Source organism: Streptomyces sp. NPDC086023 (assembly GCF_044540325.1).
Lineage (GTDB): Bacteria > Actinomycetota > Actinomycetes > Streptomycetales > Streptomycetaceae > Streptomyces.
In genome coordinates this window covers 271,432-328,968 of sequence record NZ_JBITRX010000010.1, presented here as the reverse complement: position 1 = coordinate 328,968, position 57,537 = coordinate 271,432, and the positions used below count along the sequence as shown (strand labels likewise).

The following is a 57,537-nucleotide window of genomic DNA, read 5'->3' as shown; positions in this document are numbered from 1 at the left end:
CCTCCTCGGCGGTGTAACCGAGGTCGCGGGCGATCTTCAGGAGGGAGTCGCGGGTGATGCCGGGGAGCAGCGAGCCGGTGAGCTCCGGGGTGACGATGCGGTCGCCGTACACGAAGTACAGGTTCATGCCGCCCATCTCCTCGATCCAGCGGTGCTCGACGGCGTCCAGCCAGACGACCTGGTCGCAGCCGTGCCGGGCGGCCTCGGCCTGGGCGACGAGGGACGCGGCGTAGTTGCCGCCGGTCTTGGCCGCGCCGGTGCCGCCCTTGACCGCGCGGACGTAGTCCTCGGAGAGCCAGACGGAGACCGGCTTCACGCCGCCGGGGAAGTAGGCGCCGGCCGGGGAGGCGATGACCATGAAGAGGAACTCGTTGGCCGGGCGGACGCCCAGGCCGACCTCGGTCGCGAACATGAAGGGCCGCAGGTAGAGGGAGGCCTCGCCGGAGGAGGGCACCCAGGCGCGGTCCTGCTGGATCAGGGCGTCGCAGGCCGCGATGAACAGCTCGGTGGGCAGCTCGGGCATGGCCATGCGGCGGGCCGAGGCCTGGAAGCGCTCGGCATTGGCCTCGGGGCGGAACGTGGCGACGGTGCCGTCGGGCTGCTGGTAGGCCTTGAGACCCTCGAAGATCGTCTGCGCGTAGTGCAGGGTCATGTTCGCCGGGTCGATGGACAGCGGGGCGTACGGAACGAGTTCCGCGTCGTGCCAGCCGCGCCCCTCGGTCCACTTGATCGTCACCATGTGGTCGGTGAAGTGGCGGCCGAATCCGGGGCTGGCCAGGATCGCCTCGCGCTCCGCGGCGGACAGCGGGTTCGAGGAGGGCTTGAGCTCGATCGTGGGCGTCGTCATGAGTGCTAGTCCTTCACCGGTTGTGTGTGACGGACCGCGCTCACGCCGTGCTAGGACGTCCGAGCTTCCCCGCATGGCGCGGCCCCACGTTCGATTATCGCGCGGAGGCGTGCTTCGGAGAAACGGGTGAAAGCGGTCCAGGGGAGATGGTGGCACCCCCGGACCGCGCAAGAGAAGCCGCCGGGGGCTCCGAAAGGAGCGACCCGGCGGCCGTTCGCCTGGTGTGCGAGCGCCGGGTCAGCCGGCTACTCGCGCGGCGAGCGCGTCGCCGATGCGGTCCGTGGACCGGAAGGTCCCGTCGCGCTCCGCGAGGTCGGCGGAGACGGCGTCCTCGATGCGGACGGCCTCGGCCTCGTAGCCGAGGTGGCGCAGCAGGAGGGCGACGGAGAGGATCGTCGCGGTCGGGTCGGCCTTGCCGGTGCCCGCGATGTCCGGGGCCGAGCCGTGGACGGGCTCGAACATGGACGGGAAGGCGCCGGTCGGGTTGATGTTCCCGGAGGCGGCCAGGCCGATGCCACCGGTGACGGCGGCGGCCAGGTCGGTGAGGATGTCGCCGAAGAGGTTGTCCGTGACGATGACGTCGAAGCGCTCGGGCTGCGTGACGAAGAAGATCGTCGCGGCGTCGACGTGCAGGTAGTCGGTGGTGACCTCGGGGTACTCCTGGCCGACCTTGTCGAAGATGTTCTTCCACATGTGGCCCGCGTACACGAGGACGTTGTTCTTGTGGACGAGCGTGAGCTTCTTGCGGGGGCGGGAGTTGGCCCGCTCGTACGCGTCGCGCACCACGCGCTCCACGCCGTACGCCGTGTTGACGCTGACCTCGGTGGCCACCTCGGCGGGCGTGCCGGTGCGCAGCGAGCCGCCGTTGCCGGTGTACGGGCCCTCGGTGCCCTCCCGGACGACCACGAAGTCGATGTCCGGGCGGCCGGCCAGCGGGGTGGCGGTGTTCGGGAACAGCTTCGACGGCCGCAGGTTGATGAAGTGGTCGAAGGCGAAGCGGAGCTTGAGCAGCAGCCCGCGCTCCAGGACACCGGAGGGGACCGAGGGGTCGCCGATGGCGCCGAGCAGGATCGCGTCGTGCTGCTTGAGCGCCTCCAGCTCCGCGTCCGGGAGGGTCTCACCGGTGCGGTGCCAGCGCTGGGCGCCGAGGTCGTACTGCTTGGTCTCCAGCTTGACGTCCTGGGGGAGGACGGCGGTGAGGACCTTCAGGCCCTGCGCCACGACCTCCTGACCGATGCCGTCGCCGGGGATCACTGCGAGATTGATGCTGTGCGCCATGTCGGCACCGTACTCCCTGTCCCAGCCCCTGACACGTCACGTCCACATGATGGACGAGCGGCGTGTCAGGGGGGCGGCCTCTCGCGGTCAGTGGCCGGTGGAGCCGCCGTTGTCACGGCGGTCGAGGGCGCGCTGCAGGGCGGCGGCGGCGTTCTTGCGGTCGGCCTCGCCGGTGGAGGAGCGGCGGACGCGACGGGCGGGGGTGGTGGTGTGCATGGTGATCGACTCCTTGAGATCACGGCGCGACACGGGCCGCGGATGAGGGGTTCCTTCAAGGCGCCGGAAGGGGCGGGGAGCAGTGCGCCGCAGGGGTTGCCTGCGCGGGGCGCGCGCTCACGGCCGCCATTCGCCGGATCAGCGAGACGTTCGGCTTCTACAAAGCTAGGACAGGTCGGGCTGTATGTCTCCGCAATTACTCGGACTTCCTACTATCTGAGACGGCGAACCGCCCGGAAGGACGCCTCCGACGCCTCCGCCACACCCCTCTCCGAGGGCCGAAATGCCTGGTCAGAGCACTTCCGGCCGGATCGGCACCCGGTTCCGGCACGGTGCCGTATCCCACGCTCCGGACCGGCCGCCGAGGGGGCCGGCCCGGTGACGTCTCCGACGTGGCCGGGTGTTACGGACGCCGCTGCCCGAGGATGCAGAACTCGTTGCCCTCGGGGTCGGCCAGGACGACCCAGGACTGCTCCCCCTGGCCGATGTCCACGCGCCGCGCGCCGTGTGCCACCAGCCGGGCCACCTCGGCCTCCTGGTCGTCGGGCCGGAAGTCGAGGTGCAGCCGGCTCTTGGCCTTCTTGCTCTCGGCGAGGCGGACGAAGTCCAGCCCCGGCATCCGGTCCGGTGCCGGGCGGATCTCGAACTCGTCGTCCGAGGAGTACACGACGACCCAGCCGAGCGCGTCGGCCCACCACTGGCCCAGGGCCGCCGGGTCTTCCGAGTGAACGATTACCTGTTCCCATTCCAAGGTCATCCGGCGAGCTTAGACCGGCCGGGCCGTGGGGGCACGCGGATTTCGGCAGGCATATTGGTTCGCAATCACACCAATTCCTCGGGAGCGGTACGGAGCGGTGACAACCCTGACGTTCCAACGCCTTTGACAGCCCGCCCGGCATCCGCCACGCGAAGTTAACCGACGCATTACTGCACGGATCTAGACCTTTAATGTCCGGGCCCTCACCCTTGCCTCGTCGTGCCACTGGGGCACGTGTGACGCGAAGGGCGGGGCATGACTCCCATCAGCCGCAGGGGATTCGTCGGGATCGGGGCCGGGCTCGTGGCCGGGGCGGCGGTGCCCGCGGCCGCGGGGTCCGCCTCGGCGGCCGCGCAGGCCGCGACCGGCACCGTCAAGGACGTCAGGCACGTCGTCGTACTGATGCAGGAGAACCGCAGCTTCGACCACTACTTCGGCCGGCTGAAGGGCGTACGCGGCTTCGGCGACCGGGCCGCGGTCAACCTCCCCGGCGGCTGGGGCATGTTCAACCAGCCCAACTGGGGCGGCCGCCAGTACCCGTGGAAACTCAGCGCCACCCCCGACGCCGGCGGCGCGGACGGCGAGACGCTCGCCCAGTGCAACGGCGACCTGCCGCACAGCTGGACCTCGCAGCACGCCGCGTGGAACAAGGGCCGGCTCGACAACTGGGTGACCGGCGTGGGCAACACCCGCACCCTCGGCTACCTGGACCGGGGCGACATCCCCTTCCACTACGCGCTCGCCGACCACTACACCATCTGCGACGCGTACTTCTGCTCCGCCCTCAGCGCCACCGGACCCAACCGCACCTTCCTCTGGAGCGGCAGGATCGACGCCGCGAGCAAGGACGGCGGCGAGGAGTCCGGGCTGACCTGGGAGACCTACGCCGAGGCGCTGGAGCGCGCCGGGGTGAGCTGGAAGGTGTACCAGAACGCCCAGGACAACTACGGCGACAACGGCCTGGCCTACTTCAAGAAGTTCACCGACGCCCGGCCCGGCAACCCGCTGTGGGACAAGGGCATGGCCTCGGTCCCCCGCGTCACCGGCTCCACGCCGGACGACATCGCCGCGGCCATCCGGGCCGACGCGGTCGCCGGCACCCTCCCGCAGGTCTCCTGGGTGGTGTCCAACCAGGCCTTCAGCGAGCACCCGTACGCCCCGCCCGCCGACGGCGCGCACTTCGTGGACCTGGTCTACCGCGCGCTGGCCGCGAACCCGGAGGTCTTCGACTCCACGGTGCTCTTCCTCAACTACGACGAGAACGACGGCTTCTTCGACCACGTGCCGCCGCCCGTCGCCCCGCCCGGCACCCCCGGCGAGTACGTCGACGGCGTCCCGATCGGCCTCGGCTTCCGCGTCCCGATGCTGGTGATGTCGCCCTGGACCCGCGGCGGCTGGGTCAGCTCGGAGGTCTTCGACCACACCTCCGTCCTGCGCTTCCTGGAGACCTGGACCGCGGCCCTCGGCACGCCCGCCACCTGCCCGAACATCAGCGCCTGGCGCCGCAGGGTCACCGGCGACCTGACCGGCGTCTTCGACTTCACCCGCCCCGTGTACGGCGTCCCGGCCGGCCTCCCGGCCACCGACGAGATCATCGGCATGGGCACCTGCGGCCCGCTGCCCAACCCGGCACCGCAGGACAACGCCCTGCCGTCGCCCGAGCCCGGCACCCGTCCCGCCCGCGCCCTGCCGTACCAGGTCAACGGCAACCTGGACCGCTTCGAGTTCGGCACCATGGGAAAGATCACCGCCTGGTTCTCGATGACGAACCAGGGCCCGCAGGCCACGAGCGCCGCGCACTTCTCGATCCACCCGCACCAGTACCGCGACACCACGGCCTGGCAGTACACGGTCGACCCGGGCGGCACGGCCACCGACTGGTTCCAGATCGGCCTGGGCAGCGGCTCCGGCAAGTACGACATCTCGATGACGGGCCCGAACCGCTTCCTGCGCCGCTTCATCGGCGACACGAACAAGGCGGGCAGGGACTACGAGGTGGCGGCGCGCTACGCGGTCGAGCCCGGCACCGGCAAGCTCGCCGTCTACTTCAAGATCACGAACCGTTCGCCGGCCGCCGCGTCCTTCACCATCCGCTCCAACAACTACCGCTCCGACGGACCCTGGACCTACACGGTCCCGGCCGGCGGCTCGACCGAGGACTACTTCAACGCCGTCGCCTACACCGGCGGCTGGTACGACTTCACCGTCCTCGCCGGTTCCGACGGCAGCTGGTCCCGCCGCTACACCGGGCACATCGAGACGGGTGCGCCGAGCGTCAGCGGCTGAGCCGTGGTCTCTCCCCGGCGGGGCTCACGGGCGTTCGAAGAACTGCAGGACCCCGCCGGCGGAGAAGCACAGGGCGCCCGTGAAGGTGCCCCAGTTGGAGAGGTTGACGTTCACCATGCTGCCGGTGGCCGGATGGGTGAACGCGGCCAGGGCCGAGACCATGAAGAGCACGGAACCGAGCTGGTTCACGGCGACGATCCACCAGCCCAGGTCCCGTGCCAGGACCCGGATCCGGCCGTGGCAGACCTCCATCAGGGCCAGGTGCCCGGAGACGAGGAACAGCACGCAGCCCACCACGTCTGGCACCCAGACCAGCCGGTTGACCTCCTGCACGCTCAGCCCGTGCAGGAACGAGTCCACCAGGTTCACGCCGAACACGAGCGTGCCCGTGAAGAGGAGGAAGGCGCTCAGCCAGTCCAGCCGCATCGGTTCGAAGCTCCACCACCGCCAGCGGCCGGTGACCAGGCCCCGGTCGCCGACCCGGTGGCGGGGGGCGTTGACCACCTGCAGGAGCGAGGCGTAGCCGCCGGTGTTGAAGAACAGGCCGCCCGCGAAGTAGATCGAGACGCTCTCCAAGGCGTCGCCCGACCCGAACAGGGCGACGCCGGCACCGGCCGCGAACAGGGCCCCACCGATGACGAAGGCGGTCGCGGCCAGCGCGTTGAGCCTGCGCAGACGGCCGATCGCGACCTCGTCGGCGCGGGCCTGCACGGCGGCATCCGCAGCGGAGGCACGGATGGCCAGCGCCCCTCGCCGCCGGGCCGGCCGCGACTCCCAGACCGCCGTGCCGCCCTCGGGCAGCGGCCAGCTGACCCGGGTGGCGAAGGGTCCCACGCCCTCGACGTGCTGCTCAGGTTGCCCCACGGGCCGAGCCTAGACCGGCTGGCCGCTCACAGCACGTCGCCGTCCCGCCAGTCGAACCACAGCTCCCCGGCGGGGTCGGGCACGGCCCCGCCGGGCGGCGTCCACAGGTACGTGGACCCCTCCTCCTCCGGCAGCCGTACGGGCCCTCCGGGTCCCAGCGCCCCGATCCGCCCGGGCCACGCCCGCCAGCCGCGTCCCGCGTACAGTCCGGCGCCCTCCTCGGAGGCGGACAGCGCGCCCAGCACGTACGCCCGCCCGATCACCTCCTCCAGCCCGGCCATCACGCGGCCGCCGATCCCGCGCCGCCGCAGGTCCGCCCGTACCGCGACGGCCTCCACGTACCCGGTGCGCAGTGCCCTCCCCCGGTGGACGACCCGGCGTTGCACCACGCTGCCGTGGCCCACCAGCGCGCCGCCCTCCCGGACCAGCACGTGCATGCCGCCCAGCCCGTGCTCGAAGTCCTCGTCGGAGAAGTCGCCCTCGAAGGCGACGGTCAACAGCTCCCGGACCTCGGCCAGTTCGGCGTCCGGCAGCTGCGAGGTGTGCGCGGTGACGATGTCCACATCAGGACGCTACCAGCGCGTGCGGGCCGCCAGGAAAGGCCGGAAAGGGGCGCGCGTTCCCGAGGTCCGGGACCCGAGACTCAAGGTCATGTCGCCTACTACGCAGCCGTGGACGCCCACGCACGGGCAGCCCTACCACCCCGTCCCCTACCGGCCCGAGCGGATGCCGCGGGCGGAGTCGGTCGCCGAGGCAGCGCGCCTGCGGACGCGCATGAACGAGCGGCGCACGGTCCGGCGGTTCTCCACCGACCCGGTCCCCGACGAGGTGGTCCGCGACGCCATCGCCTGCGCGGCGACCGCGCCCTCCGGGGCGCACCAGCAGCCGTGGACCTTCGTGCTGGTCAAGGACCCGGAGGTGCGCCAGCAGATCCGGGCCGCCGCCGAGCAGGAGGAGCAGATCTCGTACGACGGCCGGCTCGGGGACGAGTGGCTGGCCGCCCTGCGCCCACTGGGCACGGACGCCGTCAAGACCCACCTCACGGACGCGCCGGCGCTGATCGTGGTGTTCCAGCAGCGGTACTGGCTCGGACCGGACGGCACCAAGCGCAAGCACTACTACGTGGACGAGTCCGTGGGCATCGCGGTCGGCATGCTGCTGACCGCCCTCCACCTCTCGGGCCTCGCCGCCCTGATCCACACCCCGAGCCCGATGCGCTTCCTCGGGCACGTCCTGAACCGGCCGGAGAACGAGAAGGCCTTCGCGGTGATCCCGGTCGGCTACCCCGCGGACGACTGCCAGGTGCCCGACCTGGTGCGGAAGTCCCTGGACCAGGTGATGACCGAGGTCTGAGCGGCGGCTGGGATCGGCCGTGGCTCACACGGGACCTGGCTGGCGGTCGACGCGACCGGCGCGGCGATGGTGGTCCGGGGCGGCTCGTACACCGACGTGGTCTCCTGACCCGCCCCGCGCAGGAAATGGAAACCGCCCCCGCTCCGGACTTGGGGGTACCGGAACGGGGGCGGGGTTCTGGGGGCGTCAGCCCCTGGGGTGACCCGTGGGGGGTCAGCCCATGTGCGGGTAGCCGTACTCGGTCGGCGGGACCAGGGTCTCCTTGATGGAGCGGGTCGAGGTCCAGCGGAGCAGGTTGGACGCGGCGCCGGCCTTGTCGTTGGTGCCGGAGGCGCGGCCGCCGCCGAAGGGCTGCTGGCCGACCACGGCGCCGGTCGACTTGTCGTTGATGTAGAAGTTACCCGCGGCGAAGCGGAGCTTCTCCATCGTGTCGGCGGCCGCGTAGCGGTCCTGCGCGATGACGGAGCCGGTCAGGGCGTACGCCGAGACGTTCTCCATCTGCGCGAGCATCTCGTCGTACTTGTCGTCCTCGTACACGTGGATCGCGAGGATCGGGCCGAAGTACTCGGTCGTGAAGACCTCGTTCTCCGGGTCGGTGCACTCGATGACCGTCGGGCGGACGAAGTATCCCTCGGAGTCGTCGTACGTGCCGCCGGCGACGATCGTGCAGGTCGGGTCGGCCTTCGCGCGGTCGATCGCGGCCTTGTTCTTCGCGAAGGAACGCTCGTCGATGACGGCGCCGATGAAGTTCGACAGGTCCCGGACGTCACCCATGGTGATGCCGTCGACCTCGGCCGCGAACTGCTCCTTGAAGCCGTCGTTCCAGATGGAGGCCGGGATGTAGGCGCGGGAGGAGGCCGAGCACTTCTGGCCCTGGAACTCGAAGGAGCCGCGGGTCAGGGCGGTCTTCAGGATCGCGCGGTCCGCGGACGGGTGCGCGACGACGAAGTCCTTGCCGCCGGTCTCGCCGACCAGGCGCGGGTAGGACCGGTACTTCTCGATGTTGTTGCCGACCGTCTTCCACAGGTACTGGAAGGTCTTGGTCGAGCCGGTGAAGTGGATGCCGGCCAGCTCGGGGTGGTTCAGCGCGACCTCGGAGACGGCGATGCCGTCGCCCGTGACCAGGTTGATGACGCCCTTGGGCAGGCCCGCCTCCTCCAGGAGCTGCATCAGCAGCACGGCGGCGTGGGTCTGCGTCGGGGACGGCTTCCACACGACCACGTTGCCCATGAGGGCGGGGGCGGTGGGCAGGTTGCCCGCGATGGCCGTGAAGTTGAACGGCGTGATCGCGTAGACGAAGCCCTCCAGCGGGCGGTGGTCGCTGCGGTTCCACACGCCGGCGGAGTTCGCGACCGGCTGCTCGGCCAGGATCTGCCGGGCGAAGTGGACGTTGAAGCGCCAGAAGTCGACGAGCTCGCAGGGGGTGTCGATCTCGGCCTGCTGCGCGGTCTTCGACTGGCCGAGCATGGTGGAGGCGGCCAGCGTCTCGCGCCACGGGCCGGACAGCAGCTCGGCGGCGCGCAGGATGATCGCGGCGCGGTCGTCGAAGGACATGGCGCGCCAGGCCGGGGCGGCGGCCAGAGCGGCGTCGACGGCGTCCTGGGCGTCCTGGGTGGTGGCGTTGGCGTACGTGCCGATGACCGACTTGTGGTCGTGGGGCTGCACGACGTCGAAACGCTCGCCGCCGCCCATGCGCTTCTCGCCGTTGATGGTCATCGGGAGGTCGATGGGGTTCTCGGACAGCTCCTTGAGCTTGGCCTCGAGACGGGCACGCTCCGGGCTGCCGGGGGCGTAGCTGTTGACCGGCTCGTTGACCGGCGCGGGGACCTGGGTCACTGCGTCCATGGGACTGGTAACTCCTTGACCTAGTTCTTGGTGATCATCGAGCGGACGAAGAAGAGGAGGTTGGCCGGCTTCTCGGCCAGGCGGCGCATGAAGTAGCCGTACCAGTCGGTGCCGTACGCCGTGTAGACGCGCATCCGGTGCCCCTCGGCGGCCAGCCGGAGGTGCTCCTCGCTGCGGATGCCGTAGAGCATCTGGAACTCGTACTCGTCCAGCTTGCGCCCGGCCTGGCGCGCGAGCTCCTGGGTGATGGCGATGAGCCGCGGGTCGTGGGACCCGATCATCGGGTAGCCCTCGCCCTCCATGAGGATCTTGAGGATGCGGACGTACGCCTTGTCGATCTCGGCCTTGTCCTGGTACGCGACGGACGCGGGCTCCTTGTAGGCGCCCTTCACGATGCGGACGCGGCTGCCGGCGGCGGCCAGGCGGCGGGCGTCGGCCTCGGTGCGGAACAGGTAGGCCTGGATGACGCAGCCGGTCTGCGGGAAGTCCTTCCGCAGCTCCTCGTGGATGGCGAACATCGAGTCGAGGGTGGTGTGGTCCTCGGCGTCCAGCGTGACGGTGGTGCCGATCGCGGCGGCGGCCTCGACGACCGGGCGGACGTTGGCGAGCGCGAGCTCGTGGCCGCCCTCCAGCGCCTGGCCGAACATGGAGAGCTTGACCGACATCTCCGCGGTCTCGCCGAGCTCCAGCTCCTTGAGGTGCTCGATGAGCTCCAGGTACGCGTCACGGGCGGCGTACGACTGCTCGACGGTGGTGATGTCCTCGCCGACGACGTCGAGGGTGACCTCCAGGCCCTTCTGCGTGAGGTCCACGACGATCGGGATGACCTGGTCGACGGTCTCCCCGGGGATGAACCGGTTCACCACGGGCTTGGTCACCGGAGCAGCAGAGACGATTTTGCGCATCTTGTCGCTGCGGGAAGCGGCGAGGATCACGGGACCCAGCACGGGGCACCTCCAACGGGTGGCAGAAAGACAGGTCACCGCCCGCCGGGGCAGTGGCCGTAAAAGGAACGCAAGTAAAACCACCGTGAAACCTAAGGACCGTCTCGATCCTCGGCCATCGACAGCTGTCACGCATCCGTGGCCGCGATCTCATACAGATGTCTGAAGCAGGCCGGTCCGGGTGGGAGAATGGCTCGCGTGAAGGGCGATTACCAGGATCTGGTGGACGAGATCTCGGCGCTGCTCGGCGCCCCGGCGACCCTGGAGAACCGGGACTTCCGGCTGATCGCCTTCGGCGCGCACGACAGCGACGACGACCTGGCGATGGACCCGGTCCGCACCCGGTCGATCCTGACCCGCCAGTCCACGGCGGCCGTGCGCAGCTGGTTCGAGGGGTTCGGCATCACCCGGGCGACCGGCCCGGTGCGGATCCCCGCCGCCCCCGACGCGGGGGTGTTCCGCGGGCGGATCTGCCTGCCGGTGCGGCACCGCGGGATCGTGCACGGGTACGTGTGGCTGCTGGACGCCGAGCCGGGGCCCGACTCGGAGCAGCTGGCCGCGGCGATGGAGGTGTGCGAGCGGATCGGCGTGCTGCTGGCCGACGAGGCGAAGGCGGGTGCGGACCTCTCGCGGGAGTTCCGGGCGGTGCTGACGGCCGGCCGCGGGTGGCAGCGGGACATGGCGGTGGCCGCGCTGCGGGCGGCCCTCGGGCCCGGGGCGGACGGGCTGCACGTGGTGGTGTGCGTGGCCCCCTGGCCGGGCGAGGTGCCCCAGTCGGTGCCGGGGGTGGCCGCGGTGTGCGCGGCGCCGGGTCCTGGGGCGCCGGAGTCCGCCGGGGCCGGGCCGGGGGCGGACGGGACGCGGCCGGGGGACGGCGAACTCCCGGCCGGGGGCGGTGCCGCCGACCGGGCGCTGGCGCTGCTGGTCAGGCTGCGGACGCCGGAGGCGCTGGGGCCCGCGGTGAACGCGGCCGGCCGGCTGCTACCGGGGGGCGCGGGCGGTACGGGTGCGGCTGCCGGTGCGGCACCGGGCGGCCGGTCGGCGGGCGTTGCGGTCCCGGGCGGCGGTACGGGTGCCGGGGGCGCGAAGGGTGCCGGCGGTGTGAAGGCTGCCGGCGGAGTGAAGGCTGCCGGGGCCGGGCGGGCGGGCGGCGACGGCCGGGGCGCCGGGGCCGGTACGGGCGCCCGGGCCGCGGGGGTGTCCGCCCCGGTGCGGGGCCTCGGCGAACTGGCCGGTGCCTGGCGGCAGGCCTCGGCGGCGGCGCGGGCGGCGGTGGCGCAGCCGCGGCTGGGGCCGGTGGCGGAGTGGTCGGCGATCGGCCCGTACCGGATGCTCGCGGCGCTGCCCGCGGAGCGCGCCGACGACCCGGCCACCCGGGTGCTGCTCAGCCCGGCCAACCCCGAACTCGCCCGCACGGCCGAGGTGTTCCTCGACTGCGCCGGCCAGGCGGGGCGCGCGGCGGCCGCCCTGGGCATCCACCGGCAGACCCTGTACTACCGGCTCTCGCGCGTGGAGCAGCTCACCGGGCTCGACCTGGACGAGGGCGAGGACCGGCTGCTGCTGCACATGGCGTTGAAGGCGGCCCGGCTCCGCCCCTGACGGCGCGACGGCACGGCACGCCCGGCCACCCGGCCGCACGGCTCGCGCGCACGGCATGCCGCCGCTCTCGCGCAGCCACCCCGCGCATGACGCTGCGCGCTTCGGCAAGCGCCCATGCGGCCATGCGGCCACCCTGTCCGCACGACCCCGCCGCCGGACACCTGACGCCGACCGCCGCGCCACGGTCACCGGACGCCGACCGCCCTGCCACGGTCGCCGGACGCCCGCCGCCGGGCGCCCCGCATCTCAGTCGCCGGACTCGCGCTGCCGCCCCTGGAACATGACCGGCCCACCGGTGAGCGCGTCGAGCGGCACCCGGGCGGCCAGCGGGCGGGCCAGGCGTACGGTGACCGTCTGCATCAGCAGCTGCGCGGTGCACGCCCCGCCCGGGTCCGGCCCCGGCTTCACGGAACCCGCCAGCACCACCGTCTCCGCCGACTCCAGCACGTCGACCTTCGCGCCGGCGTCGCACGCGCCGTGCCCGGCGCTGAGTGTGAGGACGGTGCCGTCGGCGGAGACGCCCTCCAGCGACAGGTTGGGGGCGATCTCCGCCTGTGGGCCGATCGGGTTCTTCGGCGGCGCCGACTCGGCGACGGCGACCCGGGCGACCGGGGTGGCGTACCCCTCGATCGTGTACAGCCAGGCGGGGACGGTGGCGCGACCGCGGCTGGTGACCATGTCGAGCGAGCCGTGCCGCCAGGCCGTGATCTTCAGCGGCGGCGGGCCCTCGCCGCCCTGCTCGGCCGCCGGGTCCATCGGCAGCGCCTGCCGCGGGTCGAGCAGCCGCAGGTCGAGGGTCTTGCCGTCCGCCCACTTCACCGGCGCCGTGGACGGTATGTCCGCGATGACGTTCGACCGCCAGACCAGCCGGTGCTGGAGCCAGGCCTCCTTGTCGGCCCCGCTGTGCCAGGCGTCCTCGGGCAGCCGGGTCAGCGGCTCCAGCGGGTAGAAGCCCTCCCGCCAGGCGCGGGCCGCGGGCGACCCGTCCCAGGCGTCGGCCACCGCCTTGGACCGGTCGGCCGGGTCGGGGACGGGCCCCGGCCTGTCCTCCACGCTCCCGCCCGGGGCCGAACAGCCCGCGAGCAGCGCCACCGCCGCGCCGAACCACACCAACCGCCGCATGGTCTCCCCCTCCACCGCGCCCGGACCGGCCGGTCCGGGTCGCCGCTGTGACGCGCCCCGGGGGCGGCCGGTTCCCCGGAGGACGGAGGCACCGACCGGCTCGCCACCCCCGACCGGTCCGGGACGTCAGCCCTTGCCCACCACCCCTTCGGCCACCCGGCGCATGCCCTCCGTGAGGTCCTCCGCCGTGGCGGCCGAGGCGGGGTCGAACACCCACTGGAGCATCAGCCCGTTGAGCAGCGCCTGGTAGAAGGCGCCGAGCGTCCGCAGGTCCGACTCCTCCAGCTCGTCCTCCGGGACGCCGGTGAACATCGAGACCAGCCCCTTGCGACCCTCCGACTGCGAGGCGGCGAGCAGCTCGCGCAGCTGCGGCATCCGCTCGCCGTGCAGCGCGACCTCCATGCTGGCCGACCAGACGGGCCGACTCTCCTCCTCGCGGCGCAGGACGTTCTCCCAGACGGCCCGGAACCGCTCCAGCGAGCCGTCCGCGCCCTCCCCCGCCGGGTCGAAGCCCTCCCCCATCTGCTCCATCAGCGCGATGAACGCCTGCGTGAGCAGGGCGTCCTTCGAGCCGTAGTGGTAGCCGATCGAGGCCAGGTTCGCGCCGGACGCGTTGACGATGTCACGCGCCGTCGTTCCGACGAACCCCTTTTCCAGCAGGCACTGCTTCGCGCCTTCGAGCAGATCTTCGCGGTGTCCCATGAGACAGAGCCTAGCGCCGCTTCCGTACAAGCGTCATAAACAAGCGTTCTAGACAAGCGTTTATGACGTCTGTACATTGGCGGTCATGACGAACCCCGCCGCTCACCTCGCCGGGCGCAAGGAGTGGACCGCGTTCACCGTCCTCCTGCTGCCCCTGCTACTGGTCTCCATGGACGTCTCCGTCCTCTACTTCGCCGTCCCGGCCATCTCCCGGGATCTCGCCCCCACGGCCACCGAACAGCTGTGGATCTTCGACAGCTACGGGTTCGCCCTCGCCGGCCTGCTGATCACGATGGGCTCCCTCGGCGACCGCATCGGCCGCCGCCGGCTCCTGCTGGCGGGCGCCGCCGCATTCGGCCTGGCCTCCGTCGGCGCCGCGTACGCCCACAGCGCCGAGATGCTGATCGCCGCCCGCGTCCTGCTCGGGATCGGCGGGGCCACCCTCATGCCCTCGACCATGGCGCTGGTGCGGAACATGTTCCGGGACGACGCCCAGCGCAGTAAGGCCATCGGGATCTGGTCCGCCGCCATGGCCGGCGGTATCGCCCTCGGCTCGGTCCTCGGCGGCCTGCTGCTCAACCACTTCTGGTGGGGCTCGGTCTTCCTCGTCAACGTGCCCGCGATGGCGTTGCTGCTGGTCCTGGTCCCGGTCCTGGTACCGGAGTTCAAGGACCCCGAGCCCGGCCGCTTCGACCTCGTGAGCGTCCCGCTCTCCGCGGGTGCCGTGCTGCCGGTCGTCTACGGGCTCAAGGAGATCGCCGCCGAGGGCTTCGCCGCCGGGTACGCCGCCTGCGTCGCCGCCGGCCTCGCGGTCGGCGCCCTCTTCGTCCTGCGGCAGCGCCGTCGCGAGGACGCCATGATCAGCCGCGCGCTGTTCCGCGGCCGCGGCTTCGGCGCCGGCGTCGCGCTCAACACCCTTGCCACCTTCGCGATGATGGGCTCCGCCTACTTCACCACGCAGTACCTGCAGTCGGTGCTCGGCATGGGCGCGCTGGAGGCGGCCCTGTGGAGCCTGGCGCCCTCGGTGGCGGTCGGCGCCGCGGCTCCCGCCGCCACCGCGATCAGCCGGAAGGTGAACCGCGCCTACGTCGTGGCCGGCGGGTTCGTCATCGCGGCCGCCGGCTTCGCCCTGCTGGGCCTCGTCGGCACCGACTCCCTGTGGCTCATGCTGACCGGCGCCGCGGTCCTCGCCTCGGGCATGGTCACCGTCATGGCCCTGGTCTCCGACCTGGCGCTGGCCGCCGCCCCCGCCGAGAAGGCCGGTTCGGCCGCCTCGCTGCTGGAGACCGGCCAGGAGTTCGGCGGCGCCCTCGGCATGGCCGCGCTGGGCAGCCTGGGCACCGCGGTCTACCGGGCCGACCTGGACGGCGCCGCCCCTGCGGTACGGGAGACCCTGGGCGGCGCGGTGGCCGCCGCCGGACAGCTCGGCGGGGAGTCCGGCGAGGCCCTGCTGGCGGCCGCCCGCACCGCCTTCGTTCACGGCATGCAGTACGCCGCCATCGGCGGTACGGCGCTGCTGCTCGCCGGCGCGGTGCTGGCCCCGGCCCTGCTCCGCCGGGCGGCCGGCACCCCGGCCCCCCGGCCCCCGGCGGGCGAACCCGCACCGGCCGGTGCAGCGCGCTGATCCCCGTACGCACCGACCCCGCGCCCGCGGGGAAAGCGGAAGGGCCCGGGAGAACCCGGGCCCTTCTCGTGTCAGGTCGGACGGTCGCTCAGCTGAGGTTCACCGAGCGGGCCGAGGTGGCACCGATCTCCTCGGAGATCTCCGCCAGCACGGCCGGCGGGACGGTGTCGTCCACGGTCAGCACCGCGAGCGCCTCGCCGTGCTCCTCCGCGCGCGCCACCTGCATGCCCGCGATGTTCAGACCGGCCTCGCCGAGGATCCGGCCGACGGTGCCGACGACACCCGGGCGGTCCTGGTAGCGGAGCACGACCATGTGGTCGGCGAGCGAGAGGTCCACGTCGTACTCGCCGACGCCGACGACCTTCTGGTGGTGCTTGGGGCCCGCGAGGGTACCGGCGACCGAGACCTCCTGGCCGTCGGAGAGGGTGCCGCGCACGATCACCACGTTCCGGTGGTCCGGAGACTCCGAGGTGGTGGTCAGGCGGACCTCGACGCCGCGCTCCTGCGCGAACAGCGGGGCGTTGACGTAGGACACGGTCTCGTCGACCACGTCCTCGAACACACCCTTGAGCGCGGAGAGTTCGAGCACCTTCACGTCGTGCTGGGTGATCTCGCCGCAGACCTCGACGTCGAGGCGGACCGCGACCTCGCCCGCGAGGGCGGTGAAGATGCGGCCGAGCTTCTCGGCGAGCGGCAGGCCCGGACGGACGTCCTCGGCGATGACGCCGCCCTGGACGTTCACCGCGTCCGGGACGAGCTCGCCGGCGAGGGCCAGGCGCACCGACTTGGCGACGGCGATGCCGGCCTTCTCCTGGGCCTCGTCCGTGGAGGCGCCGAGGTGCGGGGTGCAGACGACCTGGTCCAGCTCGAACAGCGGGGAGTCCGTGCAGGGCTCCTTGGCGTACACGTCGAGGCCGGCGCCGGCGACGCGGCCCTCCTTGAGCGCCGAGTACAGCGCGGCCTCGTCGACGATCCCGCCGCGGGCGGCGTTGACGATGCGGACGCTCGGCTTGACCTTGTGCAGCGCCTCGTCACCGATGAGACCGATGGTCTCGGGGGTCTTGGGCAGGTGGACCGTGATGAAGTCCGCGACCTCCAGGAGCTCGTCCAGCGTCAGCATCTTGACGCCCATCTGGGCGGCGCGCGCGGGCTGCACGTACGGGTCGTACGCGACGACCTTCATGCCGAAGGCGGACATCCGCTGGGCCACCAGGACGCCGATACGGCCGAGGCCGACGACGCCCAGGGTCTTCTCGCTGAGCTCGACGCCCGTGTACTTGCTGCGCTTCCACTCGCCGTTCTTCAGGGCGGTGTTGGCCTGCGGGATGTTGCGCGCGGTGGCGACCAGCAGGCCGCACGCCAGCTCGGCGGCGGTGACGATGTTGGAGGTCGGGGCGTTCACGACCATCACGCCGGCCTTGGTGGCGGCGGACACGTCGACGTTGTCCAGGCCCACACCGGCGCGGGCGACGACCTTCAGCTTCCCGGCGGCCGCGATGGCCTCGGCGTCCACCTTGGTGGCGGAGCGGACCAGGATCGCGTCGACGTCCGCGATCGCGGGCAGCAGCTGCGCGCGGTCGGCACCGTTGACGTGGCGGATCTCGAAGTCAGGGCCGAGCGCGTCGACCGTGGCGGGCGACAGCTCTTCGGCGATGAGTACGACAGGTTTCGAGCTCACGTGGGTCCTCACAAATCCAGTGCGGACGGCCGTCCCGACGGCCGCATGCGGTGGAGGGGGTAGCCGCGTGGAAGACGCACGACACTGTGGGCCTGACGCGTATGTGTTGAGAAGTGTAGTGGCGGAAGCCGGATCGTTTTCCGCCTGTCCGGAAGGATCACCCGTCCGTGGTTGGACGGCGTGGACAAGCCACGCTACGGGAGGTCCACATTCCGGCACGGCGGGGCCGGGACGGACACGTCCCGGCCCCGCCGCGGAGGATCAGCTCTCCTCGCTGTCCACCCAGCTCATGAGCTTGCGCAGCTTCTTGCCGGTGGTCTCCAGCAGGTGCTCGGAGTCGGCGTCCTTGTACTCGTTGTACTTCTTCAGACCGCCGTGGTACTCCTCCATCCAGGTCTTGGCGAAGGTGCCGTCCTGGATCTCCGCGAGGACCTTCTTCATCTCGGCCTTGGTGGCGTCGGTGATCACGCGCGGGCCGGTGATGTAGTCGCCCCACTCGGCGGTCTCGGAGACCGACCAGCGCATCTTCTCCAGGCCGCCCTCGTACATGAGGTCCACGATCAGCTTCAGCTCGTGGAGGCACTCGAAGTACGCGATCTCCGGCTGGTAGCCCGCCTCGGTCAGGACCTCGAAGCCGGCCTTGACGAGCGCGGAGGCGCCACCGCAGAGGACGGCCTGCTCGCCGAACAGGTCGGTCTCGGTCTCCTCGGTGAAGGTGGTCTTGATGACGCCGGCGCGGGTGCCGCCGATGCCGGCCGCGTACGACAGGGCCAGGGCGAAGGCGCTGCCCGTGAAGTCCTGCTCGACGGCGGCGATGCACGGAACGCCGCGGCCCTCCTCGTACTGGCGGCGGACCAGGTGGCCCGGGCCCTTCGGGGCGACCAGGGCGACGTCGACGTTGGCCGGGGGCTTGATGAAGCCGTAGCGGACGTTGAAGCCGTGGCCGAAGAAGAGCGCGTCGCCCTCCTTCAGGTTGTCCTTGATGGACTCCTCGTAGACCTGGGCCTGGATCGGGTCCGGGGTCAGGATCATGATGACGTCGGCCTCGGCCGCGGCCTCGGCGACGGAGACCACGCGGAGACCCTGCTCCTCCGCCTTGGCCTTGGACTTGGAGCCCTCCTGCAGGCCCACGCGCACGTCGACGCCGGAGTCACGCAGCGACAGCGCGTGGGCGTGGCCCTGGCTGCCGTAGCCGATGACCGCGACCTTGCGGCCCTGGATGATGGACAGGTCGGCGTCGGACTCGTAGAACAGCTCGGCCACTGGAAAATCTCCTTGGTCTTGGTGCGTTGCGTCCCACCGTACGGCGGGGAGGGAAGTACGGGTCTACCGGTCTCGGTATACGGGCTCGGGGGGCCGGGCGCCCGTCAGGGCACCCGGCGAGCCGCGGGTTCGGCGCTCGCGGAGGGGCGCGCGGGGATCAGGCGCTGCGGTCGAGGGCCCGCAGGCTGCGGTCCGTGATGGACCGTCCGCCACGCCCTATGGCGATCGTGCCGGACTGGACGAGCTCCTTGATGCCGAACGGCTCCAGCATCTTGAGCATGGCCTCCAGCTTGTCGGCGCCGCCCGTGGCCTCGATGGTGACGGCCTCCGGGGAGACGTCGACCGTCTTGGCGCGGAACAGCTGGACGATCTCGACGATCTGCGAGCGCGTCTCGTTGTCGGCGCGGACCTTCACCAGGACCAGTTCGCGCTGGATCGCGTTGGACGGCTCCAGCTCGACGATCTTGAGGACGTTGACCAGCTTGTTGAGCTGCTTGGTCACCTGCTCCAGCGGGAGGTCCTCGACGTTCACGACGATCGTGATGCGGGAGATGTCGGGGTGCTCGGTGACACCCACCGCGAGGGAGTCGATGTTGAAGCCGCGGCGGGAGAACAGGGCGGCGATCCGGGCCAGGATGCCGGGCGTGTTCTCGACCAGGACGGAGAGCGTGTGCTTGGACATGTGAGTCGTTCTCTCTTTCGCTCTTCGCTCAGTCGTCTTCGTTGTCGCCGAAGTCGGGACGGACGCCCCGGGCGGCCATGACCTCGTCGTTGGAGGTGCCGGCGGCGACCATCGGCCAGACCATGGCGTCCTCGTGGACGATGAAGTCGATGACGACCGTACGGTCGTTGATCGCGTTGGCCTCGGCGATGACCGTGTCCAGGTCGGCCGGGTCCTCGCAGCGCAGGGCGACGCAGCCCATGGCCTCGGAGAGCTTGACGAAGTCCGGGACGCGGGTGCCCTTACGGGGCGCGACGGACTCGCCCAGCTGGGAGCCGACCGTCTCGTGACCGGTCTCGTCCGCGTGCAGGACGGTGTTGGAGTACCGCTGGTTGTAGAACAGCGTCTGCCACTGGCGGACCATGCCCAGCGCACCGTTGTTGATGATCGCGACCTTGATCGGGATGTTGTTCAGCGCGCAGGTGACGAGCTCCTGGTTCGTCATCTGGAAGCAGCCGTCACCGTCGATGGCCCAGACGGTGCGCTCCGGCCGGCCGACCTTGGCGCCCATCGCGGCCGGGACCGCGTAGCCCATGGTTCCGGCGCCGCCGGAGTTCAGCCAGGTGCGGGGCTCCTCGTAGTTGACGAAGTGCGAGGCCCACATCTGGTGCTGGCCGACGCCCGCCGCGTAGATCGTTCCCTTGGGCGCGAGTTGGCCGATGCGCTCGATGACCTGCTGTGGCGAGAGCATGCCGTCCTCGGGCAGGTCGTAGCCCAGCGGGTAGGTGTCGCGCCAGCGGTTGAGGTCGTTCCACCAGGCGGAGTAGTCGCCGGTGTGGCCCTCGGTGTGCTCCGCCTGGACGGCCTGGATCAGGTCGGCGATGACCTCGCGGGCGTCACCGACGATCGGGACGTCGACCGGCTTGTTCTTGCCGATCTCGGCCGGGTCGATGTCCGCGTGGATGACCTTGGCGAAGGGGGCGAAGCTGTCCAGCTTGCCGGTGACGCGGTCGTCGAAGCGGGTGCCCAGCGCGACCAGCAGGTCGGCCTTCTGGAGGGCGGTGACGGCGGTGACCGCGCCGTGCATACCGGGCATGCCGACGTGCAGCGGGTGGGTGTCGGGGAAGGACCCCAGCGCCATCAGAGTGGTGGTGACGGGGATGCCGGTCAGCTCGGCGAGGACCTTCAGCTCGGCGGTCGCGCCGGACTTCATGACGCCGCCGCCGACGTACAGGACCGGGCGCTTGGCCTGGACGATCAGCTTCGCGGCCTCGCGGATCTGCTTGGCGTGCGGCTTGGTGACCGGCCGGTAGCCGGGCAGGTCCTGCGACGGCGGCCAGCTGAAGGTCGTCTGCGCCTGGAGGGCGTCCTTGGCGATGTCGACCAGGACCGGGCCGGGACGGCCGGTGGAGGCGATGTGGAAGGCCTCGGCGATCGTCTTCGGGATGTCCTCGGCCCTGGTGACCAGGAAGTTGTGCTTGGTGATCGGCATCGTGATGCCGACGATGTCCGCCTCCTGGAAGGCGTCGGTGCCGATCGCCTTGGAGGAGACCTGGCCGGTGATGGCGACGAGCGGGACGGAGTCCATGTGCGCGTCGGCGATCGGGGTGACCAGGTTGGTCGCGCCCGGGCCGGAGGTCGCCATACAGACGCCGACCTTGCCGGTCGCCTGGGCGTAACCGGTGGCGGCGTGGCCCGCGCCCTGCTCGTGGCGGACCAGGATGTGACGGACCTTCTTGGAGTCCATCATCGGGTCGTACGCGGGGAGGATGGCGCCGCCCGGGATGCCGAAGACGGTGTCGCACCCCACCTCTTCGAGAGAACGGATGAGGGACTGCGCACCCGTGACGTGCTCGATCGCAGCGGTCTGCTGTCCTCCGGTACGGGCCCGCGGCTGCGGATGGTGGGCCCCGGTGGCCTGCTCGGTCATCGGCAATCTCTTCTCGAAGCTGAGGGTTTTTGCGAGGATTCGGGTTTTGCCAGTGCAACAAAAAACCCCTCGTGCCGGATGGCAAGCGAGGGGAGCGCGTCGGGTGCGTTGAGCGGGGACATCGTGGCCCCAGCTTCAGCCGACGCGCTTTCCAAGTACGAGAATTCGGGTGCGCATGGCACTGACCCTCCCTCCGCCGGGAGGGGGATGTCAAGTGGGTGGGATGGACGTCTCACTATTTGAGCCCCTATGGAGGCCTCCCGGGACGCCCCGTGTGCCGCCCGCCATGGCGGGAAGGGCGATCCCGCCGGGTACTGGGAACGTACCGCGGACGAGCGCCCTGCGCAGCCGGTATTCGTCCAGAGGTCCGGAGAAGGCCATTCCCTGCCCGTGGGTGCAGCCCATGGCGCGGAGGGCGAGGACCTGCTCGGGGAGGTCCACGCCGTCGGCCACGGACTGCATGCCCAAATCATTTGCAATGCGCAACAAGCCAGCCGTGATCTTGTGCAATCTGGCCGATTCCACCACCCCTTCGACCAGCCCGCGGTCGAGTTTCAGGACGTCCACGGGCAGCCTGCGCAAGGCGCTGATGGCCGCGTAGCCGCTTCCGAAGCCGTCCAGGGCGATCCGTACGCCGAGCCGCCGCAGCGCCACGAGGCGGCGCTCCAGCTCGTCGAAGGGCACCCGGGGGTCGCTGTCCGCCAGCTCGATCACGAGGGCGCCCGAGGGCAGCCCGTGCCGGGTCAGCAGGGCCTCCACCGAGGCGGGGGGCGCCCCGCCCGGCCCCTGGTGCGGCACCCCCAGGCCGAGGAGCCGCTGGGCGGACATCCGGACGGCCACCGGCACGTCGTGACCGGCCTGATGGCGCTCGGCGGCCTGCACGACGGCCTCTTCCAGGAGCCAGTTGCCCAGTTCGGCCGTACGGGTGGCGGCGCCACCGGCGAGTCCGGCGCCCTCGGCACCGGAGCGGTCCTCGGTCGCCTCGGTGACGCGCAGGAACTCGGCGGGGGTGAAGAGGATGCCCTGGGCGGAGCGCCAGCGCGCCTGCGCGGCCACGGACGTGATCTCGCCGCCCGCGAGGGAGACCACGGGCTGGTGGAGCAGCGCGAACTCGCCGTCGTCGAGGGCGGTGCGCAGGCGTCCCGCCAGTTCGGCCTTGCGGACCACCTCGGCCTGCATCTGGGGGGCGTACAACTCGACGCGGTCCTTGCCGCCCGCCTTGGCGCGGTACATCGCGAGGTCGGCGTTGCGCATCAGGTCCGAGGGGGTGATGCCCGGGTCGGCGAAGGCGACCCCGATGCTGGCGGCGACCCGGACCTCGCTGCCGGCGATGAGGTAGGGCTGGGACAGCGTGGTGCGCAGCCGGTCGGCGATCTCGTGGACGAGGTACTCGCGGGCGGAGCGGTCGCGGCTGCCGTCGCCCGTGATCAGGGCGGCGAACTCGTCGCCGCCGAGGCGGGCGGCGGTGTCGCCGGCGCGCACCGAGTCCTGGAGCCGCCGGGCTGCCTCGACGAGGAGTTCGTCGCCGGCCTGGTGGCCGATGGAGTCGTTGACCGCCTTGAAGCCGTCGAGGTCGATGAAGAGCACGGCGGTGCTGTGGTCGCCGGCGCGGCGACCGGTGAGGGCCTGGCGGACCCGCCGGGTGAACAGGGCGCGGTTGGGGAGGTCGGTGAGCGGGTCGTGCTCCGCGCTGTGCTGGAGCTGTGCCTGGAGGCGGACCCGCTCGGTCACGTCCCGGCTGTTGAAGATCAGGCCGCCCTGGTGGCGGTTGACGGTGGACTCCACGTTGAGCCAGTCGCCGCTGCCGGACTTGAACCGGCACTCGATGCGCGTGGTGGGCTCCTCGGCCGGCGGGGCGGCGAGGAAGCGGCGCACCTCGTGGACGACCCTGCCGAGGTCGTCGGGGTGGATCAGGCTGGACAGCTCGGTGCCGACCAGCTCCTCGGCGTCGCGTCCGTAGACGCCGGAGGCGGCGGGGCTGACGTACCGCAGTATCCCGGTGGGCGCGGCGATCATGATCACGTCACTGGAGCCCTGGACGAGCGAGCGGAAGTGGTTCTCCTTCTGCGCCAGCTCCTGGGTCAGGGCGATGTTGTCGAGCAGCATGATCCCCTGGCGGACCACGAGGGCGAGGACGACCGTGCAGCCGGTGAAGACCACGACCCGGTCGACGCGGCGGCCGTCCACCACGTTGTACAGGATCCCCAGGGTGCACACGGCGGCGGCGAGGTACGGCGTCAGGGCCGGCAGCGAGCCGGTGATGGGCCGGCTGTGCGGGCGGGGGGCGCCGCGTGGGTGGCCGCCCGCCTCGCCGTACGCCATCCTGCGGGCGCCCCACGGCGCGTACGCCAGCAGCAGCGAGCCGGCGAACCACCCGGCGTCCAGCAGCTGGCCCGAGCGGTAGCTCTCGCGCAGCAGCGGCGAGGTGAACAGGGCGTCGCTGAGCACGGTCAGCGCGAGGGCCGCGACGGCGGTGTTGACCGCGGAGCGGTTGCTGGCGGACCGCCTGAAGTGCAGGACCAGCACCATCGAGACGAGGGCGATGTCCAGCAGGGGGTAGGCCAGCGAGAGGGCCGCCCGCGGGACGCTGCCGGCACCCTCGGAGGTGGCGCTCCGGGCGGTGTGGGCGAGCGCCAGGCTCCACGAAAGGGTGAGCAGGGAGCCGCCGATGAGCCAGGAGTCGAGCGCGAGGCAGACCCAGCCGGCCCGGGTGACCGGGCGCTTGGCCAGGACCAGCAGGCCGACGATGGCCGGCGGCGCGAAGCAGAGGAAGCAGAAGTCGGCCAGGGACGGGCTGGGCACCTCCTCGCCCAGCACCACCTCGTACCAGCCCCAGACGGCGTTCCCGCAGGCGGCCATGAGGGAGGAAAAGGCGAAGAGCAGCCACGCGGGCCGCTCCCGGCTGGGGTTGGAACGCGCGTAGCGGAAGCAGGACACCGCGGCGAGCAGGGCCGCGACGCTCAGTCCGAAGTCGCCCATGAAGAGGGCGACTTCCTCCGATCCCCAGCCGAAGGCGGCGCCCACCGCGTACCCGGCGCAGACCGCCGCGAGGAGAAGTTGAGCGGCCAGGCCCTTCCCGCCGCCGGAGACCTGCGGCGGCTGGGTCAGGAGCGCCCCGGGGGCACTCACCGGGGCTCCGTCACCGGCGTGGCCGGTTTGCGTGTGCGCGGATCGCTTGTCCATTGGCCGTGCATCGCCCGTCGCCCCCCAAAGTGTCCGATCACTCCCCAGCGCCGTACGTTCTCGGCGCAGTCCCCTTGTTCCGGACGATACACCAGTTTCGTCACTCAGGGACATAGGTTCTCTACTCTCCGTGACCACCAGGGGAGTTACGGATACCGGGCACGCCCGGGCTGCTGCGGAGCGTGCCCGGGCGGACTCACTCCGTGATCAGCACCGTGTTCTCCACGGGCTCCCCGGCGGCGAACCGGGTGAGCTGCGCGGCCAGCAGCCGCTTGGCGCGCGGCTCGAACGCCGAGGTGCTGCCGCCCACATGAGGCGTGATCAGGACATGGGGAGCATGCCAGAGCGGGTGGCCGGCGGGCAGCGGTTCCGGGTCGGTGACGTCGAGCGCGGCGCGCAGCCGGCCGGACTCCAGCTCCGCCAGCAGGGCCTTGGTGTCCACGACCGGGCCGCGGGCGACGTTCACGAGCAGGGCGCCGTCCTTCATCCGGGAGAGGAAGCCGGCGCCCGCCAGGCCCCGGGTCTCGGGGGTGAGCGGGGTGGACAGGATCACCACGTCGGCCGCCGGGAGCAGCTCGGGCAGGTCCGCGAGGGCGTGCACGGGACCACGCGGGCAGGTGCGGGCCGAACGGGCGACCCTCGTCATCCCGGCGCACTCGAACGGGACCAGCCGGTCCTCGATCGCGGCGCCGATGGACCCGTACCCGACGATCAGCACCTGCTTGTCCGCGAGCGCCGGGTAGAAGCCGGCCCGCCACTCCTCGCGGTCCTGGCCGCGCACGAAACCGGGGACGCCGCGCAGGGAGGCGAGGACCAGGGTGAGGGTCAGCTCGGCGGTGCTCGCCTCGTGCACGCCGCGCGCGTTGCACAGCCGTACGCCGGGGCGCAGGTGGTGCAGGCCCGGCTCCACGTGGTCTATCCCGGCGGACAGGGTCTGCACCACGCGGACCGCGGACATGGCGGGCAGGGGGCGGACCGCGACCTCGGAGCCCTTCATGTACGGCACCACGTAGTACGCGCAGTCGGCGGGGTCGGCGGGGAACTCGGGCCCGCCGTCCCAGAAGCGGTAGGCCAGGCCCTCGGGCAGGCCCTCGATCTCGTCGGGACGGAACGGCAGCCACACGTCGGTAGTCATGATCAGGAGGCTATGCGAACCGGCCACGGTCGCAGCGGTTAGTTTTGGGTGGCTGCCGAGGGAGGGGTACGAGCGGGTGGAGCGCAGGACGATCGGGGCGCCGGGGCTCGCCGTGGGCGCGATCGGGCTCGGGTGCATGCCGATGAGCTGGGCGTACACGGAGTCGCGGCGGCACGGGGAGGGTTCGCTGCGCGCGGTGCACGCCGCCCTCGACGAGGGGGCGAGCCTGCTCGACACGGCCGACATGTACGGGCCGTTCACCAACGAGCTCTTGCTGGGGCGGGTGTTGAAGGAACGGCGCGCCGAGGCCTTCGTGTCGACCAAGTGCGGACTGCTGGTCGGCGACCAGCACATCGTGGCCAACGGGCGGCCGGGTTACGTGAAGCGGGCCTGCGACGCCTCGCTGCGGCGGCTCCAGACGGACGTGATCGACCTGTACCAGCTGCACCGGCCGGATCCCGAGGTGCCGGTGGAGGAGACCTGGGGGGCGCTGGCGGAGCTGGTGGGGGCCGGGAAGGTGCGGGCGCTGGGCTTCTGCGCGGTGGGGGCACGGGCCACGGCCCCGCGGGCGGCGGGTGCGCGGGCCGCGCGGGGGCCGGGACGGCCCGGTGCCGGTGCGGCCCGTTATGAGGTGACGATTCGCCAGCTGGAGCGCGTACAGCAGGTGTTCCCGGTCAGCGCGGTCGAGGCGGAGCTGTCGGTGTGGTCCCCGGAGGCGCTGGAGACGCTGCTGCCGTGGTGTGCGGCGCGCGGCGTGGGGTTCCTGGCGGCGATGCCGCTGGGCAGCGGTTTCCTGACCGGGACGCTGACGCCGGGGCAGGGCTTCGAGCGGGAGGACGTACGGGCGAGGCACCCGCGGTTCACCGCGGAGGCGATGGCCGCGAACCAGCCGCTGGTGGCGGGGCTGCGGCGGGTGGCGCTGCGGCACGGGCCCGAGGTGACCGCGGCCCAGGTGGCGCTGGCCTGGGTGCTGGCGCAGGGGCCGCACGTGGTGCCGGTGCCGGGGACCAAGCGGGAGCGCTGGGCGGTGGAGAACGCGCGGGCTGCGGAGGTGCTGCTGACGGCGGCGGACCTGCGGGAGATCGCAGCGCTGCCGGGGGCGGTGGGGTCCTGGGACTGAGGTTCCGGGACCGGCCGGCGGAACTTCCGCAGCGGTCACGGCGGTTGTGGAAGAGCGCGCGGAGGCGCGCGGTGCGGGAGCGACCCGTGCGAAGCGGCTGCCGCGGGTGGCGGACGCTGTCCATGATGGAGACGGGGCAGGCGCGTCCCAGGACGGGCGGAAGGAGAAGGACATGCGCGGGAACGGCAGGGGCAGGGCGGGAGCGGTGGCGCTCGCGGTGTGCGGGGCGCTGCTGACGGGCGGCTGCTCGGGCGGCGCGGGCCCTGCGGCCGGGGCCTCGCCGGGCGGGGGCTCCTCCCCCACGGCGGGCGGCACCGCCTCGGCGCGCCCCCCGGGGGCCCCGGCCAAGGGCTCCGTGACGGTCGGGCGCGAGGTGGCCAAGGGCCTGGGGAGCCCGTGGGGCGTGGCCCCGCTGCCGGACGGCGACCTGCTGCCGGACGGCGACCTGCTGGTGGCCTCGCGGGACGAGGGGACGATCACCCGGGTGGACGGCGAGACCGGTGCGCTCACGGTGGTCGGCGAGGTGTCGGGCGTGGCGCCCGGCGGGGAGGGCGGGCTGCTCGGGCTGGCGCTGTCCCCCTCGTACGCCTCGGACCGGCTGGTCTACGCGTACTTCACCACCGAGTCGGACAACCGGATCGCTCGGATGATCTACGACGACCGCAAGCCGCAGGGACAGCAGCTGGGCGCGCCCGACACCATCCTGCGGGGCATCCCCAAGGGCATGATCCACAACGGCGGGCGGATCGCGTTCGGCCCGGACGGGATGCTGTACGCCGGGACGGGCGAGACGGGGAACACCGGCCTGGCCCAGGACAAGGAGTCCCTGGGCGGCAAGATCCTGCGGATGACCCCGGACGGCGACCCGGTGCACGGCAACCCCCAGGCGGACTCGGTGGTGTACTCGTACGGCCACCGGAACGTGCAGGGGCTGGCCTGGGACGCGGAGAAGCGGCTCTGGGCGGCGGAGTTCGGGCAGAACACGTACGACGAGCTGAACCTGATCGAGCCCGGGCAGAACTACGGCTGGCCGCTGGCCGAGGGCAGGGCCGGCAAGTCCGGGTACCGCGATCCGGTCGCGCAGTGGACCACGGACCAGGCCTCTCCCAGCGGCATCGCGTACGCCCAGGGCGCCATCTGGATGGCGGGGCTCCGCGGCGAGCGGCTCTGGCGCATCCCCTTGGACGGCACCCGGGCCGCGGCCGCGCCCCAGGCCTTCCTGACCGAGAAGTACGGGCGCCTGCGCACGGTGGTCGCCACCGGACCGGACCGCCTGCTGCTCTCCACGAGCGAGACCGACGGCCGCGGCACCCCGGAACAGGGCGACGACCGGATCGTGGAGCTCACGGTCCGCTGACGCCGATCCGCGGGGCGGGGCTCCCTGGCAGGCGGTAGGCCGGGCGGGGGGCATCCCTCCGGGCGAGGGGGCCCTGGGCGCCCCTCAGGGCCGGAGCCCCCGCCCGCGGGCGAGGAGCCCGGGGCCACTGCGGGCGAGGAGCCCGGGGCCACTGCGGGCGAGGACCCCGGGGCCACTGCGGGCGAGAAACCCCGGGCGCCCCTCTGGGCTGGGGTTCCGGCCCGGTCCGAGAGGCCCGGCCTAGCCGGCGGACACCCCCTGCGCCGGGGCCTCGCGGGGGAAGAGGCGGAGGCGGTGGGCCAGGGCGGCCGCCTCGCCGCGGCCCGTCACACCCAGCTTGGCCAGGATGTTCGAGACGTGGACGCTCGCGGTCTTCGGGGAGATGAACAGCTCCTCGGCGATCTGGCGGTTGCTGCGCCCGGCCGCGACCAGGCGCAGCACGTCCCGCTCGCGGCTGGTCAGGCCCAGGGCCCCGGCCGGGTCGCCCGCGGGCTCCGGCGCGGCCGGCGGCTCGTCCTCGGTCAGCGCCAGCCGGGCGCGCTGGGCGAGCAGCGCCAGGTCCTCGCGCAGCCGCCGGGCGTTCAGGCCCTCGGCCGCCCCGTGGGCCGCGCGGAGCGCCACCGCGGCCTCGCCTCGGTCGCCGCCCTCGGCCAGCAGGGCCTCCGCGCGCCGGTGCCGGGCCCGGGCGAGCAGGTACGGGCGGTCCAGCGGGCGCAGCGCCGCCTCCGCCTCGGCCCAGTCGGCCGGGGTGTCCCGGTCCTCGGCGCGCAGCAGTTCGGCCCGTACGTACGCCGCGTACGCGGCCCACACGGGGGCCGCGGCGGCGAGGGTCCTGGCCTGGGTGCGGATCAGCTCCAGCGCCTCGGCCCGCCCGGCAGCGGCTGCGGGCAGCCCCCGGGTGTCGGCCTCCGCCGAGGCGGCGGCCAGCAGCAGGGGCCAGGAGTAGCGCTGGTGGCCGGGCGGCATGCCCTCGGCCACGGCCCGTACCAGCTCCGCCCGCACGTCGAGGATGCGTCCCTCGGCGGCCGCGACGCCGACCGCGAGCCGGTACAGCGGGATGCGGTACTGGGGCTGCCGGTCGTGGCTGCCGAAGTGCTCGTGGGCGGCGGCCAGTTGCGCAGCGGCCTCGGCGAGTTCGCCGCGGGCCAGCGCCAGGTGGGCCAGCCGGGAGGCCGCCGAACCGCGCGGCTTGGCGCTCTGCGCCGAGCGCATCGCCTGGCCGGCCGCCTCGGCCGCCTCCTCCCACCGGCCCAGGCTGTAGAGGGAGTCGGCCAGGTTGCCCTGGACCCAGGCCTCGGAGTCCCGCAGCCGGTAGCGGCGGACCAGCTCGATGCCGCGCCGTGCCACGCCGACCGCCTCGGTCGACCGGCCCTGGCTCTCCAGCTGGGAGGACAGGTTGATGTGGGACCGCGCGGCCAGCACCGACAGCTCCAGCGCCGTGGCCCGCTCCAGCACCCGGTACATCTCCGCGATGCCCACGGCAGGGTCGCCCGCGTCGGCGACGAGGGAGCCGAGGGTGAGGCGGGCGTTGAGCTCGACCTCCTCCGCCCCGACCAGCCGGGCCACCTCGACGGCGCGCTCGGCGGTCGCCAGGTTCGCCGGTCCCGGCTGGTGCAGCATGCCCCAGCCGGCCGCGAAGGCCAGCACCTCGGCGTGCACCTGGGAGGGCGGCAGGCCGCGCACCAGCTCCTGGGCCGTGCCGAGTTCCTCCCAGCCGTCGCCCCGGGCCAGGCCGATGACCAGCTTGGAGCGCTCGGTCCAGAACCAGGCCGCGCGCAGCGGGTCGTCCTCCTCCTCCAGCATCCGCAGCGCCAGCTTGGTGATCTTCAGGGCGCGCTCGCGCTCGCCCCCGTACCGGGCCGCGACCACGGCCTCGGCCAGCAGGTCGAGGCGGCGCAGCGGCGTGGTGGCCGGGTCGCAGCCGCACGGCGGGTAGACCTCCGTGTAGTCGGCCGGGCGGAGCGCCCCGCGGACCTCCGCGGGGGCGCTGTCCCACAGGTCCATGGCCCGCTCCAGCAGCCGCAGCTGCTCGGAGTACGCGTGCCGGCGGCGGGCGGCCACCGAGGCCTCCAGCACGGCGGGCAGCGCCTTGGCCGGCTCGTGGGCGTAGTACCAGTAACTGGCCAGCCGGATGACCCGCTCCTCGGCCCGGACCAGGGTGTCGTCGGCCTCCAGGGCCTCCGCGTAGCGGCGGTTGACCCGGGCGCGCTCGCCGGGCAGCAGGTCGTCGCTGACGGCCTCGCGGACCAGGGAGTGCCGGAAGCGGTAGCCGTCGCCGTCGGGGGTGGCGAGGAGGATGTTGGCGCCGACGGCCGCACGGAGGGCCTCGATCAGCGCGTCCTCCGACATCCCGGACACCGCGAGCAGCAGGGGGTACTCGACCGTGGAGCCGCCCTCGGCGACCAGCCTGGCCACCCGCTGCGCGGCCTCCGGGAGCACCTCGACCCGGACCAGCAGCAGGTCGCGCAGGGAGTCGGTGAGCCCGGTGCGGCAGCCGCTCTCGTCGCAGGCCACCAGTTCCTCGACGAAGAAGGCGTTGCCGTCGGAGCGCGCGAAGACCCGGTCGACGAAGGCCTCGTCCGGCTCGGAGGACAGGATCCCGGCGAGCTGGCGGCGTACTTCGGAGCGGGTGAAGCGGGAGAGCTCCAGCCGCCGGACCGTGCGGAGCCGGTCCAGTTCGGCGAGCAGGGGGCGCAGCGGGTGGCGGCGGTGCACGTCGTCGGCGCGGTAGGTGGCGGCGATCACGAGGCGGCCGCCGGCCAGGGTGCGGAAGAGGTAGGCGAGGAGGTGGCGGGTGGAGGTGTCCGCCCAGTGCAGGTCCTCCAGGACGAGGACGACCGTACGCTCCGCCGCGAGGCGTTCCAGGAGGCGGGCGGTGAGCTCGAAGAGGCGGGCGGTGCTCTCCTCGTCGTGCGGGCCGCGGGGGGTCTCGCCGAGTTCGGGGAGGATCCGCGCGAGCTCGTCCTCCTGTCCTGCGGCGGCCGCGGCGAGCTCCTCGGGGAGCCGGCGGCGCAGGGCGCGCAGGGCGGTGGAGAAGGGGGCGAAGGGCAGTCCCTCCGCCCCTATCTCCACACAGCCGCCGACGGCGACCACGGCGTCGCGGCGGCCGGCCTCGGCTATGAACTCCTCGGTGAGGCGGGTCTTGCCGACGCCCGCCTCACCGCCGATGAGCAGGGCCTGCGGCTCGCCGGTGGCGGCGCGGGCGAGGGCGTCGGTGAGCAGGGCCAGTTCGTCGGCCCGTCCGACGAACACCGGGCTGACGGATCTGGTTTCCACATCGCCGAGCATCGCACAGGCGTCCGTGCGCGCGGCAGCGGGTGGCGGCGGGGTTCTCATGCGGCGTCACCTGGGGTGCTGCGCCCGGTGCCGGCTAGGCGGCGCGGGTGAAGCGCTGACGGGCGGCCTCGGCCTTGGCGGCGGTGCGGGCGGCCTTGCCGCGGCCGGCCCGGCGGTGCTCCTCTGCCTGCCGGACGCGGCGGTACTCCTCGGCTTCGCGGAGCAGTTCGGCGCGGCGGAGGCCGGCGATCTCGTACTCGAACATCTCGTTCTCCCCTGGAGGTTCTTCCCGGTCACGGCCCGTTCGTTCCGTGTGGTCCAAGATTCGCCGCCCAGGGGGTGCCGCCACATCGGGCGACTGCCGCATCCGCCGGGGCCGGGGTGCCTTAGGCGCGTACGCCGGGTGCCCGCCCCGGCCTAAGCACCGGCCGGGGGTGCCTTAGGCCGTGCCTTCGGGACGGGGCGGGGCCGGGCGGGGTGCCTCAGGGGGCCGTGGGCAGGGGGGCGAGGACGTCGAAGTACATGAGGACGGCGATCAGGAGGCCGAGCCCGCCCAGGCCCACCGCGCCCCAGGAGACGGCCCGGACCCAGGCGGGGAGGGCACGGCCGGGCACGCCGAAGGCGGGGCGGAGGAGGACGGCCGCGCCGACGAGCAGCGCGAGGACCGCGAAGACGCCGTTGACCAGGGCGGTGAGGTGCCAGGCGTCGCCGTAGAGCGCGGAGATCTTCTCGGCGGTGGAGGCGGCGGTCTGGGACTCGATCTGGCCTATGAGGGTCTGGCGCTCGGCGGCGACGCGGGAGACCCAGGTGCCGGTCAGGGCCGAGACGCCGAGTCCGGCGGCGACGACGGCCGCGGCGCCGGCCCCGGCGCCGGTGTACGGAGTGGCGGCCTCCGCGTCCGGGTCGGCGGGGAGGAGCTCCTCGTCGGCGGGACCGTCGTCGTCGAGGGCGTCGAGGAGGTCCTCGTCGGGCTTCTCGCCCACGACGGGGTCCGCGTCCTTCCTGCCGGGTTCTCCGGTACCGGCGGGGGTGCCGTCCGCGGTGGGGTCGGTCGGGTCGGCGGGGGCGGTGGCCGCGTCGGCGTTCTTGGTGTCCATGGCGGGCACCGTAGGCGGGGATTCTGAGATCTTCCTGAGAGGGCGGCCGGCGGAGTACGAGGGCTCGGCCCCCGGGGTCGGGCCGGGTGAGCGTGCCGGGCCCCGGCCTGCGCCGGGGTGGCCCGGGCTCGGGCCCATCCGGAGCCGGCCGGCCGAGACCCCCGCGCGCAGGGTGGGCTCGACGGGCTGGGACACCAGACCCAGACCGGGGCCGGCGGACTCAGGCGGCCGGGCTCCGGGCGGGGGACGGGCTCAGGCGCCGGCCTCCGGGCGGGGGACGGGCTCAGGCGCCGGGCTCCGGGCGGGGCACGGGCTCGGGGCGGGGGCGGGTGCCCGGGGCCTCGGCCGCCGCCTCGGCCGGCGGCCACTCGCGGGCGAGTACGGACCAGACCTCCAGGTCGTGGCGGAAGCCCCGGTGCGGATGGGCCTCGCGCAGCACGCCCTCGCGGGTCATGCCGAGGCGACGGGCGACGGCGCTGCTGGGGGTGTTGTCCGCCGCGCAGACCCACTCCACCCGGTGCATGCCCCGGCCCAGGAAGGCCCAGTCGATCAGCGTCCGGCAGGCCCTGGTGATCAGCCCGCGCCCGGCGCCGGCGGGCTCCAGCCAGCAGCCGATCTCGCAGGTGCCGGTGGTGGTGTCGAAGGTCCGGTAGAGCACCCCGCCGACCAGCGTGCCGTCGAGCCAGATGCCGTAGAGGCGCCCCTCGTCGGCCGCGGCCTTGTCGGCGAACGAGCGCAGCAGGCTCCGCGCACCGTCCAGGTCGGCGGCCCGGTCCGCGAAGCCGATGTACTGCCCGATGTACTCCCGGCCGCGGTCCACGTGGGCGAGGAACTCCTCGGCGTGCCAGACCTCGAGCGGCTTGAGCTGGGCGTCTTCGGCGAGCGGGATCGCGAACATGCGGGCTGGTCCTCGGGTGGGCGGGTACGGACGGTGGGGCGGCCCGGCGGGGTGGGCGCGTACACGTCGTACGGCGTACGTACCCATCCGGGCGGCCGGCGTGCGGACGGGCGGCCGGCGCAGCTGGAGGCGGCGGGCCGCAGCGTACGGGCTACCGGCCGGCGGGCGTCGTCACGGCGGAGTCCGCGTCCCCGGCGCCGTCGGCACCGTCGTCCGCGCTCTTCCGCTGCCCCGGCAGTGTCGCACGTGTGGCGCAGTCCGGGGGCTCGATGCTGATCTTCGGCAGACGGCGGTCCAGCCAGGCCGGCAGCCACCAGTTCGCGCCGCCCAGCATGTGCATCAGGGCGGGCACGAGCAGCGTGCGGAGCACGAAGGCGTCCAGGGCCACGGCGGCGGCCAGGGCGATGCCGAACATCGCGATCAGCCGGTCGCCGCTGAGGACGAAGGCGAGGAAGACGGAGATCATGATGACCGCCGCGGAGTTGATCACGCGGCTGGTCTCGGCGAGGCCGACGCGTACGGCGCGCCGGTTGTCGCCGGTCTCAAGCCACTCCTCGTACATCCGGCTGACCAGGAAGACCTGGTAGTCCATGGAGAGCCCGAAGAGCACCGAGACCATGATCACGGGCAGGAAGGGCTCGATGGGTCCGGCGCTGCCGAGCCCCATCAGCTCGCTGCCCCAGCCCCACTGGAAGATCGCGACGACGATGCCGAAGGAGGAGGCGACGGCGGCCACGTTCATGGCGGCGGCCTTGAGCGGGATGCCGATCGAGCGGAAGGCGAGCAGCAGCAGGAGGCAGCCGAGGGCGATGACCACGCCCACGAAGAGCGGCAGCTTGCCGACGATCACCTCGGCGAAGTCGTCGTAGCCGGCCGTGACGCCGCCGACGTGCACCTCCAGCGTGGTGCCCTGCTCGGCCCAGGGGATCACGTCGTCGCGGAGGCGGTCGACCAGGGCACTGGTTGCCTTCGACTGCGGCGAGGAGTCGGGCATGACGGTGAGCACGGCGGTGTCGCCGCTGCGGTTGAAGACCGCGGGACCCGCGGAGGCCACGCCCTCGGTGGCGCGTACGTGGTCCCCGAGCATGTGCAGGGCGATGCGGTCGCCGGCGTTGTCCATGTGGGCGACGAGCGTCAGGGGGCCGTTGACGCCGGGCCCGAAGCCCTCGGCCAGCAGGTCGTACGCCTGGCGGGTGCTGGAGGCGGCCGGGTTGTTGCCCTGGTCGGAGGTGCCCAGGTGGAGCGAGAGGGTGGGCAGCGCCAGGACGGCCATGACCACCGCCGCGACGGCGCCCAGCAGCTTGGGGTGGCGTTCGACGAAGGCCGACCAGCGGGCGGCGAAGCCCGTGGTGGTCTCGGGCTGGGGGCCGTGCTCGGTGAGCTTGCGGCGCTCGCGCCCGGAGAGGGCGCGCATGCCGATGTACGAGAGCAGGGCGGGCAGCAGGGTCACGGAGGCCGCGACGGTGAGCACCACGGTGAGGGAGGCGGCGATCGCGACGCCGTTGAGGAAGTTCAGGCGCAGGATCAGCATGCCGAGCAGGGCGATGCAGACCGTGGCGCCGGCGAAGACGACGGCCCGGCCGGTGGTGGCGACCGCGTTGCGGGCCGCCTCCTCGACGGGCAGGCCGCGCTTGAGGCCCTTGCGGTGGCGGGTGACGATGAAGAGCGCGTAGTCGATGCCCACGCCGAGGCCGATCAGGGTGCCCAGCATGGGGGCGAAGTCCGCGACCGGCATCAGGTGGCCGAGCAGCGTGATCCCGGCGTAGGCGGTACCGACGCTCACCAGGGCGGTGGCGAGGGGGAGCATGCTGGCGGCGAGGGAGCCGAAGGCCAGGAAGAGCACGACGCCGGCCACGACCACGCCGATGACCTCGGCGAGGTGGGCGGTGGGCGCCTCGGTGAGCCCGATGGCGCGGCCGCCGAGTTCGATCCGTACCTCGTCGGTCTCGGCTGCCTTGGCGGTGTCGAACACCGCCTGGGCCTCGGACCGCGGCACGGCGTCGGCCGGCTGGTCGAAGGTGACGACGGCGTACGCGGTGCGGCCGTCGGCGCTGATCTGCGCGGCGCCCTCGAAGGAGTACGGGCTGGTGACGGAGCCGACACCGGGCAGCTCGGCTATCTCGTCGAGGGTCTGGCTCATCCGCTGCTCGACGGAGGGGGTCCGGGCGGTCTGGGAGGGACCGGTGCGCCAGACGACGGTGTCGGTGTCACCGCCCTGGCCGTGGAAGCCCTTGCGGAGCAGGTCGGTGGCCTTGCCGGACTCGGTGCCGGGGACCTCGTAGTTGTTGGAGTAGGCGGAGCCCGCGAAGGCCGCCGCCGCGGTGGTGCCGCCGAGGGCGATGAGCCAGAGCAGGACGGCGACGAGGCGATGCCGCGTGCACCACCGTGCGATTGCTGCCAACGGGCTCTCCCTGGTGGTTCGGATCTTTACGGGAAGGGCCCGGCGCAAAGAACGGAACGAGTAGGTTTTCGACCTGCATCGCCACGATGTCAGCGTTTGGTGATCGTTGGCCCGTTTCGTGTGCATCGTCACAGCGGCCGACGGGGTTGGATGACCTTGGTCATGGGCAGTGTGCCCGACCTTCGGCGGCCCTCGGGGACCCTGGTCACCCGGGCGGGGGACGTCAGCGCCTGGTGTTGAGGAACCCCACGACGACCGAGCCCCACCAGCACAGCTGCGAGACGAGACCGGTGGCGCCGGCCCAGATCAGGACCCCGCGCCCGGGGGAGGCGAGCCGGCGGGTGAGGAGACCGGCCTGGAGGCCGTTGACGGTGAGCAGCGCGACCATCACGAGCTTGGCGCGGGTCAGCGGGGAGCCGAGGTCGGGGTGGAGCATGAAGCCGCTGGCGACGAGCCCGGCGAGGCCGGCCCAGATGGGGGCGTGCAGCCGGCCGATGACGGCGAGGGCCTCGTCGAGGGTGCAGCGGCCGAGCAGCCAGAGGCCGCCGTACCAGTCGGCGGCGAGCACGGCACCGAAGCCGAGGACCAGGGAGGCCAGGTGCACGAAGAGGGCCGCCTCGTGCAGGACGGGGTCGGTGCGGACGTGGGCGGAGAACCAGAGGCCTCCGGTGAGGACCACCAGGGCGGCGACCGAGGCGGCGGCGACCGTCCACCACGAGTCGTGGAGGCGCGTGGGTCTGAGCCGGCCGGGGATGGTGCTGGCGGGTACGGCGGACACGGGCAACTCCCTGACGAATCCTGAAAGACAGGTAAGGCTTACCTAAGCCATAAGGATGGCGTCAAGGCGCGTTCGCAGAGCGGACGAAATCATTCCACCCTTGTTACCTGCGGGTTTCCGGATCAGGCACCGCATATCCGGGCACCGAGGGCCATCTGACGGTCAGCACCACGGAGTCCTCCTCCGCGTACCAGGAGTGATCCACCCCACGTCCCCAGACCACGTAGTCCCCCTGCTCGGCGAGGACCACGCTGCGGCCCGGCAGCTCCAGCCGGAACCGTCCGCTGATGAGCACCTGGAGCGCCACCCGCCCCTCGCCCCGGACCCACTGGGCCCGCTCCTCGCCCCGCGGGTGGACGCCCCACTTGATCTCGACGTCCTCGCTGTGGCGGACGTCGCCGGGCTCCTTGAAGTGGCCGAGCAGCCACCCGCGGTCGAGCGGGGCGTCCTTGCCGGCGTTCCCGACGTACACGTTCTCCGTGGCCTCGATGTCCATGGACCGGAGGCTAAACCGATTGCCGGGGCGGGCGGGCGGTGCTGAGGTGGGCCGCATGACTTTCGATCACGCACACGCCCTGGCCCTGTACGACGAGGAGATGCGGCGCGGCGCGCTCCCCGAGGGGCCCGACGGCCTCATCGAGCGGAGCGGGGCCGTCGTCCGCCACACCGGGCCCGTCCCCGGCTGGAACGGCGTGATCTGGTCGGACCTCGACGAGACCACCGCGGACGCGGTCATCGCGGAGCAGGTGGCGCACTACGCGGCCCGCGAGGGCGGCGCGGGCGTGGAGTGGGAGTGGAAGCTCTACGACTACGACCGCCCGGCCGACCTGGCCGACCGCCTGCTGGCGGCCGGCTTCGAGGCCGACGAGCCCGAGACGCTGATGCTGGCCCCGGTGGGCGCGCTGCCGCTGGACGCGGAGCCGCCCGCGGGCGTGCGGCTGGAGGCGGTGACGGACGAGGCCGGGGTGGAGCTGATGATGGAGGCACTCGGGGAGGCCTTCGGCCGGGACAACCCCCAGGTCCGCCACCTGATGCTGACCCAGCTCCGGGAGCAGCCGGAGGTACTGGCCGCCGTGGTCGCCATGGCGGGCGACCGCCCGGTCAGCGCGGCCCGGCTGGAGCTGCTGCCGGGTGCCTCCTTCGGCGGCCTGTGGGGCGGCGGGACCGTGGCGGAGTGGCGCGGTAAGGGCATCTACCGGGCGCTGGTGGCCCACCGCGCCCGCATCGCCGCCGAGCGCGGGGTCCCCTACCTCCAGGTGGACGCGTCCGCGATGAGCCGGCCGATCCTGGAGCGGCTGGGCTTCACGCCGGCGGCCCGGATCACGGCGTACAACTGGCACCCGGCGGCCGGGGCGGACGCCCGATGACCGCCGAAGCCGGTCCGGGGGGCACGGACGAGCGGGCGGACTCCGGACCCGGGGCACCGGCCGAGCCGGCGGACTCCGGCACGGCGACACCGGCCGGGCGGACGGAACCCGGGTCCGAGGCACCGGCCGGGCGGACGGAACCCGACTCCGGGGCACCGGACGGGCGCGTCGCGCCGCCGCTCACCGGCGGGGAGCGCGAGACGCTGCGCGCCTTCCTCGACTACCACCGCGCCACCCTGGCGCTCAAGTGCGAGGGCCTCACCGACGAGCAGCTCCGGCAGCGCTCGATGCCGCCCTCGACCCTGACCCTGCTCGGCCTGGTCCGGCACATGGCGGAGGTGGAGCGCACCTGGTTCCGCCGGACCGTCAACGCCGAGGACGTGCCGCTGCGCTGGTCGCCGGACGGCGACTACCAGGCGGCGTACGACGCCACCGGCGCCACCCGCGCCGAGGCCTTCGCGGCCTGGCAGGAGGAGGTGGCCCACGCCTGCCGCATCGAGGCGGCGGCCGCCTCCCTGGACGTCACCGCGCACAACCGCAACTGGGACACGGAGGTCTCGCTGCGCCTGGTGATGCTCCACCTCATCCACGAGTACGCCCGCCACAACGGCCACGCGGACTTCCTCCGCGAGGGCATCGACGGGTCGGTGGGCGCGTAGGGCGAAGCGCGGGGGACGCGCGGCGGGGCCGGGGCCGGGGCCGCGCGGCGGGGCCCCGGTGGCGCGGGCGGTCAGGTGCGCGTGAAGTGCATGGTCCAGTTCACGAGCCAGGTCTGCTCGCCGTCCGCCGAGAAGGACTGCTCCCAGCGGGCCGCGTCCCCGGTGATGCCGGACCAGACGAAGCGGACGCGGACCGGGCGGCCGTCGTGGGTGTCCTCGCCGTGGAAGAGGCCCACGCCGTCCGGTCCGAAGCTCCCCGTCACCGGCGGGAAGAGGGTGCCGGTGCGGCGGCTCGCCCAGTACAGGGACCACAGGCCGGTCTGCCGGTCGTACAGGCGCAGGGTGAGCCCGCCGGAGCCGAGGGTGGGGAACTCGATCTCGTCGAAGCTCGCGCCGCCGTCGAAGTGACGGGTGCCGCGGCTGGTGGCCGGGAACTCCTCCCACTCACTCGCGGGGTCCAGGAAGTCCTTCAGGCGGCGGTTGGCGACCCGCCACTCCCCCGCGAGGAAATCGAAGTCCGTGGGGGTGGGATCGGGCGTGGTGGTCTTGGTCATGGGTGGACCGTAGGGCGGCTTCCCTGACAGCCTGCGTCAGTGAAGTCCAGCCGACTGCTCTCGATCATCCTGCTCCTCCAGACCCGCGGGCGGCTGACCGCCGACGAACTCGCCGCCGAGCTGGAGGTCTCGCCCCGCACGGTCTACCGCGACATCGAGGCCCTGCACGCCGCGGGCGTCCCGCTGTACGGCGACCCGGGCCACCACGGCGGCTACCGGCTGCTCGACGGCTACCGCACCCGCCTCACCGGCCTCAACACCCCTGAGGCGCAGAGCCTGTTCCTCGCCGGGCTGCCGGGCGCGGCCTCCGCGCTGGGCCTGGGTGCGTCCCTCGCCTCGACCGAACTCAAGCTGCGCGCCGCGCTCCCGCCCGGGCTGCGGGCCGAGGCCGACCGGATGCGCGCCCGCTTCCACCTGGACGCGCCGGGCTGGTACGCGGAGGACGACGACCTGCGGCACCTCCCGGAGGTCGCCGACGCGGTGTGGGCCGGCCGGACGCTGCGGGTGCGGTACCGGCGGTGGAAGGAGCCGACCGACGTGGACCGGGTGCTCGACCCGTACGGCCTGGTGCTGAAGGCGGGGCGCTGGTACCTGGTGGCGGCGCCGGGGCCGCGTACGTACCGGGTGGACCAGCTCCTGTCGGTCACGGTCACCGGGGACGCCTTCGAGATCCCGGCCGGCTTCGACCTGGCGGCCCACTGGGGCGCCGCGCAGCGGGACTTCCACGCACGGCTGCGGCAGGGCGAGGCGACGGTGCGGCTCGCGCCGGGGGCGGCGGCGCGGCTGACGGGTACGGCGGCCAGGGCGGCCGCGGAGACCGGCGTACCGGAGGCCGACGGCTGGACCAGGGCGGTGCTGCCGACCGAATCGCCGGAGCAGGCCCTGGCCGCGTTCCTCGCCCTGGGGCCGGCGGTGGAGGTGCTGGGCCCGCCGGAACTGCGGGCGGCGCTGCGGGAGGCGGCCCGCGCCACGGCGGCGCTGTACGAGGGGCCGGCGGCGGAGGCCGCGACCGCGGGGGCCCCGACCGCCCAGGCCCGTACGGCGCAGGCCCGTACCGCCCAGGCCCGTACGGCCCGGGCCGGTGCGGCCCGGGAGCCCGGACCTCAGGCCGCGCGCCAGTAACCCAGCGCGTTGACCCGCTGCTTCGGCAGGCCCAGCTCCTTGCGGACGAAGCCGGTGAGCGTGCGGGTGGTGGCCGCGTCGCAGGCGAGCCACACGTACGCCTGCTCGGGGTCCCCGACCAGCTCCGGCAGCTCCGCCCGCACCCGGTCGACCAGCGCGCTCCCGTCCCGCGGCACCCGGCGCAGTTCGTGCCGCCCGGCGTCCGCCCGTACCGGCAGCTCCTCGTCCGAGCCGTGCTGGGTCTCGAACCAGATCGTGGCCGGTACGTCCGCGTGCGCGTCGAGCAGCGAGTTGATGGCCGGCAGGGAGGCCGGGTCGCCGATGACCAGCAGCCGCGGGGGCGCGGGCGACGGGGTCGTGAAGCCGGTGCCCTGCACGGTGGCCTCGATGGTGTCGCCGGGCTCGGCCGCGCGCGCCCAGTCGCTCGCGACCCCGTCGTGCAGGGCGAACTCCAGGGAGAAGGTGCCGGCGGCGGTGTCGGGATCGACCAGGGTGTACGCGCGCTGGTGCGGCCGCCCGCCGTCCTGGAACCACAGCCGCACCCACATCGTGGGGTGCAGGGCCCCGCCGACGGCCGCGAGCAGCCCGCCGTCGCTCATCCGCACCCGGCGGTAGTGGTCCGTGACGTCCTCGGCCCCCGTCACCGTGAAGACGAAGTCCTTGCCGCGCAGCAGCTTGAGGACGACGTGCTCCCAGCCCTTGCCAACCCCCACCGTGGGTCCCTTCCCCTGGCTGCCGCCCCCACGGACGGCATGCTTACACTTAGGCCAGCCTAACCTAATGCACCCGGGGAGCAGTGTGAGTACCGAGGTCTACCGGGACGCCTGGGGCATCCCGCACCTTCGCGCGTCCGACACCCGTGAACTCGCCTTCGCCCAGGGGCGCGTGACCGCACACGACCGCGCCTGGCAGCTCGAAGTGGAGCGCCGCCGCGCCCAGGGCACCACCGCGGCCTTCCTCGGTGCGGAGGCCGTCGCCTGGGACCGGTTCGCCCGGCGCTCGGGCCTGGACGACACCGCCCGCCGCTGCTTCGAGGCCCTGGACCCGGAGACGGCCGCCTGGGTACGGGCCTACGTCGACGGCGTCAACGCGGGCATGCCGCAGGGCGCCGCCCGCGACCCGCGCTTCGCCGAGACCGGGCTGCGCACCGAGCCGTGGGAGCCCTGGGTGCCGCTGGGCATCTGGCTGTCCACGCACATCCTGTTCGCCGGATTCCCCACGAAGCTGTGGCGGGAACGGGTGGCCCGCGCGCTCGGCCCCGAGGCGACCACCCTCTTCGCCACCGACGGTCCGGGCACCTCGGGCAGCAACGGCTGGCTGGTGCCGGGCGACCGCACCACCACGGGCGCCGCGATCATCGCGGGCGACCCGCACCGCTTCATCGAGGACCCGGGCGTCTACCAGCAGATCCGCCTCTCCTGCCCGGAATACGACGTCCTGGGCCTGGCGGTCCCCGGCGTCCCGGGCCTCGCCCACTTCGGCCACACCGGCACCGCCGCCTGGGCGATCACCAACGCCATGGCCGACTACCAGGACCTGTACCGCGAACGCCTGCGCAGGACCGGCACGCTGGTGGAGGCGCTCGGCCCGGACGGCCGCTGGGAGTCCGTACAGCACCACACGGAGACCATCGAGGTCGCTGGCGCGGACCCGGTGACGGTGGAGGTCCTGGAAACGCCGCGGGGCCCGGTCGTCATCGGCGCGGACGAACCGGTGGAGGGCGTCACGGAATCCGGCGTCATGGAATCCGGCCTCGCGGAGCCCGGTACCGAGGGCATCGAAGGCACCGAGGAAGCGGTGGCCCTCCGCTATCCGCCCCGCGTCCGCAACGACCTCGGCTTCGCCGCCCTCCCCGCCCTCCTCCGCGCCCGCACCGTCGCTGACATCGACCGGGCCTTCGACGGCTGGGCCGAACCCGTCAACGTCGTCCACGCGGCCGACACCGAGGGCGGCCTGCTGCACCGCGTCGCCGGAGCCGTCCCGCTCCGCCCCCGCGCCAACAGCCTGCGCCTCGTACCGGCCTGGGAGCCGGAGCACGCCTGGCAGGGCTGGGCCGAGACCCCGTCCGAGCCGGTCCAGGGCTTCGCGGTAATGGCCAACGCCCGCGGCATCGCGTCACCGCTGGGCGTGGAGTTCGCTCCCCCGCACCGCGCGAACCGCATCCGCGACCTCCTCACCGGCTCGGCGGACTGGTCCGGCAGGGACATGGCGTCGATCCACACGGACACCCACCTGGCCTCGGCGGCCCCGCTGCTGGCGCTGGCGAAGGAACTCGCGTACCTCTCGCCGGAAGCCGAGGCCCTCCGCGACCGCCTCCTCACCTGGAACCAGCACATGGCGGCGGACAGCAGCGAGGCGGCCCTCTTCTCGGCCCTCCGCACCCTCGTCATCCGCCGCATCGCCGCCGACCCGTCGCTGGCCGCCCTCTCCGCCCTCCCCACGGGCCCGGAGGTCTTCCACCCCTGGCTCTACCTGGTCCCCCGCGTCGGCTACGCCCTCGAAGGGATCCTGGCCACCGACCTCCTCCCGGACCTGGACCGCCCGGCCCACGTCCGCGCGGCCCTGGAAGAACTGGCGGCAACACCCCTGCCGGACACCACCTGGGGCGACGTCCACGTCCTCACCCCCTGGCAGGCCCTCCCCGACCCCGAGGCCACCTGGCCCGGCCTGGCCGGCGACCACGACTGCGTCCTGGCCACCTCCAGCGTCCCGGGCGTCACGGACCGCACCGCCCGCGGCCCGGCCGCCCGTTACGTCTGGGACCTCGCCCGCCGCGAGGACAGCCTCTGGGCCGTACCGCTGGGCGCCGACGGCGTCCCGGCCGGCCCCCACCACCGCGACCAACTGCCGCTCTGGGCACAGGGCGAGCTCGTACCGGTCGTCACCGACTGGACCCGTCTCACGAAGGAATCCGAATGACCTCCCCCACCACGCCCGCCTCGGCCACCGCCCCCGCCAGACCCGCGGTCTTCACCCGGCACGTCGAAGGCCTCGGCACAGTCACCGTCTCCCCCCTGGACCCGGCGGCCGACTCCCCCCTCGTCCACTCCTGGGTGACGCAGGAGCGGGCCCGCTTCTGGGGCATGCGCGAGGCGACCCTCGAACTCGTCCGGGAGATCTACGAGGACGTCGACCGCCGCACCACCCACCACGCGTTCCTGGTCCGCCTGGACGGCACGCCGGCCGCGCTCTTCCAGACGTACGACCCGGCCGAGGACCGCATCAGCGAGTGCTACGAGGTCCAGCCGGGCGACATCGGCATCCACCTGATGCTGGCCCCCGCGGACGGCCCGGCCGTACCCGGCTACAGCGGCAAACTCCTGGGCGCCCTCACGGAGTTCACCCTCTCGGGCGGCAAGACCCGCATCGTCGGCGAACCGGACGCCTCGAACACCAAGGCGATCGCCCGCCTCCGGCGCACCGGCTTCGAACTGGGCCCGGAAGTCGAACTCCCGGAAATCGACCTCCCGGAGGTCTACCTCCCCGCGAAGAAGGCCCGCCTCTGCTTCCTCAACGCGCAGCGCTGACAAGGAAGTCCAGCAGCACCTCCTCCTGCCAGTGAGGGCACAAGCCCCGGCCCGAACCCCAAGCCGACCGGTCTGGGGCCGTCCGCCGACCGAGGGTTTCCGGGCCGGGGTGCCCTGTCAAGGGCGCTCCTTCGTCGCGTCGCCTGCGGCGATTCCACTTCGTTCCACCCTTGACAGGGCACCCCGGCCCGGAAGGCAAAGACCTCGGCGGACAACCCCAGGAAAGACGCCCAGGGGACACCTCATGCCTTCCGGTACCAGGTGCGTGCCCCCGGCACCGGGGCCCGGCCACGCCCCACGGGGCGGCGCACCACCGTCCGTAGGCCCCCCGCCCGTCTCAGCGACCTCCGGGCCGCCTGTGCCCCTTCATAAGCCGCCCACGATCGCTACGCGCTCCTACCAGACGGCGACACACGGCCGTCCGGGGCGGGGAAGAGACGGGGGAAGGGACGGGCGTCGGGGATGACCTGGATCCAGAGTCCATTTCCCGCAACTGGCGGGCGAGGACGGCCCGTCGGCCGCCGAGACGAGAGAAGCACGCAGGGACCGTTGGCGGCCGTCCCGACCACCGACGGCCCGCCGGTCGCCGGTCGCCGGTCGAGAGAAGCGCGTAGCGGTCGCTGGCGGCCTATGTCCGGCCCAAGACGGCCGTCCGCCGCCGTGGGGCAGGAGCGCGTAGCGATCTGTGGCGGCTGATGAAGGAGCACAGACGGCCCGGAGGCCGCCGAGACGGCCGGTGGGCCTACGGACGGGGACGCGTCCGCCCCGTGGGGCGAACCGGCACCCCTGTGCGGGGCCGGGCACCCGGTACCGGGAGGCATGAAGTGTCCCCCTGGCTGTTCCTTCGGGGTTGTCCGCCGAGGGTCTTTGCTTCCGGGGCGGGGTGTTCTGTCAAGGGTGGAACGAAGTGGAATCGCCGCAGGCGACGCGACGAAGGAGCGCCCTTGGCAGGGCGCCCCGTCCCGGAAACCCTCGGTCGGCGGACGGCCCCGGATGGGCTCAGTTCCGTGACGCCGGTTCAGGGGATACCGCACCCCTGCCCGCGCACCGGCACCGGCCCCCGCCCCGACCCCGCCCAGCCCGACCACGCCCCGGCACCGGCCACCTCCCCGAGACCGTCCCCCGAACGCGCAGGCGCCCCGTGCCGGTCACCGGGACCGGTACGGGGCGCCTGTCGCCAAGCTGGGCCAGGACGTGGGCGTCAGCCCTCGACGCCCAGCTTTTCCAGGATCAGTTCCTTCACGCGGGCCGCGTCGGCCTGGCCGCGGGTGGTCTTCATGACCGCGCCGACCAGGGCGCCGACCGCGGCGACCTTGCCGCCCCGGATCTTGTCGGCGATGGCCGCGTTGCCGGCGATGGCCTCGTCCACCGCGGCACCCAGGGCGCCGTCGTCGGAGACGACCTTCAGGCCGCGCTTCTCGACGACCTCGTCCGGCGTGCCCTCGCCGGCCAGCAGGCCCTCGATGACCTGGCGGGCCAGCTTGTCGTTGAGCGAACCCTCGGCGACCAGGGCCGAGACCCGGGCCACGTCGGCCGGGGCGACGCCCAGCTCGTCCAGGCCCTTGCCCGTCTCGTTCGCGTTGCGCGCCAGCTCGCCCATCCACCACTTGCGGGCGGACGCCGCGTCGGCACCGGCCTCGATCGTCGCGACGATCAGGTCGACCGCACCGGCATTGAGGATCGACTGCATGTCGAACTCGCCGATGCCCCACTCCTCGCGGAGCCGGTTGCGGCGGACGCGCGGCAGCTCGGGCAGGGTGGCCCGCAGCTCCTCGACCCACTCACGGCTCGGCGCGACCGGCACCAGGTCCGGCTCCGGGAAGTAGCGGTAGTCCTCCGCCTCCTCCTTCACGCGGCCGGACGTCGTGGAGCCGTCGTCCTCGTGGAAGTGGCGGGTCTCCTGGATGATCTTCCCGCCGGACTCCAGGACGGCCGCGTGGCGCATGATCTCGAACCGGGCGGCCCGCTCCACGCTGCGCAGCGAGTTGACGTTCTTGGTCTCCGAGCGCGTGCCGAACTTCTCCGCGCCCTTCGGCATCAGGGAGAGGTTGACGTCGCAGCGCATCTGGCCCATCTCCATGCGGGCCTCGGAGACGCCGAGCGCCTTGATGAGCTCGCGCAGCTCGGCGACGTACGCCTTGGCGACCTCGGGGGCGCGCTCGCCGGCCCCGACGATCGGCTTGGTGACGATCTCGATGAGCGGGATGCCGGCGCGGTTGTAGTCCAGGAGCGAGTGCGAGGCGCCGTGGATGCGGCCCGTCGCGCCGCCCACGTGGGTGGACTTGCCGGTGTCCTCCTCCATGTGCGCGCGCTCGATCTCGACGCGGAAGACCTCGCCGTCCTCCAGCTGGACGTCCAGGTAGCCGTTGAAGGCGATCGGCTCGTCGTACTGGGAGGTCTGGAAGTTCTTCGGCATGTCCGGATAGAAGTAGTTCTTCCGGGCGAAGCGGCACCACTCGGCGATCTCGCAGTTCAGCGCGAGGCCGATCTTGATGGCGGACTCGACGCCGATCGCGTTGACGACCGGGAGGGAGCCGGGCAGGCCGAGGCAGGTGGGGCAGGTCTGCGAGTTGGGCTCGGCGCCCAGCTCGGTCGAGCAGCCGCAGAACATCTTGGTCCTGGTGCCGAGCTCGACATGGACCTCAAGACCCATGACGGGGTCGTACGCGCCCAGCGCGGCCTCGTACGACAGGAGTTCGGTGACGGTCACGGTGAAACTTTCCCTCTCAGCCCAGCAGAACGTCGTCGTCGCCGAGGCGCCGCAGCTCGCGGTACAGGATCGCGAGGCCGGTCACGATGGCCGCGGCGGACACCACGGCGTCGACCAGCTTGAGCGTGTCGTTCTCCAGGCGGGCCTTCTTGACCTGCTTCGCGACGCCGATCGCACCGAAGGCGGTGGCGCCGATGGACAGGTACGTACCGGACTTGGACTTCTTGAAGCCCTTGGCCTTGGTCAGTGCGTTGCTCACAGCGACGGTGCCTCCTCAAGCAGCGGGTGACCCCAGCGGGCGACGAAGGCGGCCTCGACGGCGGCACCGACCTTGTACAGGCGGTCGTCCTTCATCGCCGGGGCGATGATCTGCAGACCGACCGGGAGGCCGTCCTCCGGCGCCAGGCCGCAGGGCAGCGACATGGCGGCGTTGCCGGCCAGGTTGGTCGGGATGGTGCACAGGTCCGCGAGGTACATCGCCATCGGGTCGTCGGCGCGCTCGCCGATCGGGAAGGCGGTGGTCGGCGTCGTCGGGGAGACGATCACGTCGACCTGCTCGAAGGCCTTCTCGAAGTCCTTCGTGATGAGCGTGCGGACCTTCTGGGCCGAGCCGTAGTACGCGTCGTAGTAGCCGGAGCTGAGCGCGTACGTGCCGAGCATGATGCGGCGCTTGACCTCGGGGCCGAAGCCGGCCTCGCGGGTGAGGGCCGTGACCTCCTCGGCGGACTTGGTGCCGTCGTCGCCGACGCGCAGGCCGTAGCGCATGGCGTCGAAGCGGGCCAGGTTCGAGGAGCACTCGGACGGCGCGATCAGGTAGTACGCGGCGAGTGCCAGGTCGAACGACGGGCAGTCCAGCTCGACGATCTCGGCGCCGAGCTCCTTGAGGAGCTCCACCGACTCGTTGAAGCGCTGGACGACGCCGGCCTGGTAGCCCTCGCCGGCGAACTGCTTGACGACACCGACGCGCATGCCGGCGACGGAGCCGTTGCGGGCCGCCTCGACGACCGGCGGGACCGGGGCGTCGATGGAGGTCGAGTCGAGCGGGTCGTGGCCGGCGATGACCTCGTGCAGCAGGGCCGCGTCGAGGACCGTACGGGCACACGGGCCGCCCTGGTCGAGGGAGCTGGAGAACGCCACCATGCCGTAGCGGGAGACGCCGCCGTACGTCGGCTTCACGCCGACGGTCGCGGTGACGGCCGCGGGCTGGCGGATGGAGCCGCCGGTGTCGGTGCCGATGGCCAGCGGGGCCTCGTACGACGCGAGCGCCGCGGAGGAACCGCCGCCGGAGCCGCCGGGGATCCGGGTGAGGTCCCACGGGTTGCCGGTCGGGCCGTACGCGCTGTTCTCGGTGGAGGACCCCATGGCGAACTCGTCCATGTTGGTCTTGCCGAGGATGACGACGTCGGCCTCCTTCAGCTTGCGCGTCAGGGTGGCGTCGTACGGCGGGATCCAGCCTTCGAGGATCTTGGAGCCGACGGTGGTGGGGACGCCCTTCGTGGTGAAGATGTCCTTGAGCGCGAGCGGGACGCCGGCCAGCGGGCCCAGCTTCTCGCCCTTGGCGCGCTTCTCGTCCACGGCGCGGGCCTGCGCGAGGGCGCCCTCGCGGTCGACGTGCAGGAAGGCGTGCACCTTCTCGTCGACGGCCTCGATGCGGGCCAGGTGGGCCTCGGTGACCTGCACCGCGGTCAGCTCGCCGGAGGCGATCTTCGCGGCGATCTCGGCGGCCGTGAGCTTGATGATGTTGCTGTCCGTCATGGTCTTAGTCCTCCCCCAGGATCTGCGGCACCTTGAAACGCTGCTGCTCCTGGGCGGGAGCGCCGGAAAGCGCCTGCTCGGGGGTGAGCGACGGACGGACCTCGTCCGCACGCATGACGTTGGTCAGCGGCAGCGGGTGGGAGGTCGGGGGTACGTCTTGGTCGGCGACCTCGGCGACGCGGGCGACCGCGCCGATGATGTCGTCCAGCTGACCGGCGAAGTGGTCCAGCTCGTCGCCGGACAGCTCCAGACGCGCCAGCCGAGCGAGGTGGGCGACCTCCTCGCGCGTGATGCCAGGCATGCAGCGATCCTCTGAGGGTGGTGAGTGTGTAGTTTCGGGCCCAATCCTATGGGGCCCGGCCCCCCGGCCACGAAACGGTTTGGCGCGGCCGGGGGTCACGGCACTCGCCGGGGGCCCCCGCGGGCCCGTCCCGCGAGGGGGAGCGGGCCCGTCCCGGGGTCAGGAGACCGTGCGGGTGGCCCAGGTCGAGGAGACCTTGACGCGGTTGCCGAAGGTGCCCCGCCCGGTGCCGGGGTTCAGCCAGCCGACGCCGGCGGAGTCCTTCGAGAAGAGGTCGGCCCGGCCGTCGCCGTTGAGGTCGCCGGCCCCGATGACCTGCTTGTACGTCGAGCCCCAGTCCCGGAAGACCAGCGCGCGCGTGCCCAGCTTGCCGGTGCCCGTGCCGTAGTAGCGCCACAGCTCGCCGTGGGCGTCGCGGGCGAGGACGTCGCCGTGCCCGTCCCCGTTCAGGTCCCCGGCGCCGACGACCTTGGTGTACGCGTTCCAGCCGGGCCCGATCCTCACGCGGGCGGCGAAGCCGGCGCTGCCGTTCCCCGCGTACAGCCAGAGGTTCCCGGTGGCCTTCTCGCGGGCCAGCAGGTCGGCGCGGCCGTCGCCGGTGAGGTCGCCGGGGGCGGTGAGCACGTCGTACCCGCGCCAGTCGGCACCGGTCTTCGTGTACGGGGACGTGGGGGCGGGGAGGCGGCCGGCGGGGGTGCGGTACATCCGGGCCTCGCCGCCGGGCAGCACGGCCAGGACGTCGTTGAGCCGGTCGCCGTTCAGGTCGCCGAAGGCGGTGAAGCGGGTGCCGGCGGCCCAGCCGGTGGTGACCGAGCCGGTGTGGAGGGAGCCCCTGGTGAGGTGCCCCGCGCCGTCGCCCTCGTACCGGGTGAGGGTGTCACCCGTCAGGGACAGCAGGTCGGCCCTGCGGTCGTCGGAGAAGTCCCGGAAGCGGGGGGTGGGGCGGGTGGTGCCGGAGGCCGCGTACAGGGGGCTCTTGTAGGAGCTCCAGAGGGCGGCCGGACGGCTGCCGGACACGGCGAGGACGCCGGTGACCACGTTGGCGTACTGGGCGGCCGGCGTGGTCGTCAGCGCCTTGGGCGCGGACCAGCCGTCGCGGCTGCGGAAGGCGTGGACGTAGCTGTACGAGCCATTGCTGCGGTAGACGGTCCAGCCGGCGTGCACGGTGCCGTCCGCGGCGATGCCCGCGCCGACGGTGCCCTGGTGCGGGTAGCGGTCGTCGGCCTGGGCGAGCGACCAGGTGCCGGTGGCGGCGTCGCGGGTCGTCGAGAGCACCCGCTTGGCGTCGTACGAGGCGGCGACCAGCGTGACGTCGCCGTTCGGGCCGACGAGGGGGCGGGGCAGCGTGCGCGGGGCGTTGGTGCCGGCGAGGGACGTGACCTCGGGCGCGGTCCAGTCGGCGCCGAGTGCCGGCTTGCGGGAGTACCGGATGGCCTGGTCGGCCTCGTGGTACCCGATGTGGTTCCACACGAGGGTGAAGCCGCCGGCCGGGTGGGCGTCCAGGCGGAGCCAGCCGGGACCGGTGCCGACGAGGGCGGCCGGCTCCTTCGCCTGGCCCCATTCGGAGGCGCCCGCCGGGAGCTCCATGATCCGGGAGTGGTACTCGATGGGGAGGGCCGCCGTGCCGGCGGCGCCCGCGGCGGGAGCCGAGTCCTTGGGGGACCGGGCGTGGGGCGCGTCGCGCTGCATGTCGTCGAGGTTCCACACGACGGCCGCGTTGCCGTCCTTGTCGACGGTCCCGGAGAGGCCGGTGAGGTACCACTCGCCACCGGAGTCGCCGTCCCCGGTGTCCTTCACGCTGTCGAAGATCCGGGGCTGGGACCAGTCGCCGCCGGGCGTGGCGCGCTCGGTGATGCGCAGCTGGATGCTGCCGTTCTGGGGGTCCTCGCCCCATACGGCGACGAGCCGTCCGGTGGCGCTGCCGAACACGCGGGGCGCGATGACGGACGAGCCGAGGGTGGTCACCGTGGTCACGGCGGACCAGGTGGTGGCGCCCGGGGCCAGAGTGGCCGCCTTGAGCAGGTACTGGCCGCCGTCCTGCTGCTCCAGCCAGGAGGCGACGAAGGAGCCGTCGCCCTGCGGGCTGAGGGCGGTGAGCGCGGCGTAGGCGTTGGTGGTCAGCTGCCGGGTGACCCACGCGGTGCCGCCTGCGGGCCGGAGCATGACGGTGAGCGTACGGGCGCCCTCGCCCGTACCGGCCGGGTCGGTGGCCCGGCCCCGCAGGCCGATCAGGGCGCCGTCGGCGCGGGTGTGCAGGCCGACGGCCGCCTCGCCGGCGGCGGCGACCTCGGCGGCGCTCCCCCAGACGCCCGGCTGGACGGGGTCGGAAGCCACGGTGGTGCCGGCGGCGGGAAGGCTGCCGGGCCCGGCGAACGCGGCAGGCACACCGGCGCCGAGGACGAGGGCCGGCCCGAGCGCGAGTACGCAGGCACGGCGAAGCGAATGCATGTTCAAGTGGAGCCCCCCGGTTCGAACTTCATGCGAAGTGGCTGGATCTTAACCGAGCCGCCGCCGCAGCTACCGACCGGTACCGCCCGCGCCCGAAGCTGCACCGCATGGAGACCGCGCCGAGGCCGAGTGGGGCGGGGCCTGTCCGCTTTCCGCCGGTCCCTCCCTGCCGGGCGTGTGGTGTGTGGGGGAGGTGCTTGACGCGTCGCCCACACACCACACGACCCACCCCCGAAGCTCCGGCGGCCCCCGGAGCCGTCACAGGCCCGGCCCCACGAATCCGCCCTACGCCCCCCCGCACCCCCCTACACCCCTACAGCCCCTGCGTCTCCGAAGCCGCCAGTTCCGCCGTGACATCCGCCGGCCGGCGCCACCCGTGTTCGCCGCGGGCCAGCAGCCAGGCGGTGGCCTCGGCGGGCGGCATGGCCGCGGCGACGAGCCAGCCCTGGACGGCGTCGCAGCCCAGGTCGCGCAGGCGCTCCCAGGTCTCGTCGTCCTCCACGCCCTCGGCCACGACGAGCAGGCCCAGCGAGTGCGCGAGGTCGACGGTGCACCGGACGATCTCGGCGTCCTGCGCGTCCACGGCGAGCCGGGCCACGAACGACCGGTCGATCTTCAGCTCGCTGACCGGCAGCCTGCGCAGGTGGACCAGGGAGGAGTAGCCGGTGCCGAAGTCGTCGAGGGACATCTTCACGCCGTGGCCGGTGAGCCCGGCCATGGTGTCGGCGGCCCGCTGGGGGTCCTCCAGCAGCACGTGCTCCGTTATCTCCAGCTGGAGGGAGCCGGCGGGCACCCCGTGGCGGGCCAGCCGCGCGGCGACCGCACCCGCGAAGCCGGGGGTGTGCACGTCCCGGGGCGAGACGTTGACCGCGACCGGCACCTTCAGCCCCTGGGCCCGCCACCGGGCGACCTGGGCGAGGGCGGTCTCCAGCACGTACTCGGTGAGGTGGGGCATCAGGCCGGAGGTCTCGGCGATGGCGATGAACTCGTCCGGGGGGACCCGGCCGCGCTCCGGGTGCACCCACCGGACCAGCGCCTCCAGCCCGGCGACCTGGCCGTCGAAGCGGACCTTGGGCTGGTAGTGCAGCTCGACCTCGCCGGCGTCGAGGGCGCGGCGGAGGTCGCCGAGCAGGCCGAGCCGGTCGGGGGTGTTGCTGTCGCGCTTGGACTCGTACACCTCGACGCCGGTGCGGTCCCGCTTGGCCTGGTACATCGCCACGTCGGCGCGCCGGAGCAGGCCCTCGGCGTCGAGCGCGTGGTCGGGGAAGACCGCGAGGCCGGCGCTGGCCTCCAGGACCAGGGTGAGTCCGTCGAGGTCGAGCGGCGAGGACAGCTCGGCGACCAGGTGACGGGCGACGCGCTGGGCGCTGGTGGTGGAGTCGGCGACGGGCAGGAGCACGGCGAACTCGTCGCCGCCCAGCCGGGCGGCCTCGGCCTGGCCCGGCAGGGCCTTCTGGAGGCGTTCGGCGATCTGGAGCAGCAGGCGGTCGCCCGCCAGGTGGCCCAGCGTGTCGTTGACCGCCCGGAACCTGTCCAGGTCGATCAGCACAAGAGCGGACCGGGTGCCGATACGTTCAGCCTCGTCCAGGGCCGACCAGGCGCGCTCCAGCAGCCACTGCCGGTTGGGCAGTCCTGTGAGCGGGTCGCGCAGCTGCTCCTCGGCACGCGCCCGGGCGATCCACAGCGTGGAGTCGAGGGCGATGAGCGGTACGGCGAACAGCGGCAGCAGCACCGGCATGCTGGTGGCCACCACGCAGATGAGCGGGGCGATCCCCAGCAGGGCCACGGCGACCAGCCCCTGACGGACCATCGCGGTCCGGGCCACGGTGGGCAGCCCGCCCCCGCGGGGCGCCAGCGCGAACCACAGCAGCACCCGGGTCACCAGCAGGTACGCGATGGCGACGAGCGTCACCTCGGGCACCGCCGCGGCGTCCCAGAACGCGGGGAGCCAGGGGTCCTCGACGGTCGGGGACTCGCCGAAGGCGGCGAGGACCAGGGCGCCCGCCCCGATGCCGAGCACGTCCACGGAGCCGTGCAGCAGGCCCTGTCGCCAGCGGTGCCTGCGGGCGGCCCCGACCAGCGAGACCACCGCGAGGCTGACGAGGCCGGCCGGCACCCAGCCGTAGAGGAGCAGGACGCCGAGGGTGAGGGCCGCGCCGGAACCGGTGCCGCCCCACCACCGGTCGCGGCCGAGGGCGACGAGGTGGCCGACGATGATTCCGGTCAGCAGGGCCAGGCACCAGCCCACCGTGCCGCCCGGGAAGAGCGCCTGACCGTCGCCGATGCCCAGCACGATGCCGGCCGCGAGCACCAGGGCGGCCGCGGTCACCACGGCGACGGGCAGCGCCTTGCGCCGCCCGTCCGCCGTCTCCGGCGGATGGGTCTCGGGTGTCCTGGAGCCCAGGACACCGAACCTGGCCGCCCGTCCTGACGGGATCAGGTCCCCGCCGAATTCTGGTGACGGGTCGGCGCTTTCGGTGGGTTTCATGCCCGTCCCTCTCACAGCCGGCGATGCCGATGCCTGGGGGCACCTCCCAGCGGTGGCTGGGGGAGGCCCCGATGTCATGCCATCACGGCTGGAATTGCACCACGCAGCCGTGCACGACAGGCGCACCCCTCAACAGTAGGCCGCAGGAAGCTCCCAGGGGCAGCGGTCGGCGGCGGTTGCCCGAATGCGCCCCAGCCATCCTCATCAGTACGGTATCCGCCGAACGGGTGAGATTGGACCAGGACCCCCCTGTCACCCATCTGATGATCCGACAGGCCACTGCGGGCTGACCACCCCTCGTCTTCCCCCTGTTCTCCCCTTTACCTACCCCGCTCCTCCGCGCTTCTCCCTATTCCCCCTCAACCGGAAGAGCCGCCTCGCGCGCGGCGTCGGCGCCCTGCTCCAGAAGGATGGCGAAGCCCGCCTCGTCGAGCACCGGGACCTTCACCTGCATCGCCTTCTCGTACTTCGAACCGGGGTTCTCGCCGACCACCACGAAGGAGGTCTTCTTCGAGACGGAGCCGGTCACCTTGGCCCCGCGGGCCTGCAGTGCCTCCTTGGCGCCGTCCCGCGTGTACGAGGCCAGCGTGCCCGTCACGACCACCGTGAGGCCCTCCAGCGGGCGGGGTCCCTGGTCCTCGCCGGCACCCTCGTCCTCCATCCGGACGCCCGCGGCGCGCCACTTCCGCAGGATCTCGCGGTGCCACTCCTCCTCGAACCACTGCTTGAGCGAGGCGGCGATGGTGGGGCCGACACCCTCCACGGCCGCCAGCTCCTCCTCGCCCGCCTGCTCGATGCGCTCGATCGACCGGAACTCGCGGGCCAGCGCCTCGGCGGCCACCGGGCCGACGTGGCGGATGGACAGGCCGGTGATGATCCGGGCCAGCGGGCGCTCCTTGGCGGCCTGGATGTTGGCCAGCATCGCCAGGGTGTTGGTCTTGGGCTCGCCCTTCTGGTTGGCGAAGAAGGTGACCACCTTCTCCTCGCCGGTCTTCGGGTCGCGCTTGGGCAGCCCGGTGTCGGGGTCGAGCACGTACGACTTGATGGGCAGCAGCTGTTCGACCGTCAGGTCGAACAGGTCGCCCTCGTCGCGCAGCGGGGGCTCCGAGGGCTCCAGCGGCTGGGTGAGGGCCACGGCCGCCACGTACCCGAAGTTCTCGATGTCCAGGCACTTCCGCCCGGCGAGATAGAACAGGCGTTCGCGCAGCTGGGCCGGGCAGGAGCGGGAGTTCGGGCAGCGCAGGTCGATGTCCCCCTCCTTCATCGGCCGCAGCTCCGTGTCGCACTCCGGGCACCGGGCCGGCATCACGAACTCCCGCTCGGTGCCGTCGCGCAGGTCGGTGACCGGCCCGAGGATCTCGGGGATCACGTCACCGGCCTTGCGGAGCACCACCGTGTCGCCGATGAGCACGCCCTTGGCCTTGACCACGTCCTGGTTGTGCAGGGTGGCGAACTCCACCTCGGAGCCGGCCACGGTCACCGGCTCGACCACGGCGTACGGCGTGACGCGCCCGGTCCGGCCGACGCCGACCCGGATGTCCACCAGCCTGGTGTTGACCTCCTCCGGCGGGTACTTCCACGCGATGGCCCAGCGCGGGGCGCGCGAGGTGGTACCCAGGCGGCCCTGGAGCGGGATCTCGTCGAGCTTGACGACCACTCCGTCGATCTCGTGCTCGACGGAGTGGCGGTTCTCCCCGAAGTAGGCGATGAACTCGCGCACTTCGGCGAGCGAGCCGACGACCTTGTTGTGCCGGGCGGTGGGCAGGCCCCACTCGTGCAGCAGCTCGTACGCGTGCGACAGGCAGTCGATCTCGAAGCCGTCGCGCGCGCCGATGCCGTGCACCACCATGTGCAGCGGGCGGGTGGCGGTGACCTTGGGGTCCTTCTGGCGCAGCGAACCGGCCGCCGCGTTGCGCGGGTTGGCGAAGGGCTTGTCGCCGGCCTCGACCAGCCGGGCGTTGAGCTCCTCGAACTTCTCCATCGGGAAGTACACCTCGCCGCGGATCTCGACCACGGCCGGGATCCGGTCGCCCTTGAGGCGGTCCGGGATCTCGGCGATGGTCCGCACGTTCGGCGTGATGTCCTCGCCGGTGCGGCCGTCGCCGCGGGTGGCCGCGCGGGTCAGCCGCCCGTGCTCGTACGTGAGGTTCACGGCGAGGCCGTCGACCTTGAGCTCGCAGAGGTAGTGGTAGTCGGGGGTGCCGACGTCCCGCGCGACCCGATCGGCCCAGGCCGACAGCTCCTCGTCGTCGAAGGCGTTGTCCAGGGAGAGCATCCGCTCGCGGTGCTCGACCGCGGTGAACTCCGTCTCGTACGCCCCCGCCACGTGCTGCGTGGGCGAGTCGGGCGTGCGCAGTTCGGGGTACTGCTCCTCCAGGGCCTCCAGGGAGCGCAGCAGCCGGTCGAACTCCGCATCGCTGACGACCGGCTGGTCCTTCACGTAGTACCGGAAGCGGTGCTCCTCGACCTGCTCGGCCAGCAGCTGGTGCTGCTCGCGCACCTCCGCCGGTACCGTGTCCTGCTGTTCGGCTGCCATGCCCCTGGTCCTCCCGTTCCGATCACTCAGGGTTGTCGGCGAGGGATCTCGCCGCCCTGACGCAGTGCGCCATGGCCGCGCGGGCGTAGGCGGGCGAAGCGCCCGCGAGACCGCACGAGGGAGTGACCACGACGGACTCCGCCAGAGTCCCCGGGGCCAGCCCCAGCCTGCGCCAAAGCTTCCTGACCCCCATGACGCTACCGGCAGGGTCCGACAACGCGGCGTCCGTGCCCGGCACCACTCCGGCGAAGAGTTTCGTGCCGCCTTCGACGGCCTCCCCGATGGCGTCATCCTCGCGCTCGGTGAGCAGGGAGAAATCGAACGACACGCCCGTGGCCCCGGCCCGCCTCAGCAGCGCGAAGGGCACGCCGGGCGCGCAGGAGTGCACGACCGACTCTCCCCCGTGGACGGCGAAGAGGTCGCGCAGGGCGCCCTCGACGACCTGGCGGTCCACGGCCCGGTACGTGCGGTAGCCGCTCGCGGTCTTCACCTGCCCGCGCAGCACGGCCGTCAGCGACGGCTCGTCCAACTGGAGCACGATCTCGGCGCCCGGCACCCGCCTGCGCAGGTCGGCCAGGTGGTTCCGCAGCCCCTCGGCCAGGGACCCGGCGAGGTCGCGGCAGGCGCCGGCGTCCTGGAGCAGCGCCTCGCCGGTGCGCAGCTCCAGGGCGGCGGCGAGCGTCCACGGGCCCACGGCCTGGACCTTGAGTTTCCCCTCGTACCCCTGGGTGAACTCCTCCAGCGCGTCGAGGTCCTCGCCGAGCCAGGACCTGGCCCGCTTGGTGTCGCGGCCGGGCCGGTCGCTGACCCGCCAGCCGCTGGGCTCCACGTGGGCGTACATGTCGACCAGCAGCCCGAGGGAGCGGCCGATCATGTCGGCGCCGGGGCCGCGGGCGGGCAGCTCGGGCAGGTGGACGAACTCCTCGAAGGTGCCGGTGACGGTCTTCGCGGCCTCGCGCGCGTCCCCGCCGGGCAGCGAGCCGACGCCGGTCGCCCCTCCCCCGTACCCGGTCATCGGCCGGGCCGCACGGAGAGGTCGTTGACCTCGGCGTCGCGCGGGAGGTCGACCGCCATCAGGATGGTGGTGGCCACGGACTCGGGGTCGATCCAGCGGGCGGGGTCGTACTCCTTGCCCTCCTGCGAGTGCACCTTTGCCTGCATCGGACTGGCGGTGCGGCCGGGGTAGACGGAGGTGACCCGGATCCCGTTGGCCTTCTCCTCCTGGCGGAGCGAGTCGGCGAGGGCCTTGAGGCCGTGCTTGGAGGCGGCGTACGCGCTCCAGTCGGCGTGGGCGTTGAGTCCGGCGCCGGAGTTCACGAAGACCACCTGGCCCTGGGAGGCGCGCAGGGTGGGCAGCAGCAGCCGGGTGACCTCCGCGGGGGCGATCAGGTTGACGTTGAGCTGCTGGTGCCAGGTCTTGGGGCGGAGCTCGGCGACCGGGCCGAGGTCGACGATGCCGGCGACGTGCAGCAGGGAGTCGAGGCGGTCGGGCAGCGCCTGGTGGGAGAAGGCCCAGGAGAGCCGGTCGGGGTCGGCGAGGTCGCCGACCAGGGCGCGGGAGCCGGGGTAGCGGGCGGTGAGCTCCTTGCCGCGGGCGGCGTCGCGGGCGAGCAGCACGAGGTCGTCGCCGCGCTCGTGCAGCCGGCGCGCGACGCACGCGCCGATGCCCGAGCCGGCACCGGTGATCAGGTGAGTAGCCATACCGGACATGCTCGCATTCGGGGGCGCGGCCTCGTACGCGTGTACCGGACCCGGTGGGTCCGGTGGGGCGGGAGTGGCCTAAAGTCCGTGGGCCCGCTCCGCGGGGGCGGGAACACAGCTCAGGGGAGGATTCATGCGGATGCGCCGGGAATGGG

At 72.9% G+C, this 57,537-nt stretch carries 46 protein-coding genes (2 of these 46 cut by a window edge); 12 read left to right on the top strand and 34 right to left on the bottom strand.

Annotation, left to right across the window (positions count from 1 at the left end):
* The 4 genes from ACIF6F_RS21805 to ACIF6F_RS21790 all read right to left on the bottom strand — a co-directional run.
* Positions 1-847, bottom strand: partial view of a branched-chain amino acid aminotransferase gene (locus tag ACIF6F_RS21805; RefSeq protein ID WP_399948942.1) — the 5' portion only. 239 nt of this gene lie to the left of the window's left edge; 847 of the gene's 1,086 nt are visible here — the first part of the coding sequence; its start codon is at positions 845-847; its stop codon lies off the left edge, out of view.
* A 237-nt stretch (positions 848-1,084) separates the two neighbouring features.
* The gene (locus ACIF6F_RS21800) at positions 1,085-2,125 is read right to left on the bottom strand and encodes a 3-isopropylmalate dehydrogenase (RefSeq protein WP_399948940.1); all 1,041 of its coding nucleotides are present in this window, start codon (positions 2,123-2,125) and stop codon (positions 1,085-1,087) included.
* Between the two features lie 87 nt (positions 2,126-2,212).
* Positions 2,213-2,341 (bottom strand): hypothetical protein, encoded by a 129-nt coding sequence (locus ACIF6F_RS21795; RefSeq protein ID WP_399948938.1) that lies wholly within the window; start codon positions 2,339-2,341, stop codon positions 2,213-2,215.
* A 403-nt stretch (positions 2,342-2,744) separates the two neighbouring features.
* On the bottom strand, positions 2,745-3,098 hold the full coding sequence (locus ACIF6F_RS21790; protein WP_399948936.1) for a VOC family protein: 354 nt from the start codon (positions 3,096-3,098) through the stop codon (positions 2,745-2,747).
* Positions 3,099-3,353: 255 nt separating this feature from the next.
* On the opposite strand from ACIF6F_RS21790, the gene ACIF6F_RS21785 reads away from it, so the two are divergent.
* Entirely contained in the window at positions 3,354-5,384 is a 2,031-nt protein-coding gene (locus tag ACIF6F_RS21785; protein WP_399948934.1) for a phosphocholine-specific phospholipase C, read from the top strand.
* 24 nt (positions 5,385-5,408) lie between these two features.
* Here the strand turns inward: ACIF6F_RS21785 and ACIF6F_RS21780 are convergent, their stop codons facing one another.
* Positions 5,409-6,248 (bottom strand): hypothetical protein, encoded by an 840-nt coding sequence (locus ACIF6F_RS21780; RefSeq protein ID WP_399948932.1) that lies wholly within the window; start codon positions 6,246-6,248, stop codon positions 5,409-5,411.
* A gap of 26 nt (positions 6,249-6,274) precedes the next feature.
* Complete coding sequence (locus ACIF6F_RS21775; RefSeq protein WP_399948930.1) at positions 6,275-6,811, bottom strand: GNAT family N-acetyltransferase; 537 nt, start codon at positions 6,809-6,811, stop codon at positions 6,275-6,277.
* A gap of 88 nt (positions 6,812-6,899) precedes the next feature.
* Here ACIF6F_RS21775 and ACIF6F_RS21770 point away from each other — a divergent pair, with 88 nt between their 5' ends.
* Entirely contained in the window at positions 6,900-7,601 is a 702-nt protein-coding gene (locus tag ACIF6F_RS21770; protein WP_399948927.1) for a nitroreductase family protein, read from the top strand.
* Positions 7,602-7,814: 213 nt separating this feature from the next.
* On the opposite strand, the gene pruA is transcribed toward ACIF6F_RS21770, so the two are convergent.
* Positions 7,815-9,446, bottom strand: a complete 1,632-nt coding sequence (gene pruA / locus ACIF6F_RS21765; RefSeq protein ID WP_399948925.1) for an L-glutamate gamma-semialdehyde dehydrogenase — start codon at positions 9,444-9,446, stop codon at positions 7,815-7,817.
* A gap of 20 nt (positions 9,447-9,466) precedes the next feature.
* The gene (locus ACIF6F_RS21760) at positions 9,467-10,393 is read right to left on the bottom strand and encodes a proline dehydrogenase family protein (RefSeq protein ID WP_399948923.1); all 927 of its coding nucleotides are present in this window, start codon (positions 10,391-10,393) and stop codon (positions 9,467-9,469) included.
* A 186-nt stretch (positions 10,394-10,579) separates the two neighbouring features.
* On the opposite strand from ACIF6F_RS21760, the gene ACIF6F_RS21755 reads away from it, so the two are divergent.
* Positions 10,580-11,989 (top strand): PucR family transcriptional regulator, encoded by a 1,410-nt coding sequence (locus ACIF6F_RS21755; RefSeq protein ID WP_399948921.1) that lies wholly within the window; start codon positions 10,580-10,582, stop codon positions 11,987-11,989.
* A 246-nt stretch (positions 11,990-12,235) separates the two neighbouring features.
* Here ACIF6F_RS21755 and ACIF6F_RS21750 read toward each other — a convergent pair whose 3' ends face one another.
* Both ACIF6F_RS21750 and ACIF6F_RS21745 read right to left on the bottom strand, forming a co-directional pair.
* Positions 12,236-13,111 (bottom strand): hypothetical protein, encoded by an 876-nt coding sequence (locus ACIF6F_RS21750; RefSeq protein ID WP_399948919.1) that lies wholly within the window; start codon positions 13,109-13,111, stop codon positions 12,236-12,238.
* A 126-nt stretch (positions 13,112-13,237) separates the two neighbouring features.
* The gene (locus tag ACIF6F_RS21745) at positions 13,238-13,813 is read right to left on the bottom strand and encodes a TetR/AcrR family transcriptional regulator (RefSeq protein ID WP_399948917.1); all 576 of its coding nucleotides are present in this window, start codon (positions 13,811-13,813) and stop codon (positions 13,238-13,240) included.
* Positions 13,814-13,898: 85 nt separating this feature from the next.
* Here ACIF6F_RS21745 and ACIF6F_RS21740 point away from each other — a divergent pair, with 85 nt between their 5' ends.
* Positions 13,899-15,437 carry an MFS transporter gene (locus tag ACIF6F_RS21740; RefSeq protein WP_399948915.1) on the top strand — a complete coding sequence of 513 codons (1,539 nt, stop codon included), beginning with the start codon at positions 13,899-13,901 and terminating at the stop codon, positions 15,435-15,437.
* 88 nt (positions 15,438-15,525) lie between these two features.
* On the opposite strand, the gene serA is transcribed toward ACIF6F_RS21740, so the two are convergent.
* The 6 genes from serA to ACIF6F_RS21710 form a co-directional block, all read right to left on the bottom strand.
* The gene (serA, locus tag ACIF6F_RS21735; protein WP_399948913.1) at positions 15,526-17,115 is read right to left on the bottom strand and encodes a phosphoglycerate dehydrogenase; all 1,590 of its coding nucleotides are present in this window, start codon (positions 17,113-17,115) and stop codon (positions 15,526-15,528) included.
* A 261-nt stretch (positions 17,116-17,376) separates the two neighbouring features.
* Complete coding sequence (gene ilvC, locus ACIF6F_RS21730; protein ID WP_399948911.1) at positions 17,377-18,378, bottom strand: ketol-acid reductoisomerase; 1,002 nt, start codon at positions 18,376-18,378, stop codon at positions 17,377-17,379.
* A gap of 157 nt (positions 18,379-18,535) precedes the next feature.
* A complete protein-coding gene (gene ilvN / locus ACIF6F_RS21725; protein WP_399948909.1) occupies positions 18,536-19,060 on the bottom strand; it encodes an acetolactate synthase small subunit in 525 nt (174 codons plus the stop codon).
* Positions 19,061-19,088: 28 nt separating this feature from the next.
* Positions 19,089-20,969, bottom strand: a complete 1,881-nt coding sequence (locus tag ACIF6F_RS21720; RefSeq protein WP_399948907.1) for an acetolactate synthase large subunit — start codon at positions 20,967-20,969, stop codon at positions 19,089-19,091.
* A gap of 210 nt (positions 20,970-21,179) precedes the next feature.
* On the bottom strand, positions 21,180-24,098 hold the full coding sequence (locus ACIF6F_RS21715) for a putative bifunctional diguanylate cyclase/phosphodiesterase (protein ID WP_399948904.1): 2,919 nt from the start codon (positions 24,096-24,098) through the stop codon (positions 21,180-21,182).
* A 250-nt stretch (positions 24,099-24,348) separates the two neighbouring features.
* Positions 24,349-25,287: a 2-hydroxyacid dehydrogenase gene (locus ACIF6F_RS21710; RefSeq protein WP_399948902.1), complete on the bottom strand. Its 939-nt coding sequence runs from the start codon at positions 25,285-25,287 to the stop codon at positions 24,349-24,351.
* A 76-nt stretch (positions 25,288-25,363) separates the two neighbouring features.
* On the opposite strand from ACIF6F_RS21710, the gene ACIF6F_RS21705 reads away from it, so the two are divergent.
* On the top strand, positions 25,364-26,407 hold the full coding sequence (locus tag ACIF6F_RS21705) for an aldo/keto reductase (RefSeq protein ID WP_399948900.1): 1,044 nt from the start codon (positions 25,364-25,366) through the stop codon (positions 26,405-26,407).
* A 172-nt stretch (positions 26,408-26,579) separates the two neighbouring features.
* Entirely contained in the window at positions 26,580-27,764 is a 1,185-nt protein-coding gene (locus tag ACIF6F_RS21700) for a PQQ-dependent sugar dehydrogenase (protein ID WP_399948898.1), read from the top strand.
* A gap of 240 nt (positions 27,765-28,004) precedes the next feature.
* Here ACIF6F_RS21700 and ACIF6F_RS21695 read toward each other — a convergent pair whose 3' ends face one another.
* The 7 genes from ACIF6F_RS21695 to ACIF6F_RS21665 form a co-directional block, all read right to left on the bottom strand.
* Positions 28,005-31,052: an ATP-binding protein gene (locus tag ACIF6F_RS21695; protein WP_399949008.1), complete on the bottom strand. Its 3,048-nt coding sequence runs from the start codon at positions 31,050-31,052 to the stop codon at positions 28,005-28,007.
* Between the two features lie 82 nt (positions 31,053-31,134).
* The gene (locus tag ACIF6F_RS21690; protein ID WP_399948896.1) at positions 31,135-31,305 is read right to left on the bottom strand and encodes a hypothetical protein; all 171 of its coding nucleotides are present in this window, start codon (positions 31,303-31,305) and stop codon (positions 31,135-31,137) included.
* Positions 31,306-31,522: 217 nt separating this feature from the next.
* The gene (locus ACIF6F_RS21685) at positions 31,523-32,137 is read right to left on the bottom strand and encodes a hypothetical protein (protein ID WP_399948894.1); all 615 of its coding nucleotides are present in this window, start codon (positions 32,135-32,137) and stop codon (positions 31,523-31,525) included.
* Positions 32,138-32,420: 283 nt separating this feature from the next.
* Positions 32,421-33,035 (bottom strand): GNAT family N-acetyltransferase, encoded by a 615-nt coding sequence (locus tag ACIF6F_RS21680; RefSeq protein ID WP_399948892.1) that lies wholly within the window; start codon positions 33,033-33,035, stop codon positions 32,421-32,423.
* A 151-nt stretch (positions 33,036-33,186) separates the two neighbouring features.
* Positions 33,187-35,436: an MMPL family transporter gene (locus ACIF6F_RS21675; protein WP_399948890.1), complete on the bottom strand. Its 2,250-nt coding sequence runs from the start codon at positions 35,434-35,436 to the stop codon at positions 33,187-33,189.
* Between the two features lie 223 nt (positions 35,437-35,659).
* Positions 35,660-36,214, bottom strand: coding sequence for a hypothetical protein (locus ACIF6F_RS21670; RefSeq protein WP_399948888.1), 555 nt, complete (start codon positions 36,212-36,214; stop codon positions 35,660-35,662).
* 103 nt (positions 36,215-36,317) lie between these two features.
* Positions 36,318-36,710, bottom strand: a complete 393-nt coding sequence (locus ACIF6F_RS21665) for a signal peptidase I (protein WP_399948886.1) — start codon at positions 36,708-36,710, stop codon at positions 36,318-36,320.
* Between the two features lie 55 nt (positions 36,711-36,765).
* On the opposite strand from ACIF6F_RS21665, the gene ACIF6F_RS21660 reads away from it, so the two are divergent.
* Positions 36,766-37,581: a GNAT family N-acetyltransferase gene (locus ACIF6F_RS21660; protein WP_399948884.1), complete on the top strand. Its 816-nt coding sequence runs from the start codon at positions 36,766-36,768 to the stop codon at positions 37,579-37,581.
* Between the two features lie 203 nt (positions 37,582-37,784).
* Complete coding sequence (locus tag ACIF6F_RS21655; RefSeq protein ID WP_399949005.1) at positions 37,785-38,240, top strand: DinB family protein; 456 nt, start codon at positions 37,785-37,787, stop codon at positions 38,238-38,240.
* A gap of 71 nt (positions 38,241-38,311) precedes the next feature.
* Here the strand turns inward: ACIF6F_RS21655 and ACIF6F_RS21650 are convergent, their stop codons facing one another.
* The gene (locus ACIF6F_RS21650) at positions 38,312-38,794 is read right to left on the bottom strand and encodes a hypothetical protein (RefSeq protein WP_399948881.1); all 483 of its coding nucleotides are present in this window, start codon (positions 38,792-38,794) and stop codon (positions 38,312-38,314) included.
* 39 nt (positions 38,795-38,833) lie between these two features.
* On the opposite strand from ACIF6F_RS21650, the gene ACIF6F_RS21645 reads away from it, so the two are divergent.
* The gene (locus tag ACIF6F_RS21645) at positions 38,834-39,916 is read left to right on the top strand and encodes a helix-turn-helix transcriptional regulator (RefSeq protein ID WP_399948878.1); all 1,083 of its coding nucleotides are present in this window, start codon (positions 38,834-38,836) and stop codon (positions 39,914-39,916) included.
* On the opposite strand, the gene ACIF6F_RS21640 is transcribed toward ACIF6F_RS21645, so the two are convergent.
* Positions 39,898-40,629: a siderophore-interacting protein gene (locus tag ACIF6F_RS21640; protein ID WP_399948876.1), complete on the bottom strand. Its 732-nt coding sequence runs from the start codon at positions 40,627-40,629 to the stop codon at positions 39,898-39,900. The two genes, ACIF6F_RS21645 and ACIF6F_RS21640, sit on opposite strands and share 19 nt — an antisense overlap.
* An 85-nt stretch (positions 40,630-40,714) precedes the next feature.
* Here ACIF6F_RS21640 and ACIF6F_RS21635 point away from each other — a divergent pair, with 85 nt between their 5' ends.
* The gene (locus ACIF6F_RS21635; protein WP_399948874.1) at positions 40,715-42,835 is read left to right on the top strand and encodes a penicillin acylase family protein; all 2,121 of its coding nucleotides are present in this window, start codon (positions 40,715-40,717) and stop codon (positions 42,833-42,835) included.
* Positions 42,832-43,443 carry a GNAT family N-acetyltransferase gene (locus ACIF6F_RS21630; protein ID WP_399948872.1) on the top strand — a complete coding sequence of 204 codons (612 nt, stop codon included), beginning with the start codon at positions 42,832-42,834 and terminating at the stop codon, positions 43,441-43,443. Before ACIF6F_RS21635 ends, ACIF6F_RS21630 begins: the two co-directional genes overlap by 4 nt.
* 1,201 nt (positions 43,444-44,644) lie before the next feature.
* On the opposite strand, the gene gatB is transcribed toward ACIF6F_RS21630, so the two are convergent.
* The 9 genes from gatB to ACIF6F_RS21585 form a co-directional block, all read right to left on the bottom strand.
* Complete coding sequence (gene gatB, locus ACIF6F_RS21625; RefSeq protein WP_399948870.1) at positions 44,645-46,153, bottom strand: Asp-tRNA(Asn)/Glu-tRNA(Gln) amidotransferase subunit GatB; 1,509 nt, start codon at positions 46,151-46,153, stop codon at positions 44,645-44,647.
* Positions 46,154-46,169: 16 nt separating this feature from the next.
* Positions 46,170-46,412, bottom strand: coding sequence for a hypothetical protein (locus ACIF6F_RS21620; RefSeq protein ID WP_399948868.1), 243 nt, complete (start codon positions 46,410-46,412; stop codon positions 46,170-46,172).
* Positions 46,409-47,908: an Asp-tRNA(Asn)/Glu-tRNA(Gln) amidotransferase subunit GatA gene (gatA, locus tag ACIF6F_RS21615; RefSeq protein WP_399948866.1), complete on the bottom strand. Its 1,500-nt coding sequence runs from the start codon at positions 47,906-47,908 to the stop codon at positions 46,409-46,411. The genes ACIF6F_RS21620 and gatA overlap by 4 nt, the downstream gene beginning before the upstream one ends.
* Before the next feature lie 4 nt (positions 47,909-47,912).
* Positions 47,913-48,209, bottom strand: coding sequence for an Asp-tRNA(Asn)/Glu-tRNA(Gln) amidotransferase subunit GatC (gatC, locus tag ACIF6F_RS21610; RefSeq protein WP_003955854.1), 297 nt, complete (start codon positions 48,207-48,209; stop codon positions 47,913-47,915).
* A gap of 159 nt (positions 48,210-48,368) precedes the next feature.
* Positions 48,369-50,657 carry an FG-GAP repeat domain-containing protein gene (locus ACIF6F_RS21605; protein ID WP_399948863.1) on the bottom strand — a complete coding sequence of 763 codons (2,289 nt, stop codon included), beginning with the start codon at positions 50,655-50,657 and terminating at the stop codon, positions 48,369-48,371.
* Positions 50,658-50,970: 313 nt separating this feature from the next.
* Positions 50,971-53,145, bottom strand: coding sequence for a putative bifunctional diguanylate cyclase/phosphodiesterase (locus ACIF6F_RS21600; protein WP_399948861.1), 2,175 nt, complete (start codon positions 53,143-53,145; stop codon positions 50,971-50,973).
* 349 nt (positions 53,146-53,494) lie between these two features.
* Positions 53,495-55,681: an NAD-dependent DNA ligase LigA gene (gene ligA, locus ACIF6F_RS21595; RefSeq protein ID WP_399948859.1), complete on the bottom strand. Its 2,187-nt coding sequence runs from the start codon at positions 55,679-55,681 to the stop codon at positions 53,495-53,497.
* Positions 55,682-55,703: 22 nt separating this feature from the next.
* Positions 55,704-56,696: a methionine synthase gene (locus ACIF6F_RS21590; protein ID WP_399948857.1), complete on the bottom strand. Its 993-nt coding sequence runs from the start codon at positions 56,694-56,696 to the stop codon at positions 55,704-55,706.
* Complete coding sequence (locus ACIF6F_RS21585; RefSeq protein ID WP_399948855.1) at positions 56,693-57,382, bottom strand: SDR family oxidoreductase; 690 nt, start codon at positions 57,380-57,382, stop codon at positions 56,693-56,695. The genes ACIF6F_RS21590 and ACIF6F_RS21585 overlap by 4 nt, the downstream gene beginning before the upstream one ends.
* Positions 57,383-57,521: 139 nt before the next feature.
* On the opposite strand from ACIF6F_RS21585, the gene ACIF6F_RS21580 reads away from it, so the two are divergent.
* On the top strand, positions 57,522-57,537 hold the beginning of the coding sequence (locus ACIF6F_RS21580; protein ID WP_399948853.1) for an FG-GAP-like repeat-containing protein. The gene runs 1,427 nt beyond the window's last position; 16 of the gene's 1,443 nt are visible here — the first part of the coding sequence; the start codon lies at positions 57,522-57,524; its stop codon lies off the right edge, out of view.

What these genes read in the sequence shown, in the direction of transcription:
- ACIF6F_RS21800 (WP_399948940.1), bottom strand. Translation starts at nt 2,125, where the DNA reads ATGGCGCACAGCATCAATCTCGCAGTGATCCCCGGCGACGGCATCGGT.
- ACIF6F_RS21795 (WP_399948938.1), bottom strand. Translation starts at nt 2,341, where the DNA reads ATGCACACCACCACCCCCGCCCGTCGCGTCCGCCGCTCCTCCACCGGC.
- ACIF6F_RS21790 (WP_399948936.1), bottom strand. Translation starts at nt 3,098, where the DNA reads ATGACCTTGGAATGGGAACAGGTAATCGTTCACTCGGAAGACCCGGCG.
- ACIF6F_RS21785 (WP_399948934.1), top strand. Translation starts at nt 3,354, where the DNA reads ATGACTCCCATCAGCCGCAGGGGATTCGTCGGGATCGGGGCCGGGCTC.
- ACIF6F_RS21770 (WP_399948927.1), top strand. Translation starts at nt 6,900, where the DNA reads ATGTCGCCTACTACGCAGCCGTGGACGCCCACGCACGGGCAGCCCTAC.
- pruA (WP_399948925.1), bottom strand. Translation starts at nt 9,446, where the DNA reads ATGGACGCAGTGACCCAGGTCCCCGCGCCGGTCAACGAGCCGGTCAAC.
- ACIF6F_RS21755 (WP_399948921.1), top strand. Translation starts at nt 10,580, where the DNA reads ATGGCTCGCGTGAAGGGCGATTACCAGGATCTGGTGGACGAGATCTCG.
- ACIF6F_RS21750 (WP_399948919.1), bottom strand. Translation starts at nt 13,111, where the DNA reads ATGCGGCGGTTGGTGTGGTTCGGCGCGGCGGTGGCGCTGCTCGCGGGC.
- ACIF6F_RS21745 (WP_399948917.1), bottom strand. Translation starts at nt 13,813, where the DNA reads ATGGGACACCGCGAAGATCTGCTCGAAGGCGCGAAGCAGTGCCTGCTG.
- ACIF6F_RS21740 (WP_399948915.1), top strand. Translation starts at nt 13,899, where the DNA reads ATGACGAACCCCGCCGCTCACCTCGCCGGGCGCAAGGAGTGGACCGCG.
- ilvN (WP_399948909.1), bottom strand. Translation starts at nt 19,060, where the DNA reads ATGTCCAAGCACACGCTCTCCGTCCTGGTCGAGAACACGCCCGGCATC.
- ACIF6F_RS21720 (WP_399948907.1), bottom strand. Translation starts at nt 20,969, where the DNA reads ATGACCGAGCAGGCCACCGGGGCCCACCATCCGCAGCCGCGGGCCCGT.
- ACIF6F_RS21710 (WP_399948902.1), bottom strand. Translation starts at nt 25,287, where the DNA reads ATGACTACCGACGTGTGGCTGCCGTTCCGTCCCGACGAGATCGAGGGC.
- ACIF6F_RS21700 (WP_399948898.1), top strand. Translation starts at nt 26,580, where the DNA reads ATGCGCGGGAACGGCAGGGGCAGGGCGGGAGCGGTGGCGCTCGCGGTG.
- ACIF6F_RS21695 (WP_399949008.1), bottom strand. Translation starts at nt 31,052, where the DNA reads ATGCTCGGCGATGTGGAAACCAGATCCGTCAGCCCGGTGTTCGTCGGA.
- ACIF6F_RS21690 (WP_399948896.1), bottom strand. Translation starts at nt 31,305, where the DNA reads ATGTTCGAGTACGAGATCGCCGGCCTCCGCCGCGCCGAACTGCTCCGC.
- ACIF6F_RS21685 (WP_399948894.1), bottom strand. Translation starts at nt 32,137, where the DNA reads ATGGACACCAAGAACGCCGACGCGGCCACCGCCCCCGCCGACCCGACC.
- ACIF6F_RS21680 (WP_399948892.1), bottom strand. Translation starts at nt 33,035, where the DNA reads ATGTTCGCGATCCCGCTCGCCGAAGACGCCCAGCTCAAGCCGCTCGAG.
- ACIF6F_RS21665 (WP_399948886.1), bottom strand. Translation starts at nt 36,710, where the DNA reads ATGGACATCGAGGCCACGGAGAACGTGTACGTCGGGAACGCCGGCAAG.
- ACIF6F_RS21660 (WP_399948884.1), top strand. Translation starts at nt 36,766, where the DNA reads ATGACTTTCGATCACGCACACGCCCTGGCCCTGTACGACGAGGAGATG.
- ACIF6F_RS21650 (WP_399948881.1), bottom strand. Translation starts at nt 38,794, where the DNA reads ATGACCAAGACCACCACGCCCGATCCCACCCCCACGGACTTCGATTTC.
- ACIF6F_RS21630 (WP_399948872.1), top strand. Translation starts at nt 42,832, where the DNA reads ATGACCTCCCCCACCACGCCCGCCTCGGCCACCGCCCCCGCCAGACCC.
- gatA (WP_399948866.1), bottom strand. Translation starts at nt 47,908, where the DNA reads ATGACGGACAGCAACATCATCAAGCTCACGGCCGCCGAGATCGCCGCG.
- gatC (WP_003955854.1), bottom strand. Translation starts at nt 48,209, where the DNA reads ATGCCTGGCATCACGCGCGAGGAGGTCGCCCACCTCGCTCGGCTGGCG.
- ACIF6F_RS21605 (WP_399948863.1), bottom strand. Translation starts at nt 50,657, where the DNA reads ATGCATTCGCTTCGCCGTGCCTGCGTACTCGCGCTCGGGCCGGCCCTC.
- ACIF6F_RS21600 (WP_399948861.1), bottom strand. Translation starts at nt 53,145, where the DNA reads ATGAAACCCACCGAAAGCGCCGACCCGTCACCAGAATTCGGCGGGGAC.
- ligA (WP_399948859.1), bottom strand. Translation starts at nt 55,681, where the DNA reads ATGGCAGCCGAACAGCAGGACACGGTACCGGCGGAGGTGCGCGAGCAG.
- ACIF6F_RS21590 (WP_399948857.1), bottom strand. Translation starts at nt 56,696, where the DNA reads ATGACCGGGTACGGGGGAGGGGCGACCGGCGTCGGCTCGCTGCCCGGC.
- ACIF6F_RS21585 (WP_399948855.1), bottom strand. Translation starts at nt 57,382, where the DNA reads ATGGCTACTCACCTGATCACCGGTGCCGGCTCGGGCATCGGCGCGTGC.